This window comes from Mesorhizobium sp. B4-1-3 (genome assembly GCF_006439355.1).
Lineage (GTDB): Bacteria > Pseudomonadota > Alphaproteobacteria > Rhizobiales > Rhizobiaceae > Mesorhizobium.
Genome location: NZ_VFTG01000007.1, coordinates 1 through 57305, shown reverse-complemented (window position 1 = coordinate 57305; position 57305 = coordinate 1). Strand labels below are relative to the sequence as shown.

Below are 57305 nucleotides of genomic sequence, written 5' to 3'. Positions count from 1 at the left end.
CAGCCAGTAGCCGGTTTTGATGAGCAGGATCAGCTTGCGCGAAACGCTCTGCACTGGCTGCTGCGACATAACTTGCTGACCCCTCCGGTCGACGGCTCGTGGCGGGAAAACGCTTGCCCTGAAAGGGTTAACAGCTTGGCAAGGGAGGCTGGCGGCGATCGCGGCGGCGCGGCAAAGCTCACAAAATGGTTATCACGTCCTTTCCCGCACACTGCATTTTGCACGCATCGTCGCTAAGGACCATGACCGGACTTTCGCGACGCCACCGAAGCGGTCGCTTTTGCGATGGATTTTTTGCAGCCATGGCGCGACAGTCCGGCCTCGAACCGAACAGGGCCGGACCATGAGCAAAGCATTCCTTTCCCATATCGACAGCGAGCTCCAGGGCCTGAAATCGGCAGGGTTATACAAATCGGAGCGGATCATTTCCTCCATGCAGTCCGCCGAGATCGAGGTCGCTGGCCAGAAGGTGCTGAATTTCTGCGCCAACAACTATCTCGGCCTTGCCGACAGTCCGGATCTGCGCGGCGCGGCGAAGCGCGCGCTCGACCGCTACGGCTACGGCATGGCCTCGGTGCGCTTCATCTGCGGCACGCAGGAGGAGCACAAGGAACTCGAGGCGACGATCTCCTCCTTCCTCGGCATGGAGGACACCATCCTTTACTCTTCCTGCTTCGACGCCAATGGCGGCCTGTTCGAGACGCTGCTCGGCGAGAAGGACGCAATCATCTCCGACGCGCTGAATCACGCCTCGATCATCGATGGCGTCAGGCTCTCCAAGGCCAGGCGCTTCCGCTACGCCAACAATGACATGACCGATCTCGAAGCCCGCCTGAAGGAGGCGAAGGACTGCCGCTTCCGGCTGATCGCCACCGACGGCGTGTTCTCGATGGACGGCATCATCGCCAATCTGCAAGGCGTGTGCGATCTCGCCGAGAAATACGACGCTATGGTCATGGTCGACGACAGCCATGCGGTCGGCTTCGTCGGCAGGAACGGCCGCGGCTCGGCCGAGCATTGCGGCGTCGAGGGCAGGGTGGACATCATCACCGGCACGCTGGGCAAGGCGCTGGGCGGCGCCTCGGGCGGCTATACGTCGGGCAAGAGCCAGGTGGTCGACTGGCTGCGCCAGCGTTCGCGGCCCTATCTTTTCTCCAACACGCTGATGCCGGCGATCGCTGGTGCGTCGATTAAGGTGTTCGACCTGATCCGCCATGGCGATGCGCTGCGTGAGCGCCTATATGCCAATGCGGACCGGTTCCGCTCCAAGATGCGCAAGCTGGGCTTCACGTTGGCCGGCGCCGATCATCCGATCATTCCGGTGATGCTGGGCGACGCGGCGCTGGCGCAGGAGATGGCGGCGCGCATGCTGAAGCGCGGCATCTACGTCATCGGCTTCTCCTTCCCGGTGGTGCCGAAGGGCCAGGCGCGCATCCGCACGCAGATGTCGGCCGCCCATTCCAGCGCCGACATCGATCGGGCGGTCGAGGCGTTCGGCGAGGTCGGGCGCGAACTCGGTGTAGTGGGGTGAATTTGCAGATGTCTTCGCTCTACGGCGCCGCCCTCTGTCCGGCCGGACGGAGAGGGGCGCGAAGGAACGCAAGCCTCCAAGCCATTGGGAGATCCTGATGTCGAACATGATGAAGGCGCTGGTGAAGGCTAAAGCCGAGCCGGGCATCTGGATGGAAGAGGTGCCGGTGCCGGAGATCGGCCCCAACGACGTGCTGATCAAGGTCAAGAAGACCGCGATCTGCGGCACCGACGTCCACATCTACAATTGGGACCAGTGGGCGCAGAAGACGGTACCGGTGCCGATGGTGACCGGCCACGAATTCGTCGGCACCGTTGCCGATTTCGGTGCGGCGGTCACCGAATACAAGGTCGGCCAGCGCGTCTCGGGCGAGGGCCACATCGTCTGCGGACACTGCCGCAATTGCCGCGCGGGCAGGGGGCATCTGTGCCGCAACACGCTGGGCGTCGGCGTCAACCGTCCCGGCGCCTTCGGCGAGTACATGGCGATCCCGCAGCACAATGTCGTGCCGATACCCGACGACGTGCCGGACGAGATCGCCGCTATCTTCGATCCGCTGGGCAATGCCGTTCACACCGCCTTGTCCTTCGATCTGGTCGGCGAGGATGTGCTGGTCACCGGCGCCGGACCGATCGGCATCATGGGCGCGCTGGTGGCGCAATGCGTCGGCGCGCGCAAGGTCGTCATCACCGACATCAATCCGGTCCGCCTCGATCTGGCGCGAAAACTCGGCGTCCAGCACGTTGTCGACGCCTCGAAGGAAAAGCTGCGCGACGTCATGCCGTCGATCGGCATGAGCGAAGGCTTCGACGTCGGCCTGGAGATGTCGGGCGCCGCCCCCGCCTTTCGCGACATGATCGACACCATGAACAATGGCGGCAAGATCGCCATCCTCGGCATCGCGCCCACCGGCTTCGAGATCGACTGGAACAAGGTCATCTTCAAGATGCTGCATCTCAAAGGCATCTACGGCCGCGAGATGTTCGAGACTTGGTACAAGATGATCGCCCTCGTGCAGGGGCCGCTGGACGTATCGGGGCTGATCACGCATCGGATCGGCATCGACGATTTTCAGGCTGGATTCGACGCGATGCGGAGTGGGAGTTCTGGGAAGGTTGTGATGGATTGGTGAGAGCCTCTGGAGAGATGTCGAGTTCCTTCGCCCCCTCTCCCCTCAAGAGGGGGAGATGTCCGGCAGGACAGAGGGGGGCGCTGTCCCGGCAGCCTTCATCTACTTTCTCGCCAAAGCCTCTTCCAGCGCCGCCACCCCGCTGACAATCGCCGCCCGCTCCTGCTCGCTCAGCTTCCCCAGCAGCTCCCTTTCAAACGCCTTCGCCAGCGGCACCATTTCGCGATAGGCGGATAAACCCGTCTTGGTCAGGGCGAGGTGTTCGACGCGGCGATCATTCTCATCTTGCGTCCGCGTCAACCACCTACGCCGTTCCAACTCCGCCACCGCCCGCGATACCTTGGTCTTGTGCATGGCCGATTGCTCGCCGAGCTCCGTGGCCGTCATCGTGCCATACTGGCCGAGGCCTGAGAGCGTGCGCCATTCCGGCCGCGTCAGACCGTGGCGCTCCCTGTAGATGCGCGAGAACTCGCGGCTGACAGTGTCCGCCAACCGGTAGAGCCGGTAAGGCAGGAAGCTTTCCAGCTCGAGGATATCCGGTTCCATGAAGCGCTCCTGGGATGCAGCGCGGCCGTTGATAGTTACATTTTCGATGGTTACAAATGAAACCAGTTTGGTCAACATCGTCGGCAGGCCGCGCCTCCGGGCGCTTGCAAGCCGGGATCAGGGAGGATCGGATGGCCTTTTCCTACATGCCGGGCTTCGGCAATGATTTCGAGACCGAGACGCTGCCCGGATCGCTGCCGCAGGGCCGGAACTCGCCGCAGCGGCCGGCCTATGGTCTCTATGCCGAGCAACTGTCCGGCTCGCCCTTCACCGCGCCGCGCGGCACCAACGAGCGCTCCTGGCTCTACCGCATCCGCCCGAGCGTCAAGCACACCGGCCGCTTCAAGGGCGCGAGCTACCCTTTGTGGAAGACCGGCCCCAACATCGGCGACCATGAGTTGGCGCTCGGCCAATATAGATGGAACCCGACGCCGATGCCTTCCGAGCCGACCGACTTCATTTCCGGCATGCGCACCTTCACCACGGCCGGCGATGCGGTCGGCCAGTCCGGCATGGCCGCGCATGTCTATGTCGCCAATCGCTCGATGGTAGACGACCATTTCTTCAATGCCGATGGCGAGTTGCTGGTCGTGCCGCAGGTCGGCGCGCTGCGTTTCGTCACCGAGATGGGTGTCATCGAGCTTCGGCCTGGCGAGATCGCGGTTCTGCCACGCGGCCTCGTCTTCAAGGTCGAGCTCGCCGACAAGGAAGCGCGCGGCTATGTCTGCGAGAACTATGGCGCCAAGTTCACCATGCCCGATCGAGGACCGATCGGCGCCAACTGCCTGGCCAATCCACGCGACTTCAAGACGCCCTGCGCCTGGTTCGAGGAAAAGGAGACGCCATGCCGCCTGACCGTCAAATGGTGCGGCACCTTCCATGTCACCGAGCTCGGCCATTCGCCGCTCGACGTCGTCGCGTGGCACGGCAACTACGCGCCCTACAAATATGATCTGGCGACGTTTTCCCCCGTCGGCGCCATCCTGTTCGACCACCCCGACCCATCGATCTTCACCGTGCTGACGGCGCCGAGCGGCGAGGAGGGCACGGCCAATGTCGACTTCGTCATCTTCCCGCCGCGCTGGCTGGTGGCGGAAAATACGTTCAGGCCGCCCTGGTACCACCGCAACATCATGAGCGAGTTCATGGGCCTGATCCACGGCCAGTACGACGCCAAGGAAGAAGGCTTTGTCCCCGGCGGCATCAGCCTGCACAACCAGATGCTGGCGCATGGGCCGGACGCGTCGGGCTTTGAGAAAGCCACCCGCGCGGAGCTGAAGCCGGTGAAGCTCGACCACACCATGGCTTTCATGTTCGAGACGCGCTTTCCGCAGATGCTGACGCGCTACGCCGCCGAGCTCGGCAGCTTGCAGGAGAACTATATCGACTGTTGGGCCGATCTGAAGAAGCGGTTTAACGGCACGCCGGAAGGTGATTGGTCTTGAGTGCCGAAAACGTGGATCGGCTCGTCCTGCTCGGCTCCAAGGGCGGCCCGGCAGTCCGGCCGGGCGGACCTTGGCCGAGTTCGTCGCTGCTCGCAATCGGCGGGCGCACCATCGTTGTTGATTGCGGGCTGGGCGTCACGCGCGGCATGGTCGATGCCGGCATAAGCCTGAAGGCGCTCGACCGGATCTTCGTCACGCACCTTCATTCGGACCACGTTCTGGAACTCGGGCCGCTGATCCACACCGCCTGGACCGCTGGTCTGGCGGCGCCGGTAACCGTTTACGGCCCACCTGGCACCGGCCATTACTGGCAACGCTTCTGCCAGGCGATGGAGTTCGACATCGAGATCCGCATCGTCGACGAGGGCAGGCCGGACATCCGCGACCTCGTCTCGGTCGAGGAGTTCGGTGAAGGGCTGGTCCTGGAGGACGGCGGCCTGACGGTGACGACGTTGCGTGTCGATCATCCGCCGGTCACCGACTGTTTTGCGCTGCGTTTCGAGCAGGGCGGCAAGAGCGTGGTGTTTTCCGCCGACACCGCCTTGTTTCCGCCGCTGGCTGAGTTTGCGCGCAGCGCCAACATCCTCGTCCACGAAGCCATGCTCGCGGATGGCGTGGAAAGGCTGGTCGCCAGGACCGGCAACGGCGCGCGGCTGCGCGAACATCTCTTGGCCAGCCACAGTTTTGCCGACGAAGCAGGCCGCATCGCCAGCAATGCCGGGGTGAAGCGGCTTGTCCTCAACCATCTCATTCCAGCCGACGATCCGGTGATCGGCGAAGCCGACTGGATCGACGCCGTCAGGAAAACTTGGGCCGGCGACTTGACGATTGCCCGCGACGGCCTTGTTGTACCGCTAAGCGGCGAACACGCCGCGTCAGGAGAGGAAACCGCATGAAGCTTGCCACACTGAAGAACGGGACGCGCGACGGGAAGCTGGTCGTGGTCTCGCGCGATCTGACGCGGTCCACCGACGCCTCCTTCCTTGTGCCGACGCTGCAGGCCGCGCTGGACGACTGGCGCCGCATTGCCCCGCATCTCGCGACGTTGGCGGAATCGCTTGAGACCAACGCGGTACCGTCGGAGCGCTTCCATGAACACAATGCCCATTCGCCGCTGCCGCGCGCCTATCAATGGGCGGACGGCTCTGCCTATGTGAACCATGTCGAGCTGGTGCGCAAAGCGCGCGGCGCCGAGATGCCGGCGAGCTTCTGGACCGACCCGCTGATCTACCAGGGCGGCTCGGACTCCTTCATTGCGCCGCGCGACCCGATCCGCATGGCGGACGAGGCCTTCGGCATCGATATGGAGGCGGAAGTTGCCGTCATTGTCGACGATATGCCGATGGGCGCTGGGCTGGACGCGGCGAGGGAGGCGATCCGCCTTGTCATGCTGGTCAACGATGTCACGTTGCGCGCCATCACCGGGCCGGAACTGGCCAAAGGCTTCGGCTTCTTCCAGTCGAAACCGTCTTCGGCTTTCTCACCGGTAGCGGTCACGCCCGACGAACTTGGCGAGGCCTGGGACGGCGGCAAGGTCAACCTCGCGCTGCTCGTCGACCTCAACGGCAAGCCCTTTGGCCGCGCCAATGCCGGCGTTGATATGACCTTCGATTTCCCGGCGCTGATCGTGCATGCCGCGAAGACACGGCCACTTGCCGCCGGCACCATCATCGGCTCGGGCACCGTTTCCAACAAGCTCGACGGTGGGCCGGGCAAACCGGTCTCGGCGGGCGGCGCCGGCTATTCCTGCATCGCCGAGCTGCGCATGATCGAGACCATAGAGTCCGGCGAACCGAAGACGCCTTTCCTGCGTTTCGGCGACACGGTGCGCATCGAGATGAAAGACAGAACCGGCCGTTCGATCTTCGGCGCCATCGAACAGAAGGTCGAGAAATACCAGGGGTGAGGGGGAGAACCCGACGGTGACCCTGCTCGATCACCTGCGCCGCATGGCCCGCAATAATCTCTGGTCGAACGACCGGCTCTACCGTGCCGTGCTCGCGCTCCAGCCGGGCGAGTTCGAGGCCGGGCGCGTCAGCTTCTTCCCGTCGATCAGGGAGACGCTCAACCACATTCTGGCGGTCGACCTTCTCTATCTCGATTTCCTGACCGAGGGTGGTCTTGGCGCTTCGGCCTATGACGACTTCATACCGTTCGACGATGCGGCAAGCCTGGCGGCGGCACAGGCCGATTTCGACCGCAGGCTGATTGCTTTCTGCGATGGCCTCTCCGAAGCCGATCTCGACCGCCGCGTCATTACCGACCGGCGCCAGGACGGCATGATTCCCGAAAGGATCGGCGACATTCTCGCCCATGTCTTCCTGCACGACATCCACCATCGCGGCCAGGTGCATGCGATGCTCTCCGGCACATCCGTTCCGCCGCCACAGCTGGATGAGTTTTTGCTGGATTACGACGTCAAGCTGAGGAAGGACGAGGTCGAGCGGCTTGGGCTGGAATGATCAAGCCAGCGCGACATCATAGGCCGAAAAATGCCGATCCGCAGTGAGCAGGGTCAGGCCTTCGAGTTGAGCCTGTGCGATCAGCAGACGGTCAAAGGGATCGCGGTGATGGAGCGGCAGCTGTTCAAGCCTCGCCGCATGCAGTTCGTTCACGCCTAGAATTGGAATTCCGTTCGATCGCAGGATGTCGATGATATTGGCGGTGAGCGTGATCTTGCCGAGCGACTTCTTGATGGCGATCTCGGCCACCGAGATGGCGCTGACGATCACGTCCTTGCCGGCCAGAAAAATGTCACGGTGGTGGTCCGACAGACGTGAATCCGCGTTGAGCACCCAAAGCAGAATGTGAGTGTCGACCAGATATCTTGGGCTCATTTAATATACTCGTCCCATTCGGGACCGAGTTCATCAAAATCGTCCGCTATCCAGATTTGGCCTTTCAGCGCCCCAAACAGGCTTTTGCTCCCGCCAGCCCGAACGGGAGCGCTCAAGGTCGCAACAACCTCTCCATGCTTTGTCAGATTTATCTTTTCGCCGGCCTGGGCACGTTTCACCAGTTCGGAAAGCTGTGCCTTGGCTTTTGCCATCGGAATGTTCATGGGCGACCTCTTATGACCAGAATTTAGGTCATAAGAGGTCGAGCCGCAAGCAGGTCTAAGCCGCCTTGCCGTCCAGCTTGATCACGCCGCGCTTGATCTGGTCCTGCTCGATCGACTCGAACAGCGCGCGGAAATTGCCCTCGCCAAAACCTTCGTCGCCCTTGCGCTGGATGAATTCGAAGAAGATCGGGCCGATCACTGTCTTGGAGAATATCTGCAGCAGTATTTTGGTCATGCCGCCATCGACCACGCCTTCGCCGTCGATCAGGATGCCGTGCTTCTTCATGCGCTCGATCGGCTCGTCATGACCGTGCACGCGCTCATGCGACATCTCGTAATAGGTGTCGGGCGGGCCGGGCATGAACTTCAACCCGTTGGCGGCAAGCTTGTCGGTCGCCTCGTAGATCGCGTCGGTGCCGACCGCGATATGCTGGATGCCCTCGCCATTGTACTTCTTCAGATATTCGGCGATCTGGCTGGTCTCGTCCTTGGATTCGTTGAGCGGAATGCGGATCTTGCCGCAGGGCGAGGTGATGGCGCGGCTGACAAGACCGGTGATCTTGCCGTCGATATCGAAGAAATGGATCTGCTTGAAGCCGAACAGGTCGCGATAGAAATCCCACCATTTGTCCATGTGGCCGCGATAGACATTGTGGGTGAGGTGGTCGAGGAAGTAGAAGCCGACGCCTTCGGGGTTGGGGTCTCGCTCGCCCAGCCACTCGCACTCGGCGTCATAGGCCGAACCCTTCTCGCCATAGGCCTCGATGAAATAGATTAGCGAGCCGCCGATGCCGACGATCGCCGGCACGTCGAGCGCCTTGTCGGTGCCCTCGTAGGGTGTGGCACCCTTTGAGACGGCATGGTCGAAGGCATGCTTGGCATCGACCACGCGCCACGCCATCGAAGCGGCGCAGGGGCCGTGCTTCTCGACGAACTTCATCGCATGCGAGCCGGGCTCGGCATTGACGACATAGTTGATGTCGCCCTGACGCCAGACGGTGATGTCCTTGCTGCGGTGCTTCGCCACCGCGACGTAGCCCATGCGGGTGAAGAGTTCGGCGAGCTTGGCGGGCTCCGGATGCGCGAATTCGACGAACTCGAAGCCGTCGGTGCCGGCCGGGTTTTGCTTGTTGATTTTCGCGGGTGGGGCGTCGTGCGGGAAGGGGCCCATGGCAATTCCTCCGAAAGCTGTGCGGCCGGGCTTGGCCATCTTCTATCATCATAGCGCGGAGCAGTCGCACGGTGCTTGCATTCAACCGCTTGAAATGGTCAGGATGTGCGCAAATTGTGTATAGATGGAGGAATATTCATGGATAACGCGCGTCCTGATCAATTTGACCGCAAAATAATGGCGCTTCTGCAAGAGGATGCGCGCTTCACCAACAACGATCTTTCGGAGCGTGTGAACCTGTCGCCCTCGCAGTGCTCGCGCCGCCGCCAGCGGTTGGAAGAGGACGGCTATATCAGAGGTTATTGCGCCGTGCTCGACCGCGATCGCCTGGGCTTTTCGCTGGTCAACGTCATCTCGGTGACCCTGGCCACCCACAACCGCGACAATGCCCGCCGCTTCGGCGAGCTGGTGGCCCGGTTGCCCGAGGTGCAGGAGGCGCATGCGCTGACCGGCGAGATGGACTATATCCTGAAGGTGGTGACGCCCGACCTGAAGTCACTGTCGGAGTTCGTCAACGGCGTTTTGCTGCCGCACGAATCCGTGCAGCATGTGAAGACCGCGATCGTACTGGAGACGCTCAAGGAAACCGGCGCGCTGCCGATTTAAAGTGTGCCGATATCCAGGTGAGGCCGGCCTGCAAATGGCGGCTTCCTGCGCTTACGGTGCTCCTCAACCCCGCTGCTGCTGGATCAGCCCATAAAGGTTGGTGCAGCGCGCGCCGGAGCGGCAGTAGGCGAACACCGGGCCTTCGAGCTCGTCGAGCGCGGCAGCCTGGTCCTCGACATTGTCCATGGTGATCTGGCCGCTGATCACCGGAATGTAGCGGAAGGCAAGCCCGGCCGCCTCGGCCGCGGCCTGGACGCTCCCGGCCGAAGGCTGGCCCGGCTGCTCGTCGTCCGGCCGGTTGCAGATCACGCTTTTGAAGCCGGCTTCCTTGATGGCGGCGATATCCTCGGGCTGGATTTGGCCGGAGACCGAATAGTCGTCGCTGATCTGGCGGTATTCCATGGTGTCGTCCTCGCGATCTCTTTGGCGGCAGTCTTGCCACTCCAGGAGAGGGGCGGCAATCCGCGTCGAAGGAATTCCCTGCCAAATAGCGACGACCGATCGAAAAATCCAACCGGGCCGGTGTCGGCCCTGTTGGATGCCGCGTCGCTCAGCTTCCCAGGATCGCGCCTTTGATCTGCGTGATGTTGTTGTGCATCATGTCGATATAGGTCGAGGCCGGGCCGTCCGATCCCGACAGCGCGTCTGAATAGAGCGTGCCGCCGACCTTGATGCCGGTCTCGCCGGCGATCTGCTCGATCAGTCTCGGGTTGGTGATGTTCTCGATGAAGATCGCGGCCGCCTTGTCCTGCTCGACCTGCTCCACGAGCTTGGCGACGTCCGCGGCGGACGGCTCGGAATCGGTCGAGATGCCTTGCGGCGCGAGGAAGGTCAGCCCGTATTCATGCTCGAAATAGCCGAAGGCGTCATGCGAGGTGATGACGACGCGCTTGGCTTCCGGGATCGACTGGATTGCCGCCTTCACTTCGCCTTCCAGCGCATCGAGCTTGGTGGTGTAGGCGGCGGCATTGGCCTTGTAGCTGTCGCAGCCTTCGCTGTCGGCCGCGCAGAACGCCTCGGCGATGTTCTTGACATAGATCTTGGCGTTGGCGATCGACTGGAAGGCATGCGGATCGGTGACGGTCTTGCCGCCACCGGTGCCGGCGCCTTGGGCGGCATCCGCATCGGCGAATTCCGGCTTGAAGTCGATCGGGATGACCCCCTTTGTCAGCGTCACGATTGCGGCCTTGGTGGCGCTGGCATCGACCAGGCGCTGCAGGAAGCCTTCGAAATGCAGCCCGTTGACCAGCACGACGTCTGCCTTGGCCATCGCCACCGCATCGGCCGGACTCGGCTCATAGACGTGCGCGTCGCCATCCGGCCCCACGATGGTGGTGATGTTGACCCGGTCGCCGCCGACATTTTTCGCGAAGTCGGCAATCACAGTGAAACTCGCCACGACCTTGAGCGGCGCCGCGAAGGCTGACGAGGTTGCGAAGGCGCTTAATGTTATAACGCTCAATGCCAGGGCGGCTCGGAAGGATTTCAGCATTGGCAACGTCTCCTTTTAAGGGTGGGAATGAGGGTTAGGCGGTGCGGTGCCGATGATGCACGATGCGTGCGCGCAGGACACCGCGCGTGCCGAACAGGATCGAGCAGAAATAGACGACGCCGGACGAAAGGATGATCGCCGGGCCGGAGGGTAGCGACGCATGGTAGGATAGAAGCAGTCCGGCAATGCAGGAGGCAAAGCCGATCAGCACGGCGAGCACGCACATCGGTTCGACGCGCACCGTCCAGAAGCGGGCGGCGGCGGCGGGCAGCATCATCAGCCCGACCGAGAGCAGCGTCCCCAGCGCCTGGAAACCGCCGACCAGGTTAAGCACGACAAGGCCCAAGAAGATGAAATGCACCGGGCTGCCCATGCGGCTTACCGAGCGCAGGAACAGCGGGTCGAGGCATTCGGCGACCAGCGCGCGCCAGAAGATGGCGAGGCAGGCGAGCGTCACCGCCACGATGCCGCCGATCAGGATCAGCGCCTCGTTGTCGAGCGCCAGCACCGTGCCGAACAGCACATGCATGAGATCGACGCTGGAGCCGCGGATCGACACCATCAGCACGCCGACCGCGAGCGAAATCAGATAGAAGGCCGCCATAGAGGCATCCTCGCGCTGGATGGTGAAGCGAGAGACGGCGCCAGCGCCGAGCGCGACGATAATGCCGGCGATCAGCCCGCCGACGGTCATCGGCAGGATCTCGAGCCCGTAGAGCAGGAAGCCGGCGGCAGCACCCGGCAGGATCGCATGCGCCATCGCGTCGCCCGACAGGCTCATGCGCCTGAGCATCAGGAAGACGCCGACCGGGCAGGCGCCGAGCGACAGCATCAGCGAGCCGAACAGCGCCCGCTGCATGAAGGCGAAATCGGCAAAGGGCGCGATGAGCAGGCCGTAGAGGAAATCCATCACGCCGCCCTCGGTCCGGAGCCATGCTGGTGGTCATGCGCATGATCATGATGGTCCTGCCCATGGTCATGGGCATGATCATGCCCGCTCGGCTCGCACCATGGCGCGTTCTCTTCCCAAGCCTCGTGGAAGCGCCTCGCCTTGAGCAGGTTTTCCGGCCGCAGCGCTTCCTTCGTGTCGCCCCAGGCCACCGGCTGGCGGGCAAGCAGCAGCGTTTCCGGGAAATTCTGCCGCACCAGATCGAGGTCGTGAATCACGACCATGATCGTGCGCTCCTCGCCATGCCAGCGCTTTATCAACTGAATGAGGTCGCCGACGGTCTTGGCATCGACCGCGTTGAACGGCTCGTCGAGCAGAATGAGGTCGGCATCCTGCAACAGCACGCGGGCAAACAGCGTGCGCTGCAATTGGCCGCCCGACAGCGTGTCGATCGGGCGCTTCTCGAAGCCGCCGAGCCCGACCGCCATCAGCGCCTTGCTGACTGACTCGCGATCTTCTTTCGTATAGCGGCCAAGCATGCCGCGCTTCGGCCACAGGCCGAGCGATACCAGATCGACGACGCGCGCCGGAAACGAGCGGTCGAGTTCCGACTGCTGCGGCAAATAGGCGGTGCGGACGCCCGGCATGCGGACCACGGCGCCTTCCATCGGCTTCAGCACGCCGACAATGCCCTTCATCAGCGTCGATTTGCCCGAACCATTGGCGCCGACCACCGCGGTCAGCGAGCCTTTGCGGACGATGCCGTTGAGGTGGTGGATCGCCGGATGGCTGCCATAGCCGAGCGTCAGGTCGCGGAAGGTCAGGCAGGCATTGGTCATCAGACGTCGGTCCGCGAATTCGAGTATGCCGTCGATATGTGATGTTATTACATTAGTCAACACGACGATCCGGCGGAATTGTGCCAGGCACGGTCAACTCGCCGTGTAGACGGAAGGGCAGGGACAAGACAATTGGCTCAATTGGTTTCGTGCCCGCCGGCCTTGCTCCGCGCCGGCCCGGACTCTAAAGAGCAGCGACTCCCACAACGAAGGAACCTCGCAATGAGCATTCGTCGCATCGATGTCGGCCCGCGCATGAGCCAGATCGTGATCCACGGCAACACCGTCTATCTGGCCGGCCAGGTCGGCGAGCCCGGCGGCAACGTCGCTTCGCAGACCCGCGACATCCTCAAGACCATCGACGAATTGCTGGCCAAGGCCGGCACCGACAAGACCAAGATCGTCCAGGCGATCATCTGGCTGGCCGACATGAGCACTTTCGCCGAGATGAACTCGGAATGGGACAAGTGGGTGCCGCAGGGCCACACCCCGGCGCGCGCCACCGGCGAAGCCAAGCTCGCCGGCCCGGAATATCTGGTCGAGATCATCGTGACGGCGGCGCTGTAAGGCGCCGGCGTTACCCCTGCGAAGGCGTGAATCGCGCCACCAGCGTGTGGCTCTCCGCCGGGTAGATGAACCGCACATGCGTCACCGGGTGCTCGGCGCTCCACGTGCGGCGCTCGACCACCAGGCAGGGCGCGCTCGCGTCGATGTCGAGCGCGTCGGCGGTGTTCTCGTCGGCGGCCATGGCGCGGATGCGGTGCTCGGCCTCGCTCCATGGCACACGGCCGATCAGCCAGGGGCCGGGCGCGATCTCGAGGAACTCTTCCTCGCCGGCCTCGGCCACGGCTGAAAGATTGATCAGCCGCTGCTCAAGCGCGAACGGCCGTTCGCCGGCAAAATGCAGGCCTTCCAGCGCAAGCACCGGCCCTGGCGTGGCAAGCCCGAGCAGCGCGCGGTCCTCCGCGCTGCTGCGCCGCTTGAGGCGCCCCAGCCGCTCATAACGATAGGGCAGGCCCAGCGCCTCGACCTCGATCCTGATGTCGTGCAGCTCCAGCACCGCCGCCTGCGACTGCGGCTGGCGCACGAAACTGCCGGAGCGGCGGCGGCGCTCGATGAGTCCGGCCTTGGCCAATTGCGACAGCGCCTTGTTCACCGTCATGCGCGAGCAATTATACTGAGTCGTCAGCTCGTGCTCGAAGGGAATGCGATGCCCGGGCGCCCAGGCGCCCGACAGGATCTTCTCGCGGATGTCGGACAGGATGCGCTGATGCAGCGAGACGTTCTCGCCGCCCTCGACATCGTCTGTCTCGACCAAGCTCATCGGACGGTCCTGTTCAGCCTTGCGACAGCGCGGTCATGACTTTGCGGAACCGCGCGGCGATGGCATCGCGCTTCGCATGCCTGCCGCCGCTGACCTGCTTCTTGCCATGCACCCAGACGCAATCGACCTTGCTGCCATTGGCAAAAATCCAGGCGTCGAGGATCGCATCGCCTGTCTTGCCGGAGAGCGATGGATGATTTTGGTCGAGCGAGACGAGATCGGCAGGGGAGCCGGCGGCAATTTGCGCCGGACCGGCGCCGAGCGCCTGGCTGCCGCCGTCGAGCGAAGCATCGAACAGGGCACGCCCCGTCGATCCGCCGGCGCGGGCCAGCACATTGCGGGCGCGGTGAGCGAGACGCTGCGAATATTCGAGCTGCCTCAGCTCGTCCGGCAGGCCGATCAGCACATTGGAATCGGAGCCGACGCCGAAGCGCCCGCCATGTTCGATGAAGAGCGGCGCCGCGAAAGTGCCGTCGCCGAGATTGGCTTCGGTGATCGGGCAAAGCCCGGCGATGGCGCCAGTCCGGGCCATCGCGATCGTTTCCGTCTCTGTCATATGCGTGGCGTGGATCAGGCACCAGCGATTGTCCACCTTGGCGTTGGCGAGCAGGAATTCGACCGGACGCTTGCCCGACCAGGAAACGCAGTCCTCGACTTCTTTAATCTGTTCGGCGACATGGATATGGATCGGCCCGTTCGGCGTCATGGCCGCGACGGCCTTGAGCTCGTCCGGCGTTGCGGCGCGCAGGCTGTGCGGCGCGACGCCGACGACGGCCTGCTCCAATGAGCGAACACCCTCGCGGGCCTTCTCAAGCAGACGTCCGAAACGTTCGACATCATTGACGAATCGCCGCTGGCCTTCGTTGGGAGCGGCGCCGCCGAAGGCCGAATGGGCATAGAAGACAGGCAGCAGCGTCAGCCCGATGCCGGTGCCGGCGGCTGCCGCAGTGATCCGCTCGGCCATCTCGGCGATATTGGCGTAAGGCTTTCCGTCGCGATCATGATGAAGGTAATGGAATTCGCCCACCCGCGAGAAGCCGGCCTCCAGCATTTCGACATAGAGCTGCTCCGCCACCGCCTCGACCTGGTCCGGCGTCATCGACAGCGCGAAGCGGTACATCACCTCGCGCCAGCTCCAGAAACTGTCGGCCGAAGGGCCGCGCAATTCGGCCAAACCCGCCATGCCGCGCTGGAAGGCATGGCTGTGCAGGTTGGGCATGCCCGGCAGGACGATGGCATGCCGCTCGTCGCCGGCCTGCGCCGAAGCGCCGACCTCGACTGAGGAGATGCGGCCATCCTTAAAAGCGATCCTGACATTGTCCTGCCAACCGCCGGGCAGCAGCGCCTGTTCCGCAAAGATCGCCGTCACGTCCATCTCCGAATCTGAATGCCCAGGGCACATTATCACTTGCGTCGCGTTTCAATATGTATATACATAATCGGTATCCAAGCAAACGGAAAAGATGATGGGTGGAGCAAACGGGAAGAGCGGCCATCGGGTCTGGCGCAATGCGCGCCTGGCGACCATGGCTGACGGGGCGGTCGGTCTCGGCATCGTCGAAAAAGGCGCGGTCGCCGCGCGTGACGGGCTGATCGTTTATGCCGGCCCCGAGGCCGAGATACCGGCCGCGGCCGGGCAGGGCGCCGAGACCGTCGATTGCGTTGGACGCTGGATCACGCCCGGCCTGATCGATTGCCACACGCACCTTGTCTATGCGGGAAACCGCGCCAACGAATTCGAAATGCGTCTGGCCGGCGCCACCTATGAAGAAGTGGCCCGCGCCGGCGGCGGCATTGTCTCCTCGGTCAAGTCGCTGCGCGCAGCGAGCGAGGATGAACTGGTCGCTGAGACGCTGCCGCGTCTCGACGCGTTGCTCGCCGAAGGCGTCACCACCGTCGAGGTCAAATCCGGCTATGGACTCGACGCCGACAACGAGAAGAAATCGCTGCGCGCCGCCCGCCGCCTGGCCGACGAGCGCCCCGTCACGGTCCGCACGACCTGTCTTGCCGCGCATGCGCTGCCGCCGGAAGCCAACGGCGATAAGGATGCGTTCATCGATCTCATCGCCGAGACCATCCTGCCGCAGGTCGCCGCCGAAAAGCTCGCCGACGCCGTCGATGGTTTTTGCGAAGGCATAGCCTTCTCGTCCGAACAGATGGCGCGCGTCTTCGACAAGGCCAAGGCGCTCGGCCTGCCGGTGAAACTCCACGCCGACCAGCTTTCCAACCTGCATGGCGCGGCGCTTGCGGCTCGCTATGGCGCGCTGTCGGCCGACCATCTCGAATACACCGATGAGGAGGGCGCCGCCGCGATGGCGAAGGCCGGCACCGTGGCGACCATCCTGCCCGGCGCCTACTACTTCATCCGCGAGACGAAAAAACCGCCGGTCGACCTTTTTCGCCGCCACGGCGTCAAGATGGCTGTCGCTACCGACAGCAATCCCGGCACCTCGCCGCTCACCTCGCTCCTGCTTACCATGAATATGGCCGCGACGCTGTTCGGCATGACCGTCGACGAATGCCTCGCCGGCGTCACCCGCGAGGCCGCGCGCGCGTTGGGCTTGCTGGAACAGACCGGCACGTTGGAAGCCGGCAAATCGGCCGATCTCGCCATCTGGGACATCGAGCGCCCGGCCGAACTCGTCTACCGCATGGGCTTCAATCCGCTCCATGCCCGTATCTGGAGAGGACAATGACCGAACTTATCCTGACGCCCGGCAACGCGACGCTTGCCGACTGGCGGTCCATCTATCGTGGCGCCGTGCCGACGCTCGATGAGGCCTGCCGGCCGAAGATCCGGGACAGCGCCGAGGCGGTGGCCCGCATCCTCGCCAAGGGCGAGCCGGTCTATGGCATCAACACCGGCTTCGGCAAGCTCGCCAGCGTCCGCATTCCGGCCGACGATCTCGAAACGCTGCAGCGCAATATCGTGCTGTCGCATGCCGCGGGCGTCGGCGAGCCGATGCCGGTCGCCGTGGTGCGGCTGATGATGGCGCTCAAGCTTGCCAGCCTTGCCCAGGGCGCCTCCGGCGTGCGCGCCGAGACCATCGACCTGCTTCAAGGGATGCTCGCCAACGACGTCATTCCGGTCGTGCCCGCGCAGGGCTCGGTCGGCGCTTCCGGCGACCTCGCGCCGCTCTCGCACATGACCGCCGTCATGATCGGCGTCGGCGAATGCTTTACCCCGCATGGGCGCTTTCCGGCCAAGGTTGCCTTCGTCTCGCATGGGCTGGAGCCGGTGACGCTCGGTGCCAAGGAGGGGCTGGCGCTGCTCAACGGCACGCAGTTTTCGACCGCTTTCGCGCTCGCTGGCCTGTTCGAGGCCGAGACGCTCTACCAGTCTGCGCTGGTCGCCGGCGCGCTCTCGACGGATGCGGCAAAGGGCTCCGACGCTCCCTTCGACCCGCGCATCCATCTGTTGAGGAAACACCGTGGTCAGATCGAGACGGCCGATGCGCTGCGCAATCTCATGGCGGGCAGCGCCATTCGCGAATCGCACCGCGTCGGCGACGAGCGCGTGCAGGACCCGTATTGCCTGCGCTGCCAGCCGCAGGTGATGGGTGCCGCGCTCGACGTGCTGCGTAAGGCCGCCGACACGCTTGAGACCGAAGCCAATGGCGTCACCGACAATCCGCTGATCTTCGCCGAGGACGACACCGCGCTTTCCGGCGGCAATTTCCACGCCGAGCCGGTCGCCTTCGCCGCCGACATGATCGCGCTCGCCGTCTGCGAGATCGGCTCGCTGTCGGAGCGTCGCATCGCCATGCTGGTCGACCCGGCGCTCTCCGGCATGCCGGCCTTCCTGACGCCGAAGCCCGGCCTTAACTCCGGCTTCATGATCCCGCAGGTGACCGCGGCTGCGCTTGTCTCCGAAAACAAGCAGAAGGCCTATCCGGCGAGCGTCGATTCCATTCCGACCTCGGCCAACCAGGAAGACCACGTCTCGATGGCCGCCCACGGCGCGCGCAGGCTGCTCGGCATGGTCGAGAATGCGACCGCCGTGATCGGCATTGAGTTGCTAGCGGCCGCGCAAGGTTGCGACTTCCACGCGCCGCTCGCGTCGAGCGAAGCGCTGGAAGCGGTGCGCAAGCTGGTCCGGGCCGAGGTCCCGCATCTCGACAATGACCGCCATTTCCACCCCGACATGGAAAAGGCGATCGCCATGGTGCGCAGCGGCGCCGCGGTGAAGGCGGCGGGTGCTGTCAAGCTGCCGGGGATTGCGTCGTGAGAGCGCTCTCCCGGATAGATCGCGTTCCTTCGCGCCCCCCTCTGGCCTGCCGGCCATCTCCCCCTCTAGGGTGGAGATCAGCAGCGTCTTCGGCGCCGCTCTTCCTTCAACGCAGGCGATTGGCGAAGACCGGCGCGACAGCCAATCTCCCCCTAAGAGGGGGAGATGCCCGGCAGGGCAGAGGGGGGCGCCGTAGAACTCCAGCTTGCGGAGGTATCTTATGACCTCGCCCAATTGGCTCACGGTTACGCGCGGCACGGCCCCGCTCCTGGTCTCGATCCCACACACCGGCATCGACCTCGCCGGCCTCGATTCCCGCCTGGTCTCGACTTGGCTGGGGCGCCGTGACTGCGACTGGTGGATCGACAAGCTCTATGATTTCGCCACCGACCTCGGCGCGACCGTCGTCCACACCGGCATCTCGCGCACCGTTATCGACGTCAATCGCGATCCATCGGGCGTTTCGCTCTATCCCGGCCAGGCGACGACAACCCTTTGCCCGACGGACACGTTTGACGGCGACCCGCTCTACCGCATGGGCGAGGAGCCGACGCCGGCTGAGATCGACCAGCGCCGCGAAACCTATTTCGTTCCCTACCACGCCGCCCTGCAGGCCGAGATCGACCGGCTGCGCAGCATGCATGACAAGATCGTGCTCTACGACTGCCATTCGATCCGTTCGGTGCTGCCGCGCCTGTTCGAAGGCACGCTGCCGGTCTTCAACCTTGGCACCAACGACGGCAAGAGCACGGATCCCTTGCTGCAGGAGAAAGTGGCCGCCATCCTGGCCACGACCGGCGAAACCTGGGTGGTCAACGGCCGGTTCAAGGGCGGCTGGATCACCAGAAGCTTCGGCCAGCCTCAAAACGGCGTCCACGCGCTACAGATGGAGCTCTCCAACCGCGGCTACATGCGCGAGCCGGCAGGGAAGGGCTCGCCGGAAAATTGGCCGGTGCCTTACGATGCCACCTATGCCGCGCCGATCCGCGCCACGCTGAAAACGATCCTCGAAACCGCCATTGACTGGGCCGGGCGCTAAAGCGCCGCCTTACTCGAAAGGGACAATGATGACTGATCCTCGTCACAACATACGTGAAGTGCGCGCCCCGCGCGGCGACAAGCTCAACGCCCGCTACTGGACGACGGAAGCGCCGCTGCGCATGCTGATGAACAATCTCGACCCGGAGGTTGCCGAGAACCCGAACGAGCTCGTCGTCTATGGCGGCATCGGCAGGGCGGCGCGCACCTGGAACGATTTCGACCGGATCGTCGCTTCGCTGAAGACGCTGGGCGAGGACGAGACGCTGCTGGTGCAGTCGGGCAAGCCGGTCGGCGTCTTCAAGACACATTCCAACGCGCCGCGCGTGCTCATTGCCAACTCCAACATCGTGCCGCACTGGGCAACCTGGGAGAAGTTCAACGAGCTCGATAGGAAGGGCCTGATGATGTACGGCCAAATGACTGCCGGCTCCTGGATCTATATCGGCACGCAGGGCATCGTTCAGGGCACCTACGAAACCTTCGTCGAGGCCGGCCGCCAGCACTATAATGGCGACCTCAAGGGCAAGTGGATCCTGACCGGCGGCCTCGGCGGCATGGGTGGCGCTCAGCCGCTGGCCGCGGTCATGGCCGGCGCTTCCTGCCTTGCCATCGAGTGCAATCCGGACTCGATCGATTTCCGCCTGCGCACCCGCTATCTCGACGAGAAGGCCGAGACGCTCGACGAGGCGATGGAAATGATCGAGCGCTGGACCAAGGCCGGCGAGGCGAAGTCGGTCGGCCTGCTCGGCAACGCCGCCGAGATCGTGCCCGAGATGTTCACGCGCGGCATCCGCCCCGACATCCTCACCGACCAGACCTCGGCCCATGACCCGATCAACGGCTATCTGCCGAAGGGCTGGACGATGGCCGAGTGGCGCGAAAAGCGCGTCAGCGACCCTAAGGCCGTCGAGAAGGCCGCCCGCGCGTCGATGCGCGAGCATGTCGAGGCCATGGTGGCGTTCTGGAACGCCGGCGTGCCGACGCTCGATTACGGCAACAACATCCGCCAGGTCGCCAAGGACGAAGGTTTTGAGAATGCCTTCGCTTTCCCGGGCTTCGTGCCGGCCTATATCCGGCCGCTGTTCTGCCGCGGCATCGGTCCGTTCCGCTGGGCCGCGCTTTCGGGCGATCCGGAAGACATCTACAAGACCGACGCCAAGGTGCGCGAGCTGACCCCCGGCAACACGCATCTGCACAATTGGTTGGACATGGCGCGCAAGCGCATCTCCTTTCAAGGGTTGCCGGCGCGCATCTGCTGGGTCGGTCTCGGCGACCGCCATCGCCTCGGCCTCGCCTTCAACGAGATGGTGGCCAGGGGCGAGCTCAAGGCGCCGGTCGTCATCGGCCGCGACCACCTCGATTCCGGCTCGGTCGCCTCGCCGAACCGCGAGACCGAGGCGATGAAGGACGGCTCCGACGCCATTTCCGACTGGCCGTTGCTCAACGCTCTGCTCAACACCGCCTCCGGCGCCACCTGGGTGTCGCTGCACCACGGCGGCGGCGTCGGCATGGGCTTCTCGCAGCATGCCGGCATGGTGATCGTCGCGGATGGTACGCCGGAGGCGGCCAAGCGTCTGGAGCGCGTTTTGTGGAACGACCCGGCGACCGGCGTCATGCGGCATGCCGATGCCGGCTACGACATAGCCATTGAGTGCGCCAAGGAACACCAGCTCAATCTGCCTGGCATTCTGGGCTGAGCATGATGCCGAAAAGTGTGAAGCGGTTTTCGGACAACATCATGCTCCTCACCAAAAAGACAGAGCCGGATGGTTTCAGGTCGAATCGACTTGAAATCGTCCGGGTCTGAGCCGATGCGCATCCTTCGTGCTGCCGGTTACCGCGTCATGCCGTGGAAGAATGGCGGCGGCACGACTACCGAAATCGCCATCTCTCCCGACGGCGCCGGGCTCGATGACTTCGACTGGCGCGTCTCGATGGCTCGCGTCGAAACCAGCGGGCCATTCTCGAGCTTCGCCGGCATCGACCGAACATTGTCGGTGCTGGAAGGTGAGGGGATTGTCCTAGACATCGCTGGCCGGCCGCCCGAACCCCTTACTGCTGACTCGGCGCCGCTCGCCTTTCCGGGCGACGTGCCGACCGGTGCGGCGCTGATCGGCGGTCCGATCACTGATCTCAACGTGATGACCCGCCGTGGCCGCATGGCCCATGAGGTCGAACGCCGGCCTTTTTCCGGCGAGAGTCGCATCGCGCCGCGCGCCGACACCACGCTCGTTCTTGCCGTCGGCACCGGCGCCACGCTCCTCACGGACGACCGGTCGAGCCTCGGACCGCTCGATACGCTGATCCTCGACCGCGGCAGCGCGGAATTGCGGCTTCAGCCCAAAGGGGAGGGCCTGCTTTTCGTGATCGGGCTCCACCGCTTCGCCGCCAACCATTAACGGCTGTTGCCAAACATGATCGCGGCTCAGGCGAATTATCATTCGGCCCCTTGCATGTATCACGAAAAAGCCTGAATCCTTGCCCTGATCCAAACAGGGGCGGAGAGCGAGGGGCGTTCGCCCACAAGCTGTCGAAAGGGCACGCCCCTGTCGTGGTGCGCAAAACAAACTTTCGGCCGATCAGTCATGCAACCAATTGCAATTGAACCGGTTTTAGGCGCATTGCCGTGGCGGTGACGCCGCATTGCGCCCCGCTTACGGAATTTTCGATGAACATTCAGACCAATCCCAACAAGATCGAACAGACGAGCGCCGGCTTCCCGGCGGTGACGGAAGCGCCGATACGCTCCAATTTCCTGCCAGAGGACCGGCTGCGCGCCTTGGGCGTTGCGCTCGCCAAGGGCGAGGTCAAGGAATTGTTCGGCCTCGCCCCGTTCGAGTTCCAGGGCCGCATCCGCGATAGCGCCAAGAAGATTCTCGAAGTTTACCGCTCGACCAATGCCGCCCAGGCCAAGGGCGAGACCATCACGCCCGCCGCGCAATGGCTGCTCGACAACAATTACCTGGTCGAGGAGACCATCTTCCAGGTCAAGCGCGACCTGCCGCGCCGCTTCTACCGGCAGCTGCCGACGCTCACACTCGGCGACGGCACCGTGCTGCCGCGCGCCTTCGTCGTGGCCTGGAGCTATGTCGAGCATTCCGACAGCTCCGTCTCGGCCACCATGTTCAAGGCGATCGTCGAGGGCTTCCAGTCAGTCGAGCCGATGAAGATCGGCGAGCTCTGGGCGCTGCCGTCGCTGCTGCGCTTCGTGCTGATCGAGAATCTGCGCCGCATCGCCGTGCGCGTCGAGCGCACCAGGCAGATGCGCCATGTCGCCAACGAGGTCGCCGACCGGGTTCTCGCGACGGACGACAATGCCGACCGCACCAGGATCCTGTCGAACTACAGCGCGCATGCGCAGGACACCACTTTCGCCACCCAATTGCTCTACCGCCTGCGCGACGGATCGCAGAACGCCGGCCGCGCGCTGGAATGGCTGGAAGGCGAGCTCGAAAAGACCGGCTCCGATGCCGAGGAGATCATCATCTCCGAGCATCAGACGCTGTCCTCGGGCAACGTCACCACCGGCAACATCATTCGCGGTCTGCGCCTCATCAACGACGTCGACTGGACGGTCTGGTTCGAGGGCGTCAGCCGCATCGACACGCTGCTGCGTGAAAAGACCGATTTCGCCAACCTCGATTTCTTCTCGCGCGACCAGTATCGCACCGCGATCGAGCAGCTGGCGCGCCGCTCGCATCTTTCCGAGTACCGCGTCGCCGAAAAGGCGATCGAGCTTGCCGGCCACACGCCCGGCCTCACCGACGCGTCCGGCGTGCCGGAAACAGCGGACCCCGCCGTGCACACCGATGTCGGCTTTTTCCTGGTCGGCCCGCGCCGGCAGGAGCTGGAACAGGCGATCGGCTACCGGCCGCCTTTCTATGTGACCTTCAAGCGAGGTTTTGCCAGCGCCGGCTGGCTGGGCATCGTCGTGCCGGTCTTTCTGTTGACGGTGCTGCTCTTGGTGCTGTCGGGCAAAGCGCTCGTCAATCTCGGCCTGTCGGTGGAATCGATCACGCTGATGCTGGCGCTGTTCGCCGTGCCCGCCAGCGAGGGCGCGCTAGCCTTCTTCAACACCGTGGTAGCGCTGTTTCTCAAGCCGACCCGGCTTGTCGGCTACGACTACAACAAGCACGGCATACCGGCCGAGTCGCGCACGATGGTCGTGGTTCCGTCACTGATCGGCTCGCGCGACGATGTCGAGGAAAACATCCGCAACATCGAGGTTCATCACCTCGCCAACACGGCCGAGGAAATCCATTTCGCGCTGTTGTCCGACTGGCCGGACTCCAAGACCGAGATCGACGCCGCCGATATCGAAATCCTGCAATATGCCCGCGACGAGATCGCCAGGCTCAATGCGCGCTATCCGTCGGAAGGCTCGCCGCGCTTCTACCTCCTGCACCGACGCCGGCTCTACAATCAGGCGCAGGGCTGCTGGATGGGCTGGGAGCGCAAGCGCGGCAAGCTGCATGAGCTGAACCTTCTTTTGCGCGGCGACAGTGACACCACCTTCCTGCCGCTCGACGTGCCGCTGCCGGAAAAGGTCGTCTATGTAATGACGCTCGACGCCGACACGCGCACCACGCGCGACGCGGTTTCGAGCCTGGTCGGCAAGCTCGCCCATCCGCTCAACCGCCCGCATTTCGATCCGGTGAAGCGTGTCGTCACGGCCGGCTACACCATCCTGCAGCCGCGCATCACCGCTTCGCTCACCAGCGGCGACGACGCCTCCTTCTTCCAGCGCGTCTTCTCGGCCAATCGCGGCCTCGACCCCTATGTGTTCGCCGTTTCCGACGTTTACCAGGACGTCTTCGGCGACGGGTCCTTCACCGGCAAGGGCCTCTACCATGTCGACGCCTTCGAGGCGGCGCTGAAGAACCGCATCGACGAAAACACCATCCTCAGCCACGACCTGCTCGAAGGCGCGCTCGCGCGCGCCGCGTTAGTCACCGATGTCGAGCTGGTCGAGGACTATCCGACCCGCTACTCGGTCGACGCCTCGCGCCACCATCGCTGGGCCCGCGGCGACTGGCAGCTGCTCGGCTATATCTTCGACCCGCGCTCCGGTGTGCCTGCGCTGTCGCGCTGGAAGATGGTCGACAATCTGCGCCGCTCGGTCACCCCGATCTTCTGGGTCATGGCCTGCGTCGCCGGCTGGACGCTGCTGCCTTTTACCCAGGCGGCGCAGTGGCAGGCGCTTCTGATCCTCAGCCTGTTCATGGCGCCGACCTTCGACATCGTGAACGGCATCCTGCCCAAGAGCGGCGACCAGACGCCGCGCGGCCATTTCTCGGCGCTGGCTCGCGACACCGTCTTCGGCACCGCCCTTGTGGCGCTGAAAGTGCTTCTGATGGCGCATCTCGCCTGGATGATGGGCGACGCCATCATCCGCACCATCTACCGGCTCTTCGTCAGCCGGCAAAATCTGCTGGAATGGCGCACCGCTTCGCAGGCGGCCAAGGGCGGGAACGATCTCGGCGCCTATTACGGCATGATGTATGGCGCGGTGATCGTCGGCGTCGTCGGCCTGGCGATTCCGGTGCTGGCCGATTCCACCGGCGCCTTCGTCGCCTTCTTCTTCGCCATCTTCTGGATCGCTTCGCCCGCCGTCGCCTGCTGGATCAGCCGCTCGGCCGAGACCGAGGACAGGCTGCGCATCTCGACCGCCGACGTCCACGCGTTGCGCACTTACGCGCGCCGCACCTGGCATTATTTCGAGACCTTCGTCACGCCAGAGCAGCATCATCTGCCGCCGGACAATTTCCAGGAGAGCCCGGCGCCGGTGGTGGCGCCGCGCACCTCGCCGACCAATATCGGGGTCTATCTCTTGTCGGTCGTGTCGGCGCGCGATTTCGGTTGGATCAGCCTTTCGGATGCCATCACCCGTATCGACGCCACGATGACGACGATCGAGAACATGCCGCGCGAACGCGGCCACCTCTATAACTGGTACGACACGACGACGCTGAAGCCGCTCTATCCGCTCTACATCTCCGCGGTCGACAGCGGCAATCTCGCCGGACATCTGGTCGCGGTGGCCGCCTCCTGCGCCGAATGGGCCGAAGCGCCGTCCGTGCACCTGCAGGGTGATTTCGAAGGCATACTCGACACCGTCGCCATCCTCGACGAAAGCCTGGACGAGTTGCCGGACGATCGTCGGCAGCTGCGGCCGCTGCGCCAGCGCCTGGCCGACCGTCTCGACGGCATGCGCCGCGCGGTCGCGACCATCAAGGCGCAGCCCGAAATGGCGTCGATCCGCACCATCAACCTTGCCGTGCTCGCCGGCGAGATCCGCAAGCTCGCCACCGCCATCCATACCGAGGCGGGCTCGCCGAAGAGCGATGTCATCGCCGACTGGGCGGCGAGGCTCGAGGCGACCTGCGAGGCGCACGTGCACGATTCGCACAATGACGAGAGCGCCGTCGCCGCATTGCGCGCCAAGCTGCTCGCGCTGCGCGAGCGCTGCCGCCGCTTTGCCTTCGAGATGGATTTCTCCTTCTTGATGCGGCAGGAGCGCAAGCTGCTGTCGATCGGCTATCGCGTCGAGGACCGCCAGCTCGACGAAGCCTGCTATGACCTGCTCGCCTCCGAGGCGCGGCTCACCAGCCTGTTCGCCATCGCCAAGGGCGACCTGCCGACCGAGCACTGGTTCCGTCTGGGACGGCCGATCGTCGAGATCGGCTTCCAGGGCGCGCTGATGTCGTGGTCGGGCTCGATGTTCGAGTATCTGATGCCGCCGCTGGTCATGAAGGAGCCGCAGGGCTCGATCCTCAACCAGACCAGCAAGCTCATCATCAAGCGCCAGATCCAGTATGCGCGTTCCAAGAACGTTCCCTGGGGCATTTCGGAATCGGCCTATAATGCCCGCGACCGCGAGCTCACCTACCAGTACACCAATTTCGGAGTGCCCGGCCTCGGCCTGAAGCGCGGCCTCGGCCAGAACACTGTTATCGCGCCTTACGCCACGATCCTGGCAGCGCAGTTCTATCCGCGCGAGGCGGTGCAGAACCTGAAGCGCCTGCGCTCTATCGGCGCGCTTGGCCGTCACGGCTTCCACGATGCGGTCGACTTCACGCCGCAGCGCGTTCCGGAGGGCACGGACCACGCCGTGGTGCTGAACTACATGGCGCACCATTCCGGCATGTCGATCGCCGCTGTCGCCGACGCCATTTTCGAGGGCCGGCTGCGCGAGCGTTTCCACAGCGACCCGGTGATCGAGTCGGCCGAGCTTCTGTTGCAGGAGAAGGCGCCGCGCGATATTCCGACCGCGACCGTCAGGACGGAAGCGGACGAGCGATCCAAGGACGAGACCGAGGCCGAGAGCCCGGACAGCCGCGTCATCCTCGATCCGATCAAGGCGTTGCGGGCGACCAACGTCATGTCCAACGGCCGCTATTCGGTCATGGTCACCGCGACCGGCTCCGGCTACAGCCGCTTCGGCGAGCTTGCCGTCACTCGCTGGCAGCCGGATCCGAGCGAGGACCGCCTCGGCTCCTACATCTTCCTGCGCGACACCGCTACCGGCGACTGGTGGTCGGCCACGGCGGAACCGAAGCGCGCCGAGGGCGAACGCGTCCAGACGCTGTTCGGCGACGACAAGGCGAGCTTCACCAAGTCCGTCGGCTCGCTGCGTTCGGAGGTCGAATGCATCGTCATTTCCGAGGGTAACGGCGAAGGCCGTCGCATCACGCTCTATAATGACGGCCCGACCGACCGGCATATCGAGGTGACGTCCTTCGCCGAGCTGGTGCTCGGCAACGAGGCCTCGGACAATGCGCATCCGGCCTTCTCCAAGATGTTCGTCGAGACCGAGATCGCGCCGACCAACGGCGCGATCTTCGCCACGCGGCGCAAGCGCGACAAGAACGACCCCGACCTCACCATGGTGCATTTCGTCACCGATCCGTCGGGCCCGTCGCGCGATGCCGAGGCCGAGACCGACCGGCGCGCTTTCATCGGCCGTGGCCGCACCATCGCCGATGCCGTCGCCTTCGACCCCGGCGTCAGGCTTTCCGGCAGTCAAGGCTTCACGCTCGACCCGGTGGCGGCGCTGCGCCGCCAGGTCCGCGTGCCGGCAAACAAGAAGATCTCGCTGACCTTCTGGACCGCCGTCGGCGCTAATCGATCAGAGCTCGACGAGGCGATCGCCCGTCTCGACCACCAGGAGAGCTTCGCCCGCCAGGCCATGCTTGCCTGGACGCGCAGCCAGGTGCAGACACGTCATCTGGGTCTCAGTCTCACCGACGCCGCCAATGTGCAGAAGCTGGCGCGCTACCTCATCTATCCCGATCCGTTCCTGCGCCTGCCGGCCGAATCCATCGCGTCTGGCCTCGGCCGCCAGTCGAGCCTGTGGCCGACCAGCATCTCCGGGGATTTCCCGATCTTCCTCGTGCGCATCGCCGACGTCGCCGATCTCGAGATCGTCGCTCAGGCGCTGCGGTTCCAGGAATACATGCGGGCGCGGGGCATGATGATCGACTTCGTCGTCGTCAACGAGCAGGCCTCGTCCTATGTGCAGGACCTGCAGCGCGCCGTGGAGACACTGTGCGAGAACAGCCGCCTGCGCGGCCGCGAGCTCGGGCCTCGCCAGCACATCTTCGCGGTGCGCCGCGACCTGATGGATGAGCCGACCTACAAGACCTTGCTGTCGGTCGCGCGCGTCGTCCTGCATACCCGCAACGGCACGATCTTCGACCAGCTCGAACGCGCGGAGACCGCGGCCCTCCAGGCGCGCGATGCCTTGCTGCAGGCGGAGGGCGGTTCGCCGCGCGAACCTGCTCCGCCGCTGCCCTTGCCGGTACCTGCAAGCCAAGGTGGAGGCGATATCGCCGCCGATGGCAGCGGTCTCAGCCTGTGGAACGGCTTTGGCGGCTTCGACGGCGATGGTCGCCATTATGTGACGCGGTTGACCGGACGGCGCGTGACGCCGCAGCCTTGGATCAACGTCATCTCGAATGCTTCCTTCGGCTTCCACGTTTCGGCCGAAGGCGCCGGTTTCACCTGGAGCCGCAACAGCCGCGACTACCAGCTGACGCCATGGTCGAACGATCCGGTGTCGAACCGGCCGGGCGAAGGCTTCTATATCTATGACCAGCTGAGCGGTAAGGCGTTCTCGCCGACGGCGGCAGTGGTGCGCGATCCGTCGATGACCTACGAGACCTGGCACGGGCAGGGGTTCTCCACCTTCCGCTCGAAGCGCGGGCCGCTGTCGATGGACCTGACTCAGGTGGTCGATCCGACCGATCCGGTGAAGATCACGCGGTTGCGCATCCAGAACGCCGGCCCGGCGCCGGCACGCCTGCGCATTTACGCCTATGCCGAGTGGGTGCTGGGCGGCCATCGCTCGCGCACCGCGGCGACTATCGTGCCCTCCCGTGACGCGGCGACCGGCGCCATGCTGGCGCAAAACCCCTACGGGCTCGACTTCGGCGAGCGTGTCGCCTTCATGGCGGCAAGTCATCCGGTCCATTCGGTGACCGCCGACCGCTCCGAATTCATCGGCAGGCACGGCACGACCGAATATCCGCAGGCCGTGCTCGGCGGGCTTGCGCTTTCCGGCCGCATCGAGGCGGGCGACGATCCTTGCGCGGTTGTCGCCAGCGACATCGACATTCCTGCCGGCGGCGACATCACGCTGCTCTGGCTGCTTGGCGACGCGGCAACGCCCGCCGAGGCAAGCGCGCTGGTGCAGTCCCATCGCGGCAAGGATTTCGACCAGCGCCTGGCCGATAACGAAAAGACCTGGCGCGGTTTCCTCGACACCATCCAGGTCGAGACGCCGGACGAGGCGATGAACGCCATGGTCAACCACTGGCTGCCTTACCAGAGCCTGGCCTGCCGCATCCGCGCGCGCTCGGCCTTCTACCAGGCGAGCGGCGCCTTCGGCTTTCGCGACCAGTTGCAGGACACGCTCGCCCTTCTGGCGCATGACCCGAAGCTGGCGCGCGACCAGATCCTCAATGCCGCGCGCCGGCAGTTCCCGGAAGGCGACGTGCAGCACTGGTGGCTGCCGCGCACCGATGCCGGTGTGCGCACCATGATCTCGGACGACGTCGTCTGGCTGGCGCATGCGACGGCCCGCTACATCGAGGTGACGGGCGATGCCGGCATCCTCAAGGAGCAATTGCCCTTCATCGAGGGGCAGGAGCTCGGCGAAGGCGAGCATGACGCCTTCTTCACGCCGGAGATCACCAAGAACACCGCGCCGCTCTATGACCATTGCGCGCGGGCGCTCGATCTCGCGATCAAGCGCAGCAGCCCCGCCGGCCTGCCGCTCATCCTTGGCGGCGACTGGAACGACGGCATGAACCGCGTCGGCGAGGGCGGCAAGGGTGAGAGCGTGTGGCTGGGCTGGTTCCTCCTGAAGACGCTCACCGACTTCGCGCCTGTCGCCAAGGGGCAGGGCGACACCAAGCGGGCGCAGGCCTGGGCGAAGCACGCGGACGCGCTGAAGCGTGCCCTGGAAAGCACCGCTTGGGACGGCCAGTGGTACCGGCGAGGCAGCTTCGACGACGGCACGCCGCTCGGCTCGCACAATTCGGACGAGTGCAAGATCGACTCGATCGCCCAGTCCTGGAGCGTGTTGTCGGGCGAGGGCGATCCGGCGCGCTCGACCACGGCCATGGAACAGGCGACCAATATGCTGGTCGATGACGAGCTCAAGATCGTCAAGCTGTTCACGCCGCCCTTCTCCAAGAGCGAGAAGGATCCCGGCTACATCAAGAGCTATCCGCCGGGCGTGCGCGAGAATGGCGGCCAGTATACCCATGCCGCCACCTGGTTCGTGATCGCGCTGGCCGAGATGGGCCGCACCGATGAGGCCTATCGCTGCTTCTCGATGCTGAATCCGGTCAACCACGCCTCGGACGAAGCGGGGGCCGAGCACTACCGCGTCGAGCCCTATGTGGTGGCCGCCGACATCTATGCCGGCGAAGGCAAGGGCGGCCGCGGCGGCTGGACCTGGTACACGGGATCGGCCGGCTGGCTCTACCGGGCCGCGGTGGAAGGCATCCTCGGCATCGAGCGGCGCGGCAAGGAGATCACGTTTAGGCCGAAGCTGCCCAGGCACTGGGACGGCTACGCCGCGACGCTCAAGATGTTCGACGGCGAGATCAAGGTTCGCGTCATCCGCGACAAAAAGACCAAGTCGATCTCGCTAGAAGTCGATGGTTCAAAGAAAAAATCGGCCTCTTTCGAGCCGACAGCCGGCGGCAAGACGGAAGTCGTCGTCAGGATACCCGCGTAAAATCAAAGGTTTGGTCTGTCGGCCGCGCATCATTCGAGGTGCGTGGCCGACCGCCGTTTTTTACTTGGCGCGGCTCTTGCGCCTCATCGCGCGCCTTCCTTTAGAGCAGGCTAAGCAAGCAGCTTATGATTAAAAATGTGGCAGCGGGGACCAAGTGCCATTATTTTGCCGCAAGGCTGACATTTCACCTTTTATCTCAAACCGTTAGGTGATCACGTCAGATTTCGTACCGTCGTTATCTTTTGTTCGCTAAATGGGAACGGAAGGGATAGACGACGCATTGTTTCGCGACACGTTAACCGATACGTGTCAGAAAATGGTGCGGTGCACAATTCGGGCATTGAGCACGGACAAGAGTTTGGCGGAGTAGCTGAAGTGTCACTTCTGCAGATCTACTTTAGAGCGCTGGGTTATCTGGCGGCCGACAAGAAGCGCGTCGCGCTGATTTGCGGCGCCAACGTCGCGCTCGCAGCGATCGCGATCCTCGAGCCGATCCTGCTGGGCAGGGTGATCGGTGCCATCTCCGAAAAAGGCGCGGTGTTTTCGACCCTCGCCGTCTGGGCAGCCATCGGTGTCTTCAATGTCATAGCCTTCGTGCTGGTGGCGCGCGGCGCCGACCGCTTCGCCCATGCCCGCCGCTCGGAAGTTCTGTGCCAATCCTTCGAGCGCGTCATCACCATGCCGCTCGCCTGGCACCACCAGCGCGGCACGTCCAATTCGCTGCACACGTTGCTGCGCGCCGTCGAAACGCTGTTCAGCCTGTGGCTCGAATTCATGCGCGTGCACCTCTCGACGGCCATCGCGCTGGTGCTGCTGGTTCCGACCGCGCTGTCCATGGACATCCGCATGTCCGTGGTGCTGCTTGGCCTGGGCGTGCTTTACGTCGGCATCGGCCGCATCGTCATGCACCGCACCAAGGCGGGGCAGACCGCCGTCGAGCGCCACTACCACACCGTGTTCGCCCACGTGACCGACAGCGTCAGCAACGTTGCCGTGCTGCAGAGCTACAATCGCATCGCCCACGAGACCGCGACGCTGAAGCGCTACGTAAAGGATCTGCTCGACGCCCAGAACCCGGTGCTCGACTGGTGGGCGATCGCCAACGCGCTGAACCGTCTGTCGTCGACCATCTCGATGATGATCGTGCTGTCGATCGGCGCCTATCTCGTCACCCGTGGCCAGCTTCGCGTCGGCGATGTCGTCGCCTTCACGGGCTTTGCCGGAATGCTGATCGCCCGTCTCGACCAGATGTCGGCCTTCACCACCCAGATCTCCGAGGCCCGCGCCAAGCTCGAGGACTTCTATCGCCTCGAGGACTCGGCTGCCGAGACCGCCGAGCCGGACGGACTGCGCGAGTTGACCAACGTCACCGGCCATGTCCGCTTCGAGAACGTCAGCTTCGAGTTTGCCAATTCGGGCCATGGCATCGAGGATGTCTCCTTCGAGGTCCAGGCAGGCCAGACGGTCGCTATCGTCGGTCCGACAGGCGCCGGCAAGACGACGCTCATCAACTTGCTGCAGCGCGTCTTCACGCCGGCCAGCGGCCGTATCCTCATAGACGGCATCGACACCCGCACGGTGACCCGCAAGTCGCTGCGCCACTCGATCGCCACCGTCTTCCAGGACGCCGGCCTGCTTAACCGCTCGATCGAAGACAACATCCGTGTCGGCCGCGCCGATGCGAGCAACGACGAGGTGCACGCCGCCGCCAATGCCGCCGCCGCGCAGGACTTCATCCTGTCGAAGAGCAGCGGCTACGACACCGTCGTCGGCGAGCGTGGCGGTCAGCTCTCGGGCGGCGAGCGCCAGCGTATCGCCATCGCCCGCGCCGTGCTCAAGGATGCCCCGATCCTGGTGCTCGACGAGGCGACCAGCGCGCTCGACGTCGAAACCGAGGACCGCGTCAAGGACGCGATCGACGAGCTGCGCCGCAACCGCACGACCTTCATCATCGCCCATCGCCTGACCACGGTCCGCGACGCCGATCTCGTCGTCTTCATGGACAAGGGCAGGGTGGTCGAGATGGGCGGCTTCACCGAGCTGTCGTTGCGCAACGGCCGCTTCGCCGCCCTGCTGCGCGCCGGCGGCCTGCTCAACGACGAGGAAGTCCGCCGCCTCAGCCGTCCGGTGACGGAAGCGGCGTAAGCTCTCCCCTTCTTCCACCGGGAGAAGGGGAATTGCTCCCAAGACACTGCCGGTCTATTTAGGTCGGCATGAGCGACACCACCTCACGCTTGGGCTCCTGGGCCGATCTCGCCAATCCGACGCGCTTCGTCGGGTTGGCGGACAAGGTCATTCCGTGGCTGGCGGCTGTCGCGGCGGTCCTGCTCGCTGTCGGCCTCTATATGAGCTTCACCGCGCCGGAGGATTTCCAGCAGGGTATCACGGTGCGCATCATGTATATCCACGTGCCTTTCGCCTGGCTCGCCATGATGTGTTACACGATCATGGCGATCTCGGCGCTGGGCACGCTGGTCTGGCGTCATCCGCTGGCCGATGTCGCGCTGAAAGCGGCGGCCCCGATCGGCGCCACCTTCACGGCGCTGGCGCTGATCACCGGCTCCATATGGGGCAAGCCGATGTGGGGCACCTGGTGGGTGTGGGATGCGCGGCTGACCTCGGTCTTCGTGCTTTTCCTGATGTATCTCGGCATCATTGCGCTGACGCGGGCGCTGGATGACGCCAGCCGCGCCGCCTGGGCCGCCGCCATCATCACGCTGGTCGGCTTCATCAACATCCCGATCATCAAATTCTCGGTCGACTGGTGGAACACGCTGCACCAGCCGGCATCCGTCTTCCGCCTCGGCGGCCCGACCATCGATCCCTCGATGCTGTGGCCGCTGGCCGTCATGGCGCTGGGTTTCACGGTGCTGTTCTTCGCGCTGCACCTGATGGCGATGCGCACGGAGATTTCCAGGCGGCGCGTGACCGCGATGCGGAGAGTTGCTGCGCGCCAGGCGGAGCGGGCTTAACCTTCTCTCTTGTGGGAGAGGAAAGCTTGTGGGAGAGGAAAGGCGCTGCTCATCCCATCCGTCCTCGGGCCGCGACCGGCAGCGTTTCCAGCACCGTGTCGCCATCGATCAGATGCACCTGGTCGAAAAGGTTCGTCACCACGCAGCAATGGTCGGGCACGACGCGCACGCGCTCGCCGATGCGCAACGTGGCGCCGTCCGCCAGCGTGATGGTGCCGTGCTCTTCGCTCAATCCGGTGACACGGGCGCCGGGCATGCCGAGCAGCTCGCCGAACTCCGGCAACCCCAGCGTATCGGAAGACAGCGCCTTGCTGCCGCTGTCGAGAATGGCGCGACTCGCGGTCGGATGGCTGACGACCATGGCGAGCACGGTCAGCGCGCAATCGTCCAGCGTGCCGACGCCTTTGGCGACCTGGTAGCGGTCGAGATAGATGTAGGTACCGGGCCGGTATTCGGTGACGACACTGTCCTCGCCGGAGCGCCACATGTCCGGCGTGCCGCCGCTGGAGATGCGTTCGCATTCGAGCCCCGCCGCCGCAAGCGCGTCGCGCGCGGCCTTCAGCCAGGCGTCCGCCTCGGCGGCGCGCCCCGCCGCCGGATAGGTCATCAGCCCGCCGAAGGAGAGCCCCTTGGCCTTGTCGATCACCTTCGCCAGCGCCAGGGCTTCGTCGGCGCGCTGCACGCCGCAGCGACCCATGCCGGTGTCGCACTCGACCAGCACCGAAAGCGGATGACCGGCATCGGTGAAGGTCGCGGCAAGGCCCTCCAGCGTCTCGTGGCTATCCGCCGTCACCGAGAGCGTGACGCGGCCATGCAGCGCCTTCAGCCGTTCCAGCTTGGCCCGGCCAAGAATGTTGTAGGGGAGAAAGATGTCATCGAGTCCGGCATCGGCCATCACCTCGGCCTCGCCGATCTTCTGGCAGGTGATGCCGACGGCGCCCGCCGCCACCTGCTTCTTCGCCCAGTAAGGCAGCTTGTGCGTCTTGATATGCGGCCTGAGCTTCAACCCGTGGCGGTCGGCATGCGCCTGCGCCTTGTTGATGTTGGCTTCGGCGCGAGCCGCATCGATCAGGATCGCCGGCGTGTCGAGGTCGTCTATGCGTGGCATGGGATCACCGTCCAAAGCATGTCTGCCGATTTCGGCACAAGGACATGTGCTTCAAAAAACTGAATGGGTTTATGGCCCCGATCCTGCCCGATGTCACGGTCCAGAACTGCCAGTTTGCGTCGACAGCGGACCGGCATTGAGCTATTCGGAGGAGTAGATTTCAGCAGGCAGCGGCCGGAGGAAGGACCCATGAAGCGCTCCAAGATCAACGACATCATCCGCGAAGCCGACGCCTTCATCCGCTCCTTCGGCTACATCATGCCGCCCTTCGCCTATTGGTCGCCTGAAGAAATGAAGGCGCACAAGGCCGACTCCTCGGCCATCTTCACCTCGCGCCTCGGCTGGGACATCACCGATTACGGCCAGGAGAAGTTCGACGAACTCGGCCTGTTTCTGTTCACCGTCCGCAACGGCCGCTACGAGGACATGAAGCTCGGCATGGGCATGCTCTATGCCGAAAAGATCATGATCTCGCGCAAGGATCAGCTCTCGCCTATGCACCGCCACAACATCAAAGCCGAGGACATCATCAACCGTGGCGGCGGCAAGCTGGTGCTGGAACTCTTCATGCACGACCGCGACGGCGGCATCGACCCGAAGGCCGAGGTCTCGGTGCCGGTCGACGGCACCATCACCAGATTGCCGGCGGGCGGACTGCTGAAGCTCGATCCCGGTCAGAGCGTGACGCTTCTGCCCGGCGTCTGGCACGCCTTCTGGGCCGAGGGCAAGGACGTGCTGATCGGCGAGGTCTCGACAGTCAATGACGACCTCACCGACAACGTCTTCCGCGACCCGATCGGCCGCTTCTCCAACATCGACGAAGACGTCGCGCCCCTGCACCTCTTGGTGTCGGATTATGAGAAGTGGGTGGGATAGGGCGCCGAGGCTTCTATTTGGTCTGGTTGAGAAGTGCGCGCAGAATGCGCACTTCCGCGATCAGGCGAGGGACGTCTTGCCGAGCAGCGGCGATGAAATCCTGATCCGCAATTGTGGCACCGGACAATTCAATGTCCTCGCCGCTCTCACCGGTCAGGATGATATTTGAGCCGCTTAGGAAGTCTCGGCCCTCGACCAAAGATTTCCACGGCCCAGGTTGGGCAGCTGCCGCTCGAGCTTCCATTTCCTGAAGTTCTAGCTCGGATATCGTTGTCGTCATCGCGCGTATTTATCCGCCTTCCTATTTCCAAGCAGCAGCTTGCGTTCCAGATGCGCGCGAAGCGCGCCGTAATAGGCGGTGAGAAAGGCCTTTGAATCGATCGGCTCGACCCTGGAGCCGATCTTGCGGCCGATTGTCTCCGCCACCGCCTTCAACGCCGAATAGTCGTCGCGGCGCAGCACTTCCTCCAGTTTCTGCAGCTCGGCGATGCCATAGGCGTCGAGCTGGACGGCGCTGAACTGGAAGCGCGCCGCGACCGGATCCTTGCGCAGCGACAGATCCTCGACCAGCGCCACTTTCGGCGCCTCGACCACCCAGGTGCCGGCGAGCAGGTCGCCGATCCGCAGCCGGTCGCGGTTGAACAGCGGAAACAGCGAGAACAGCAGCGCCCAGACCAGGCCGAAGATGGTCGTCAGCGTGTCGGCGACATCGGCGCTGGCGCGCGCGGCGAGGATCGACAGCGGCAGAAACACTTCGATCTCGCGCATCAGATTGCGCGCGATGACCTGGTCCAGCATGAGGCCCGCGCCGCTGCGCGACGCGACTCTCACGCCAACCATGCGCTTGCCCGGTGTGGCTGCCCGCCGTCCCGCCTCGAAGGCGATGAAATAGACGTTGCGCAGGAAGAAGACGAAGATGATCCAGACGATGAACAGCGGTTCGGCATCCTGTATGCCAAGCCCGCCAAGGCCGAACAGCGCGACGAGGCTTACCACGACCGCCGCTACGATGATGATCACCACGTCGAGCAGGAAGCCCGAAGCGCGGGTGCCGGCGTCGGCCAGCTTGACCCGGAGGTCGACTCCTTCCGGCGTCACCAGCGGGCGTATCAGCACTGCTGGGTTTTTGACCTTCGCCGTCCTAGCGGTCGCCATGCCGCACCATCCGGAACAGGTAGAAATAACAGAGCCATAAAGCCAGCATGGCGCCGCCGATCGAATAGCGGGCGAGGTCGCTGGTGATCGTCTGCCGGCCGATGCCTTCGAGCAGTCCGGCGAAAAGCAGCATCACCGTGACTCCGATCATGGCGGTCGCCGCGACGCGACCGGCCCGGGCGGCAGCCGCCATGCGGGTCAACTCGCCAGGAAAGGCGATGCTGGTGCCGATGCGCATGCCGGCGGCACCCGCAATCGCAATGGCGAACAGCTCCGTCGTGCCGTGGATCGAAAGCCAACCGCCGAGCTCGAAGCCCAGGCCCTTGGCGGCATAGATCTGGAAAATGGCGCCGAGCATGCAGCCATTCATCAGGATGATCAGCACGCTCGGCACGGCGAAGGCGAAACCCAGCGCGAAGGCCAGGATCGAGACCTGCGTATTGTGCGTGAACAGATACGCGGCGAACCCCGACAGAAAATGGTCGCCGCCGCCGTAAAGCACGCTGCGCAGCGCCTCGGCCGACGAATCCGGATTGCGCCCGCCTGCGAGGCTCGGCACGATGATGGCGTCGTAGCAGCGCTTGTCGGAGGCGACCAGCCAATAGCCGGCGATCGCGCCGATCGCCGTCAAACCGACGGACGTCCACACCTCGCGCCACAGATCGCGGATCGCGGCCGGCCAGTCGTGCAGAAAGAAGTCGCCGATGCGCGTCCTCAAGGATCGTCGCGCGCCGTAGAGATAGAAATAGCCGCGCAGGCACAACGCCTCGAGATAGGCGATCAGCGCGCTGTCGAGCGAGGTCGCGCGCGCCACCGAAAGCGAGGACAGCGCCGAGCGGTAGAGCAGCGGCAGCGACAGCAACTCGTCTTCCGACAGCGCACGCGGCGCGCGCTTCTCGACGCGCGCCAGCAGCGCCTCGAAGGCTTTCCAGTCGGCCTCGCGCTCCTGGCGGAAGCTTGCCAGCGACTGGCGAACCGCGTCGGTGCCGGCGGACAGCGTCATAGAAGGTTCTCCTCCTTGAGCTGAATGTAGCGCTCGACCAGTGCCGGGCCGAGCCGCTGGTGGTCGGCCTCGATGACATGCGCGCCGAGCAGCCTGAGCCTGCCGATCACCACCTGCCGCTGCCGCAAGAGGTCGCCGGCGATGACGGAGCGGGCGACATCCTCGGGCGCAGCCGGCGCCATGTCGGCCAGCGTTTCAAGCTCGACATCCTTCATCAGCATGAACAGCACCAGATGCCGCTCGGTCAGCCGGCCTACGGTGCGCAACATCAGCTCTGCGCTGATCGGATCCACGAAATCGGTGAAGACGATGACCAGCGAGCGCCGGTCGAGCCTGGCCGAAAGCGTGGTCAGCGCGAGAGTAAAATTGGTCTCCTCTGTCGAATAGTCGATCTCGGCGGCGCGCTTCTGGATCATGGTGAAGCTCGACGAGCCGCGCACCGCGCCGCTGGAGACGCGCGGCCTGGCATCGAAGGAGAACAGGCTGACGAGATCGCCGCCCTTGAGCGCGATGAAGGCCGACAGAAGCGCCGCCGTCACCGCGCGGTCGACCTTCGGCACACCGTCGACGGGCTCGCACATCAGGCGGCCGCTGTCGATGGCCAGGACGATGTTGTTGTTCTCCTCGATGCGGAATTCGCGCGCGAGCAACTTGCCGTGGCGGGCGCTGCGCTTCCAGTCGATCATGGGCCGGCCCATGCCGGGCTGGTAATCCTTCAGCGCCTCGAACTCGCGGCCCTGGCCGGCGCGCTTCTGCGCATGGCCGTCGGCAAGCGCGGAGCGCTGCAGAAGCGTGATCGCCTCGTCGCGCGCGCTGTTGACATTGGGCAGCACCGCGACCTTGCGGTCGACCGGCAGCACGATCCGGTTCCACACCAGGCCGAACGGGCCCTGCCAGCGCAGCCAGAGCCGGTCGAAGCTGGCGATGCCGCGCCGGATGGCCTCGAATTCGAGGTCGAGCGTGCCGCCATTGGCCGGCAGCGCGCCGCCGGTGCCCGCGACCGGTTGCAAACGCTGGTCATGCCCGACACGCGCCTGCAGGCGCCGCAGCCTTGCCCCGACACCGGCGGCGATGTGCAGTGTGAAGCGTCCGCCGATGCCCACCTGCGGCGGCGCCGTCAGCGTGGCGTCGAGCGAGGCGCGGCCTCTGCCCGCGGCCGCATCCACCGCCAGGAAGGCCAGCAGCACGCAGATCCACAACAGGCCGAGATACCAGACATGCGGCAGCGCGAGGGCAATCAGGAAGGCGGGGATCGCCCCCGCCGCCGCTGCCCAGACCGCTCGTCCGCTCGGATAGATCAACGCGGCGCTTCCGTATGATCGACGAGGTCGGACACGATCTGCTCGACCAGCCGCCCGTCGATCTGGGCGGCCGGCGAGAGAACCACACGATGGCGCAGTGCCGGCACGGCCAGCGCCTTGACGTCGTCGGGGATGACATAGTTGCGGCCGTCGAGCGCCGCCCTGGCGCGCGCGGCCCGCGCCAGCATGGCGCCCGCGCGTGGACTCGCTCCCACTTCCAGGTCGGGGCTTTCGCGCGTGCCGCGCACGAGGGCCGCGATATAGCCGACGACATCGTCGACCAACGTGACGCCGCCGACCGTGGCAAGCGCGGCTTCCAGAGTCTTGCGGTCGGTCCGCGCCTTGATGCCGTATTGCTCGATATCGTGCGACGCCGAGCCGCCGTGATGGACGATGATGGCGCGCTCTTCCTTGAGATCCGGATAGCTTACCCGATGCTTGAACAGGAAGCGGTCGAGCTGCGCTTCGGGCAGGGGATAGACGCCTTGGTGCTCGATCGGATTCTGCGTCGCCATCACCATGAAATTCCGGCCGAGCGAGTGCGTGGTGCCGTCGAAGGTGACGGCGTGTTCCTGCATGGCCTCGAGCAGGGCGGCTTGCGTCTTCGGCGGCGTGCGGTTGATTTCGTCGGCGAGCAGCAGGTCGCAGAAGATCGGGCCGCGCGTCAGCGTGAACTGCCCGGTCTGGAAATTATAGATGTTGGAGCCGACGATGTCGCCGGGCATCAGATCGGGCGTGAACTGGATGCGGCCATAGGCGACGCCCAGCGCCTGCGCGAAGCAGCGCGCCGTCATGGTCTTGGCGGTGCCCGGCGGGCCTTCGAGCAGGATGTGCCCGCCGGCAAACAAAGCCGTCAGCATCAGGTCGACGGTATCGCGCTGTCCGGTGATCGCTTTCGCCACCTCTTCCCTGATCGCGTTCGCCAGGACCTTCACTTCATCGACGTTCACCGAGCCTCCTTGCCGTCCAGTCATGCAGCTTTTCCGCTGCTTCATGCATTCCGGCCAAACTGTTGGAATCGTTCACTGCCTTGAACCGGGTGGTGAAGCCATGCGCTTCACTCTTGTCGCGGGAATCGAGCCAGCGGTCGAGCGCCTCGCCCTGCAGCCCGTGCGGCGCGCCAAGCAGGGCAGCGGCGCGCTGGCGCATCAGCGCCGCGTATCGGTCGCCGAGCCCTTGCAGCCGCCCGGCGCGCTTCAACAGCATCGCCGTGGTGTCGACCAGCGCCCGCTTGCCGAAGGCGATGGCGCGCACTTCCGTGCGCGGCGGACCGAAGCGGCCGAGCCCGTGCAGGAAGGCGAGCGCGGCCGCCACCAGCACCGAGAACGTCAAAGCCAGGAAGGGCGGTTCGATCAGCAGCTTGGCGAGATCGTAGTTGCCGCCGATGCCGTGAAGCGTCAGGTCGAACATGACGGCGCCCTTGGCGGGTTCGATCATGGCGATCATGTCGAGCGCGGCGGCCGCCGTCTGCTCGTCCTTCAGTCCGGCATTGTTGATGAAATCGGGATCGGTGAGGATGTAGAAGGGTTCGTTGTCGAGCTCGGTCAGGATCGCCCTGCCGTCGTCCGCCGCGATCAGCGGATGGTCGTCCGCCACCCATTGCAACTCGTCCGGCGCGGGCACCATGCGGCCGGCGATATTGATCCGCGGGAGCGTGTTCTTCGCCTCGCCGAGCTTTGCCTTGGCCATGCGGCCGAGCCAATCGTTGACGATGCTGTTGGGCAGCCTCTCGACCTTGGTCTCCCAGCCATCATGCCCCAGCAGGGGAAACGTCTGCCATTTCGGCAGGACGAACAGCGTGTCCTTGCCCGATCGCGCCTTGATGAGCCGATCGAGCGCGGCCGGGTCGCTGCCCGGCGCGATGGTAACGATGAGCAGGAAGGTCGAAGCCAGCGGGGACTCCAGGTCCTTCTCGCCGCGTTCCATCGGCGGCGCCTGTCCATTGGCCAGCTTCAGCCATTCAACAAGCCCGGCATAGCCGGTGCCGCCCTTCGAAAGCGGCGTGGCGCCGCCCGCGGGCTCGCGGAAATCGGGCGCATAGGTGGAGAGCAGGAAGAAGCCGGCGGCCGCCAGCAGGCTGGCGAAAATGCCCCAGAACAGGGTTTTGCGGCTGAACGGTTCTTGCGCTGCGCCTGTCATCTGCGCGGTCATGCCCAGGCGTCCCGGAAGGCGAAACGCTCATAGGCGTCCCGCGCCTGCCGCCAGCCCTCGGCGCCGACCGGACGCCGGGCAAACAAGGCCGCCTCGACGATGCGCGCGATCTCTCTGAAGGCGGCGCGGGGCCGGGTGGGGATCGACCCCGCCGCCGCGATGTCGCGTGCGGTCAGCGACGGGCGAAGGAAATCGGGCAATCGCGTGGCGATGTCGGCGACGCTGCGGCGCAACAGAAGATGCACCGCCTCGTCATATTCCCCGCGTGCGGCAAGCGCATCGGCCTCGGAGAGCAGGATCTGGGCAGCTTCCGCGTCAGGGCGCCATTCCTCCTTCGCTTCGGTCTCTTCGCGTTTGCGCCGCCAGGGCAGGCGCCAGGCAATGCCTTTGGCCTCGAGGAGAAGCAGGAAAGCGATGATCGCGACGCCGGTGATCACCGCGCCCCAGAACAGGTAGATCATATACGGACCGAGCTTCGCCAGGCCGTCCAGAAACGGCTTCAGCCATTCGGGAGGCTCGGACCGCACATAGGCCGGCAGCCCGAACTGGATCGAATCGTCGGCCAGCAGTTGCTTGTGCAACTGCGCCAGCCGTCCGGCGTCTTCCGTCCCTGCGGCCGTCACCCGCTCGTTCCCCTGCAACCTGCGGTTCGGGGCCGACACTGGCAATACGCCATGACAATTGCAAGCGGGCCCAGCCGCAAGTATCAATGTTGGTGGTTTATACTTTCCAATTTTTCGATTTAAAGTAGCGGGGGATACAAAAATGGCTTCCATAGCGAGCGGCCGCTCGGAGACATTCAGCATCGGCCGGGCTTTTAGCAATACTTTTTCGGTTATCGGTCGCAGCTTCGCTACGTTAACGGCTATCGTCGGCCTTTTTTCGATGCTGCCTGCGCTGTTATACAATATCTGGAACTTCACGCAGGTTGCCAGGATGACAGGCAGCGGCGATATCGCCACCTTCGAAAGGTCGACCATAGGGACTTACGGTGTTGTTTCGCTAGTCGCTGGTCTGGTCCTTCTGGCCCTGGCTTTTCTCGCGCAAGCTGCGCTGGTGCGAGCCACAATCGAGGATCTGAACGGCAAGCGCCCGGCAATTGGCGACTGCATACAGATCGCGCTGCGCAGTTTCTTTCCCACGCTTGGAACTGGCCTCGTAATCATTCTTGCATTGGTTTTGGCGGTATTAGTGCTCGGTGTCGTCGCAATGATCATACCGATCGTTGGCGGGGTTATCGCGCTTCTGGGCATGGTTCCCATAGCTATGTGGTTGATCAGCATATCGGTCGCTGTGCCCGTCGTGGTGCAGGAAAGACCCGGTGTCTTCGCCGCGATTTCACGAAGCAGAACTCTGACGAAGGGAAGCCGCTGGCGGATATTCTTCCTGTTTCTGGTCATCGGCATAGCGGCAATGGCGCTTCAGGTAATTTTCACCTTGCTGTTCCAAGCTGCCGTGCTGAGCGGCGGAGTTACCACCAGGGGGATCATCGTTGGCGCGGTCGGCAGCAGTCTGCTGTCGACCATCTTCTCCGCGGTGATCTCGGTGGCTATCGCGGTCACCTATGTCGAGCTGCGTCGGGTCAAGGAAGGCACCAGTGTCGACGAGCTGGCGGAGATCTTCTCGTAGACCGCAAGGATCGGCTTCAAGGCATGGGCAATCCTGCGCGGCCGGAGATTCCGGCCGGGCCTTCGTAGGGAACGTCGCAGCGCGCCCGCCTCTCCGCCGAGCGCATGCCGAGTTCGGGCTGCGTCGACATTTCGAGCAGGTGAATATGCAAATGCAGGGCGGCCGGGTGGGACGCGGTACCTGCCTCGTCCGACAGCCGGATCGGACGTTCGCACATCTCCAGCGCCTCGATTACATCGGAATTCCGCGCCGGCGCGCCGGTCTTGAGATTCCGCGCCGGCGGGGAGGGCCCGCGCAATCTGAGCTGAAAGGCAATCGCTTGGCAATGGCAAGCGGCCGACGCGACTGGAAGGTCGCGCCGGCCGCTCAGTCCTGGGAGGATCAGGACTCCAGCCAGACTTTCTCGAAATGCTGCTCGAGGGCCTGATGCTGTTCGCAGCCCTGCACGCCCTTGCGATAGGTGCGGTAGACCGAGCGCCAGTAGGGCTGGATGATGATGCCGCTATCGCGCAAATTGGTCTCGATCTTGGCCATGATCTCCTTGCGCTGGGCCGCGTCCGGTGTCGCCAGCGCCTTGTCGAGCAGCTCGTCGAACTCCTTGTTCGCATAGGCGCTTTCGTTCCAGGCCGCGCCCGATTTATAGGCCAAAGCCAGCACCTGGACGCCGAGCGGGCGGCCGAGCCATTCGGTGCAGGAATAAGGGAACTTGGCCCAATCGTTCCAGAAGGTGGCGGCCGGCAGCACGGTCCGCTTGATCTTGAAGCCTGCCTCGCGGATCTGCGCCGCGATCGCGTCGGCGGTGCTCTTTTGCCATTCGATGTCGACCGAGATCAGCTCATATTCGTGGTCGGCTTTGCCGGATTCCGACATCAGCTTCTTGGCCTGTTCGACATCGGGTTTAGCCGGGCCGATATCGGCGAATTCCGGATGCATGGGGCCGACATGGTGGTTGTCGGCGGGTTTTCCGCGCCCGTCGATGCCGAGCTTCAGCACCGCCGCATTGTCGACGGCCAGCTGGGCTGCGCGGCGCACCTTGATGTCGTCATAAGGCGCGTTGGAGACATTGAAGCGCGCCACGATGGTGGAGCCGGTGGCGATCTCGGAATTCTGCAGGCCCATCTTTTCGGTCTGCGATACGGCATCCGACGCGGTTTCGTGGTCGGTGTCGATCTCGCCGGATTCGAAGGCCGACAGCGTGGCGTTGGGGTCGGAGCCGTAGTCGACCCATTTGATGCCGTCGAGGTAGAATTCGCCCTTCCACCAGGGCTTGTCCTTGCGCTTCACCTCCGCGCCGGTCTCGGCGTCCCAACTCACCAGGTCGCACGGACCGGTCGTGATGGCCAAAGCCGTCTTCGGGTCGGCATCGCCCTCATAGGAGCGGTGCATGATCAGCGCCGGATAGTCGGCCATGCCGGCGATCAGCGAGATGTCGGGCTTGGGCAGGTTGAGCTTGACGGTGTAGTCGTCGACCTTCTGAATGCCGCCGTCGACCGGCTTCTTGGTGTCGGCGTTGACCAGCGCGCCCATGCGGGCGGCGACCGAATTGCCGGCGACCGAGGCATCGCACCAGCGGTTGAGGTTGTGGATCACGTCGTCGGCGTTGAAAGTGTCACCGTTCGACCAGGTGATGCCCTTGCGCACGTGAAGTGTGATCGTCTTGGCGTCATCGCTGGTCTCCCAACTTTCCAACAGCCAGGGCTCGAAAGAAAAGTCTGTGTTCCAGCGCACCAGATATTCGTTGCACTGGCGCGCGACATTCGACATCTCGACGCCGTCGAAGGTGCGTGGATCCTTGAAGCCTTTGACGTTCATCGCCACACGCAGCATGCCGCCCTTTTTCGGCTCGGCGGCGCGGGCAGGCGAGGGAGCGATTCCGCCCAGCGCCATCGCGCCGGCGGCGCTGACGCCGAAGCCGGCCATCAGCGCCAGGTATTCGCGCCGGCTGATCGCGCCCTTCTTGAAATCGTCGGCGATCGGCCTAGCGCGCGGGTGCAATTTTCTGTCGGTCAGCATGAATTTCATCGTCGTTCCCTCTGTGTTGGCGCACGTTGCCCGCGCGGCGGTCTGTTGGGGCGAGCACTTGCACGAAGCCAACGGTCGCCCCGGGATCGCCAGGCGCGGGGACGGATGCGACCGCCAGGGCGCCGTTGCCTGCCAGCGGATGATAGGTCCGCTTTCGGCGAGGAAATGTTTGGTTTTCCGCAGTTCTTGTGCGCTGTTCCGCAGGTAACCAAGCTTAGGTTCCTCACCCCCGCCGAAGGCGGGGGAGAGGTGGCCGCGAAGCGGACGGAGAGGGGGCCTTCGTAGGGCGCTCTCCTCTCCGTCTCGGCTTCGCCGAGCCACCTCTCCCCACTTCTTGCGGCGAGGAACCTTGATCTTCCGGGGCCGCGATCCTTCACCGGCTCTCTGCCCTGCAGGATCTCTCTCTCAAGACTCCAGGGGAAAGATCAGCGCTCCGTCGCTGCGCCGAGCGCGTGAACATCAGCAACAATCCTCGCGAACGCCTCCGCCGCGCGCGGAACGGTCGGCCTTGCCCGCAGAAAACTGTGTACCAGCCTCGGCTCCTCGCGCCACCACGCTTGCCCGCCGGCGGCGAGGATGCGGTCGCGGTAGACTTCGCCGTCGGAGGACAGCGGATCGCATTCGGCGGTGACGATGATCGTCGGCGGCAGGCCGGAGAAATCGCGGTCCCTGAGCGGCGAGAACGTTGGATCGTCCTGTGATTGCCCGGGCGCGGAGCGGATACGCCGGTAGAACTCGATGTCGCTGACGCTGAGCAGCGGCGCCTCTGCATGCTCGACATAGGAGCGCCAGGTTTCGTCGCCGCCCAGACCGGGATAAATCAGCACCTGGCCAACGGCGTCCCGTTCCTGCCGGCGCGTCGCTTGCGCCACTGCCGCGGCCAGGTTACCGCCGGCGCTTTCGCCGCAAAGCACGATCGGCAGCGCGCTGGTCGAGGCGGCCCATTTGAACGCCGCAAAAGCATCGTCGAAGGAGGCGGGATGAAGATGCTCCGGCGCCAGGCGGTAGTCGACGGAGACCACCTCGAACCCGGTGCCGGCGCAGATCTCGGCGCAGATGTCGTCATGGCTGTCGAGATTGCCGAGCACGAAGCCGCCGCCGTGATAATAGACGACGATCGCCGCTGCAGCGTTGCCCACCATGCGATAGCGCCGCACCGGGATAGTATGCGCCGCCGTGGCGACAAGACCGTCGCTGGTCGTCACGCCTTCGGGATGTCCTTGGTGAAAGGCCACGCACATCCGGTCGTAGACCATGCGCTGCTCGACAATGGGCGCGGCGACGATCTCGGGCGGGTACCAGCTGTTGACCCGGTCGATATAGTCCCAGAGTTCCGGATCCAGCCGGTCGGCATATTTGCCGCGGCTCGCCGGATCGGTTGGGTCGCCGGCCACTGCCGTCATAGCTCGGCGTAAAGCCGCGCCGCGTTGTCGAAGGTGAAGCGCAGCGGCACCGAGCCCTCGACCTGCCAGACGTTCACAGTGTCGCCGGCCATCAGCCGGCAGGCATCGAGCGTGTTGGCGACGGCGCCGCCATAGAGCCGGTTGGCGAGGTTGAGGATGCCGGTCTGATGCATGGCGGCGCTCGCGCTGCCGCAGGCGTCCTTGACCAAAAGCACGCGAAAGCCGCGCGCCACCGCGTCCTTCACCGTGGCGTCGATGCAGGCCTCGGTCCAGACGCCGGCAATCACCAGCCATTCGATGCCGGAGGCCTTGAGCTTGTCGGCGAAATCGTTCCTGCCGAAAGCGCTGGCTTCCTGCTTGACCAGCATCACTTCGCCACCTTGCGGCGCCACTTCGTGGCAGATCGCCGTCAGCGGATCGTCCTTGTCGGAAAAGGCCGACTTGCCGCTTTCGTCGACCGGATGAAATGGCCGCGCCTCGGCGAGGTCGACGATATAGGCCCAGTGATAGAGCGGCACGAAATTCCGCCGCGCCGCCTCTTGCAGGCGCTGCACATTGGCGAGGATATCGCCAAATCCCTCGACCAGATAGCGCTTGTCCTTGCGATGCTCCTCCTGGAGATCGATGAACACCGCGGCCACCGTGCCGCGCCGGATTGAAATGGGCGTTTTCATTGGAATGTGCTGTCGATGTGTGGGCGCTACTTGTCAAGAAATTCGTCTTCATACGGAAAGCGCGAAAGCAGTTCCGTGCCGGTCTCGGTGATCAGGATCTCGTCCTCCAGCTTGACGCCCTCGCGGCCGCCTTTCTCGCCGATATAGCTTTCGACGCTGACCACCATACCCGGCACGATGATGCCGTCTCGGCCATAGGTCTCGTAGTCCATCGAATGGGCGATGAACGGCGTCTCGCCATGCATGCCGACGCCGTGCATAACCGAAGTGTAGCGCTGGTCCACAAAACGGTCGGGGATCTTCCATGCCTTCTCGGCGATCTCGCGGAAGGCCATGCCGGGCTTGACGATCGAGATGTTGTGCTGCACCTGGTCGTGCGCCATGCGATAGAGCGATTTCTGATAGGGCGTCGGCTTGCCCGGGCCGCAGCGGAAAGTGCGCGAGAAGTCGGAATAATATCCGTAGCAGCCGATCGTGTCGGTATCGAGCGCGACCAGCTCGCCCGGCCTGATCTTGCGACCGCTCGCCTCGTTGAACCACGGATTGGTGCGCTGCCCGGATGTGAGCAGGCGGGTCTCGATGAACTCGCCGCCCTGGCGGATCACCTCGTGATACATGATGGCGAAGAGCTCGTTTTCGGAAACGCCTGGCTTGATCGCCTCGCGCACCGCTGCCACCGCGGCCTCGGCGCCGGCCATCGAGGCCAGCAGGCATTTTACCTCTTCGGGCGTCTTGACCGCGCGCACCGCCAGGATCTCGCCCTGGCAGTCCTTGACCTCGCAGCCGCGCTTTTCGAGCGCCAGCGCCTGCAGATGGCTGCAGCGGTCGAGGCCGAGCTTCATCGAGCCGCCGCCATGCTTCTTGAGCAACTCGGTGATCTCGTCGGCGAACGGCCCGGCCGTCTCGTCGTCGCGGCCGGAGACGGAAGACCAGACGAGCTTGGATGGCCGCGCCTCGTCGATCGTGTCGAGCACCATGGAGACGTGGTAGCTCTGCGGATATTCGAACAGCACGATCGGCCCTTCGGTCGGGATGAAGAAGTACCGCGTCGAGTTGCGCAGGAAATAGCCGAACATGTTGCGCGAGCCGGTGGCGTAGCGCTGGTTATAGGGATCGAACAAAACGACGCCGCCATAGCCCGCCTCGCGCATCCAGGCGCGCAGCTTGGCCAACCGCCCCTTGCGCAGCGCATCGGCGTCGATGAAGGACGGCTCGGTGTCGGATAGCCACATGCCTCCGGCCGGATCGGCAGCGGCCGGGTGGCGCATGCGGTCCTTGAAGTCCACATCCTCGGTGCTGTCGGGATCGAATACGACGATGCTCATCAGAAGGTCTCCTGTTGCGGAGACCATAGCCGGGCAGGGTTTTCAGCTTGTGCGGAATTCCGCGATTGTCGTGCCGGATGCCGCACGGCGAACGAGCGGCGCCGTGATCATTCCCGCCTGCGTTTCATCGCGCAGCAGCGCGCGCCACTTAATGCCTCCGCATCGCCTTCGGCGCGTGCCCGTGCTCCTCGCGAAACGCCCTTGCAAAGCTCGACATCGACGCAAACCCGCAGGCCAGAGCCACGTCGCGCACCATCAGCGTCGAATGTGCCAAGAGATCGGCCGCCCGCTTCAGCCGCAGCCTCCGGTAATATCCATTGGGCGAGACATCCAGCTCAGCCCGGAAATTGCGCTCCAGCTTGTCGGGCGACACGCCGAGCCGTTCCGCCAGCTCCGCCATGCCGAGCCGCTCCTCGACCGCGTCCTCCATGATGGCGATTGCTGACAGCACCAGTTCGTTCTGGACGCCGGTGCGCAACCTCAGCGGCATCAGCTTGCGGTCGACGCTGGAGCGCAGCGGCGAATGCACGAACCATTCGGCGACGCCTGCCGCGATTTCGGCGCCGTAGTCGCGCGTGATGATCTCCAGCATCATGTCGAGGCTGCCGACGCCGCCGGCAGACGTAAAACGCTTGCGGTCGATGACGAAGAGGTCGCGCCGAAGCTCGATATCCGGGAAAGCCTCGGTAAAGGCCGCTTGGCTTGTCCAGTGCAAGGTGCAGGCATGGCCGTCGAGCAGGCCGGCGCGGGCGAGGAAGAAGGCGGCGTCCGCGACAGCGCCGATATGCGCGCCGCCACGCAGGCTTTTGCGGATCCAGCTCATCGCCTCATCGGCCACGACATAATCGGCGTCGCCACCGGAGCACACCACGATGCGGTCTACCTTCGGCGCGTCCGCCGCGGAAAAGCCGGGCTGGATCACGACGCCGTTGGAGGCTTCGACCGTGCCGGGATCGGCGCCGACGATCACCCAGCGGTAGCAATCGCGCTTGGCAAGGATATTGACGGCGCGCAGCGGCTCGATGACGGAGGAGAACGCCATCATCGGAAAGCCGGGAAAGACCAGCACCGCGAAGGTGAGGGGCGTTCCGCCCGCCGCCTGTTTTTCCACGTTGCGTGAATTCATGGTTGGCGGCCGTAGCGCGGCAGGACGAAGGTTGCGGTCAGCGGCGCGAGTTCGATGCCGGCCGCCGCCTCCGGGTTAAGCCAGATCATCTCTTCGATCTCGGCCGCTGGAACCGGCTGGCCGGTGATGGGAAGCTCGAACAACTCGGCCTCGACGCGGGCACCTGGCTCGTTGGCGGCGGGCGCCGAGAAGGAGCCGAGATGGAAGGCCGCGGCCGGATCGACGGCGATGCCCAACTCCTCGCGCAATTCGCGCGCCAGGGCTGCGGCCGGCAATTCACCCGGTTCGATCTTGCCGCCGGCCTGCATGAAGGCGCTCGTGCCGCGCTTGCGCACCAGAAGCAGCCTGCCGCCGTCGTCGCGGATCACGGCGGCGGCGATGCGGAGCGTCCTGGCCGTCACTGTTCTGGAATGGCTGGAAGTCACGATAGGCTGTTTCCCGGCGGCGATTTTGGTGGCACAGAGAGGTGAACTGTAGCCGGCCGCGCGGCCGGCTTGCAACGGAGACCACACGAATGTTCGCGGCAACCGCCATCGACACGAAGAACAAGCCTGCCTTTTACAAGGAGTTGGCCACGCAATTGAAAGCACTGCTGGAAGGCGAGGGCGATTCCGTCGCCAATGCCGCCAACACCGCGGCGCTGATCTACCAGATGGTGCCCGACCTCAACTGGGCGGGCTTCTACTTCCTCGCCTCCGATGACGAGCTGGTGCTCGGCCCCTTCCAGGGCAAGCCGGCCTGCGTGCGCATCGCCGTCGGCAAGGGCGTCTGCGGCAAGGCCATCGAGCTCGACATGTCGATGCTGGTCAAGGACGTCAACGAATTTCCCGGCCACATCGCCTGCGATGCCGATTCGCGCTCCGAGCTGGTCGTGCTGTTGCGCGACGCCGAAGGCGCCTTCGGCGTGCTCGATCTCGACAGTCCGCTGCCCGGCCGCTTCGACAAGGAGGACCAGGCCGGCATCGAAAAGCTCGCCGCGATCTATGTCGCGGCCTGCGAGTTCGAGGATGATGACGAGGGCTGAGAGGTGAGGCTGGTCTCGGCCCGCCTTACGCGATTCTCACCAGCATTAGGCTGAACCCCGCGATGAAGATGAAGGCCGAGAAGGCCAGCATCAGCGGCCGCAGGCCGCGCGAGCGAAGCTCCGAAATGCCGGCCTGCAGACCCATGGCGGCGAGGCCCATGGTCAGCATGATCTGCGCGGCCAAGGCGATCGCCGAATGGATCTGCGCCGGGATCGCGACCAGGCTGTTCAGCGCCACGACGGCCACGAAGGCCGCGATGAACCAGGGCATCGGCGGCTTTGCGCCGGAAGCGTCCGTGTTGCCGCGCCGCGCCATCAGGCCGAGCGCGATGACCATGGGCGCCAGCATGGCGACGCGCGTCAGCTTGGCGATGGTCGCGGTCTCGCCGGCAAGCGTGCCGTTCTGGAAGCCGGCGCCGATCACCTGCGCCACCTCATGGATCGAGGCGCCTGCCCATAGGCCGAAAGCATGCTGGTCGAGCCGAAGCACGGGTGCCAGCAGCGGGAAGCCGAGCATGGCGATGGTGCCGAACAGCGTGATGGCGGCGACGGCATAGGTGACGTCCTCGTCGCGCGCGTCGGTGACGATGTTGGTGGCGACGATCGCCGAGGCGCCGCAGATCGAGGTGCCGGCGGCAATCAGTTGCGCAAGCTTACGGTCGACGCCGATCAGCCGTCCAAGCGTGACGGTGAAGAGGAAGGTGGCGCCGAGCGTGGTCGCGACGATGCCGACACCGCCGAGGCCGATGCCCGCCACCTGGCCGAGCGTGAGCTGGAAGCCGAGCAGCACGATGGCGAAGCGCAACAGGCGCTTTTGCGAAAAGGCGATGCCGGCCTTGGCATGGGCGGGAAGGCCGAGCACGTTGGAATAGATCATGCCGGAGACGACGGCGAGGATCATCGGGCTGAACAAGGTGAGGCCGGAGAAGCCGCGCGCCGAATAGGCAACGCAGGTGATCATCGCCACCAGAACCAGTCCCGGCATAATGCCGGCCGAGATCGCGGTCAGGGCAGGGTGCCTGCGCCCGGCGGCGGCCGAGTTCAGGTGATCTGGAAGATCGTTCGTGGTGGCGGGCAGGAAAGACAATCGAATTCTCCAGACGTGTTCGGCGCCGGAATGCCATTCCGGAACCAATCTTTCCAACGAATTATTCGGGTTATAATGATCGATTTCTACGAACGATTGGCGAGCCGCCAACGGATTGGCCTAATGACCGGCACCGGCCGAGCCTTGACGCTTGCCGGTTCCTCCTCCAGCTTGCCGCGATGGCTACCCTCGCGCCCGCCAATGCCAAGCGACGCCGCCTTCGCCGAGTGCGGAGCGGCAGGCTGATTGCGCGACGATAAAACCTGATACGATAGATCCGGTTCGTTCGTTTCCTGCCCCGCCCGCGATTTCAGCCGGCGGGGTTTTCATATCTGGAGCTTTGCAATGACCATCGATTCTTCCATCCGGTTCCGGCCGGCCGAGGCGGCGGATGCCGCCGCCATCCGCGACATCGTGCGCGAAGCCTATGCCAAATGGGTGCCGGTGATCGGCCGTGAGCCCTTGCCGATGCGCGCCGATTACGACAAGGCGATTCAGGAGCACCAATTCAATCTCGCTATGGAGAACGGCCGCATCGTCGGCCTGATCGAAACCATCGCGCATGACGACCATATGTGGATCGAGAACGTCGCCGTGGCCTCCGAGGCGCAGTGCAGGGGTATCGGGCGCAAGCTGCTTGAAAGCGCCGAGCGCACGGCCGTCGAAGCAGGCTTTCGCGAACTTCGCCTGCTGACCAACGGTGCCTTCGTGACAAAATGTGTTGCTGTACAAAAGGCTCGGCTATGCGATCGATCGTGAGGAGCCCTTCATGAACGGCACGACCGTCTATATGAGCAAGAACCTTCCATGACCGCGTAAACCAGCGACGGAGTCCAACGAAATGGCTGCCCGGATCAGATTGAAGCAACTCCCCGGTCTTTATGCGATTTCAAGGCTTGAGGCTGGAGAGGGCATTCCCGGTTGGGCGGACGGGCCAGGCTTCGTCAGCATCAGCAGGACGGAGGACGAACTGTCGATCGCCTGCTTGCAGGAGCGCGTACCGGCTGCCGTCAGGCAGGATAGCGACTGGGTCGCCTTCAAATTCGAAGGCCCCTTCGCCTTCGGTGAAACCGGCATCGTCCTGTCGGTCGTTCGGCCGCTGTCGGAGAACGGCCTTGGCATTTTCGTGGTGTCCACCTTCGACGGCGACCACCTGCTGGTGAAGGCCTCGGACAGGCCCGCGGCGATACGCTTGCTGCGCGAAGCAGGGCATACGTTACTTTAGCCTCATTCCATCCAGATTGTCGCGGCCGCACAGCTCTGGCGCAACGCCTGACGTTCTGGCTCAATCGCTCAAGCTTGCGTTTGACAGAGTGCATGCCGCATCGTTATTTCTGACGATATACGACGACCACCTCACCGCAATCGAGCAACGCCGGCCCAGGGAGCGAAACCATGTCCCACAATTTGCAGTTCTATATCGATGGCGCCTGGGTCGACCCGGTCGTGTCAAACATGCTCGACGTTATCGACCCCTCGACCGAAGACGCCTTCGCGCAGATTTCGCTGGGTTCCAAGACGGATGTCGACAAAGCGGTGGCCGCCGCCAAGCGCGCCTTCGCGACGTTCGGCTTCACCTCGGTCGAGGAGCGGCTCGATATCCTCAACCGCGTCATCGAGATCTACAAGAAGCGCAGCAAGGACCTCGCGCTCGCCGTGTCCCGCGAGATGGGCGCGCCGCGCCAGATGGCGCTGGACAGCCAGGTAGGCGTCGGTCAGGCGCATCTGGAAAAGATGGCCGAGGTGCTGAAGATCTTCCGGTTCCGCCACGTCAAAGGCTCCTCGCTCATCGTCAAGGAGCCGATCGGCGTCGTCGGCCTGATCACGCCGTGGAACTGGCCGCTCAACCAGATCACCTGCAAGGTCGGCCCCGCACTTGCCGCCGGCTGCACCATGGTGCTCAAGCCTTCCGAGATCGCGCCGCTCGACGCCATCATCTTCGCCGAGATCATCGACGAGGCCGGCGTGCCGAAGGGCGTCTTCAACCTCGTCAACGGCGATGGCCCGACCGTCGGCCAGGCGCTGGCCAGCCATCCCGATGTCGACATGATGTCCTTTACCGGCTCGACCCGGGCCGGTATCCTGGTCGCCAAGGCGGCGGCGGATACGGTCAAGCGCGTGCATCAGGAGCTTGGCGGCAAGTCGGCCAACATCCTGTTCCCGGATGTCGATCTGGAGCGGGCCGTCACCAAGGGCGTCGCCGGCTGCTTCTCCAACAGCGGCCAGTCCTGCAACGCGCCGACCCGCATGTTCGTGCCGCGTGACCGTCACGACGAAGCGGCCGGCTACGCCAAGAAGGCGGCGGAGAAATTCACCGTCGGCCCGGCCGACGCGCCTACCTCGAAGCTCGGTCCGGTAGTCAGCCAGATCCAGTTCGACAAGATCCAGAACCTGATCCAGAGCGGCATCGACGAAGGCGCCACGCTGGTCGCCGGCGGCCTCGGCCGCCCGGTCGAGCTCAATCGCGGCTACTATGTCCGCCCGACCGTCTTTGCCAACGTCACGCACGACATGCGTATCGCCAGGGAGGAGATTTTCGGGCCGGTGCTGTCGATCATGCCTTACGATACGGTCGAGCAGGCGGTCGAGCAGGCCAACGACACCGTCTACGGCCTGGCCTCCTACATCCAGGCCAAGGACATCGAGAAGGCGCGCGAGGTTGCCGCGCGCATGCGCTCCGGCAATGTCTACATCAACTACCCGCCCTGGGACGCAGGCCTGCCCTTCGGCGGCTACAAGCAATCCGGCAACGGGCGCGAATATGCCGAATACGGCCTGGAGGATTTCCTCGAGATCAAGGGCATCGCGGGGTACGAGGCGGCGGAGTAGGGCTCGCGGCCAGAAGAGGCGAATTGCTCTTCCGTGATCCGGCCGACGACATGGTGACGCTGGAACCCTAACCGGCCCGATTCTCGATGCCGACCAGAAGCCCGCCGCTCACCACGGCGGGCTTTATTCGTCTTCAGGCGCTTCGGGCCGGAATTCGAACAGCCTTTCCTCGACAAGGAAGGTTCGCCATTGGTCGGCCGTATCCTGGAACAACTCGACGGCCTTGCATCGCTTCCCGTCTACCCTCGACGTAGGTGAGCAGGCCAATGTCCGTCACCGAGCGCTCGCCGGTTTCCGTCGGTTTCGACCGTCGCAAGATCGCGGTGCTTCCGGTCCGTAGGTCCGGCATTAAGTCGTTGCGAAGCTCGCGATGCTTCACGCTGTTTGCGAGGTATTCCTCGTTGTAGTAGCCTCGTCCATTAAGCCAGAGATTGGCATACCCATTGACCCCTTTGCCGTTGCCTGGCGTTTTAGATGGGTATCTTTCCAACTGTCGGTTTTCGGTAGCCCGCTGGTGTCTTCCGGAGGCAGATGCGACCTAGCCGCTGGGCCATTATCGCTCAGACGACAAGGCCGCCCAAAAGCATTCCTGGACAAATTCCATGTCACCTCTCGGCTATGGCTCTTCTGGCTGGGCTTATCGAAAGCGTTCAAGCTGACCTGTCGCGTGAACTCGCCGGGCCGAGGCAAGACCGGGGTTATAGACGGTTCCGAGCCTCCGATTGATGACAATACCATGGATGATGACCTGCAAGGTTCCGAATATGACCTGCGCCACGCCTAGCCAGATCAGGCTCGGAAACACAATCGCAGCAAGATAAAACGGGTAGGCTATGTAGACGTTAGTTACCAGCACCTGATTGGTGTCGAGCGGATAGCGTTCCGGCACCACCTTCTCCCCGCTCAGCGCGATATTAAAGATCGACGGAAAGCCTCCGGGTGCCGCATATTCCTCATACTGGTGAACCAGTAGGGCCATGAAGCTGTAAATCAAGATGACCTGAATATGGTCGAGACTGTTGGCGGCCAACGCCATGACGAAGGTCAGCGCGACGAACAGCACCCCGAAGTTGAACCAATTCTCGCGGTAGAATTGCATGACTTCTCTCGCATCTAGAGTGAGCAGGTTCACGCCGCAGCGAATAGCTTCTCCATCTTTCAGGGGCTCTAGCGAAGGAATTCCCTGCGCGAGGTGTAGAGTTAGCATGCCAGCCGGAGCACCCCAAGGACGCGTTCGGCTGGTCGCCGATGTAGGCGAAGGGGCGGCAAAAATGCGCCCCCGCGGCGGAAGGTCCGTCGGAGGTGAGGGCGGTGAGAAACGGGGACGTTGTGGTCGAGGCGAGCAGGGGAGAAGGAGCTGGAACATCCCCGCGATAACTTGCGGCGTTGTGGTTTCTGGGTCTTGGGAAAATTGCTGTGTCGCCGCTATCGATCGCCCCCAACAGCATCCTTGATGCAGCGGATTCATCCACTAGTTAATTCCATGGGCACCGTATTCGCGATTTTTTGCCTTGGGGCAGCGGCGGTTTAGACATTCTGACCGCATGCCGCGCAAGCACGGCTGGGCGCATTTTTGGAGACTACCGTGCGTCAATCTCTTGGATTCAGCTTGGCTTGTTTTGCATTCGCTTGTTCGATCGCGGTAGCTTGTGCTGGAACTGCAGCCGCCGGCCCGCACGGCGGAGGGCATGATGGTGGCGGGCATCAGGGTGGTGATGGAGGTCATGGCAGCCATGACAACGGCGGCAAAGGCAAGGGCGAAGGCAAGGGCAAAGGACCTGCCGGCGATCCCGGCGACCCCGTCGGCGACAGCGGCAGTCCGTCGTCGAACGATGACGGGATCAGCACCACTCCAACGGCCTCAATACCGTCAACTCCAGCTGCCATTGTCGACCTGTCCACAGGCGGCGGACATTCGCTCGACCTCCCGCCCGCCCTGCAGCCTCTCGAAGACAACACTGTTCCATCAGCAGTCCACCCGATCGAAGCGCTGCCCGGTGTCCCGGATAAGGTCGTTCGCGCCTGTCAGGTCGCAATCGAGCAGGCCGCCGCCAAATTTGGTGCGGCCAGGGTGCGCGTCAGCAGCGCAGGTTCCATACGTCGGTTGAGCCAACGCAAGATCTCGGCCCCCATTCAGGTCAGCATCGACTATATGCATCAGGGACGGGTGGAGACGCGCCAGGCGCCGGTCGGGTGCGAATTGAACGCGAAAGGCAGCGTGATCGGTCTGACATAGCGCAGAGCGCGGAACTCTTTGCGAATCTATCCCCCTTTTCCGGGCCTCTGTGTTGCGAATGGTGCAGGCCAATGACTGGAGCCTTCACCGTCGCGATCATTTTGAATTCAATCCGACGTCGGGTGCATTGGCCGGAGGGCAAAGGGAAGCGTGAAAGTACGCACGCGGACCACCCGCGAGGAGTTGCGAAGCTTGCTGCGCGTAGTCGTCTTCTGGCTGATAGCCTTCATCTGACCGGTGCCGGCCGATGCGCGGCCAGAGCGAGGCTGCAGCGGCGGCTCAATTTGCGCACTGCGGCGCTCAGTCCTGAGCTTGTCATTGTCCGCGCGTTTGGCAGCCAGCTCGCGGGCCAGAGAAATAGTGGCTTCGCGCTGGTTGTCCAGAGCTTCGTTCAGCCTTGCGACCTCTCCTGAAGGTGCTGGGGACGTGCCGCGCTCCAGGCGGGCTTTATTAAGGTCCTCACGGGTCGATGCTGCGGAAGCGCGTTCCCGCGTCAGAGCCTGCGCGGTCTGGGCTGCGGTCTGCTCGGCACGCTCTCTTGCTGACACAGCCCTGGCCCGTTCCTGTTCAGCCGCGTCGCGCTCGAGGCGGGCTTTATTAAGGTCCTCATGGGTCGATGCTGCGGAAGCGCGTTCTCGTGTCAGAGCCTGCGCCGTCTCGGCTGCGGTCTGCTCCGCACGCTCTTTTGTTTTGACAGCCTTGGCCCGTTCCTGTTCAGCCGCGTCGCGATCGAGGCGGGCTTTATCGAGGTCCTCGCGGGTCGATGCTGCGGAAGCGCGTTCTCGTGTCAGAGCCTGCGCCGTCTCGGCTGCGGTCTGCTCCGCACGCTCTTTT

52 protein-coding genes (1 of these 52 running past the window's edge) are annotated in these 57305 nt (G+C 64.2%); 23 read left to right on the top strand and 29 right to left on the bottom strand.

Translation table 11 applies throughout. From position 1 onward, the window contains the following. Positions 1-69, bottom strand: the beginning of a protein-coding gene (locus FJW06_RS11680; protein ID WP_140751712.1) for an EAL domain-containing protein. Its footprint begins 2001 nt before the window's first position; 69 of the gene's 2070 nt are visible here — the first part of the coding sequence; the start codon lies at positions 67-69; its stop codon lies off the left edge, out of view. Between the two features lie 274 nt (positions 70-343). Here FJW06_RS11680 and FJW06_RS11675 point away from each other — a divergent pair, with 274 nt between their 5' ends. Together FJW06_RS11675 and tdh are read left to right on the top strand one after the other, a co-directional pair. Further along, the gene (locus FJW06_RS11675) at positions 344-1531 is read left to right on the top strand and encodes a glycine C-acetyltransferase (RefSeq protein ID WP_140751710.1); all 1188 of its coding nucleotides are present in this window, start codon (positions 344-346) and stop codon (positions 1529-1531) included. 97 nt (positions 1532-1628) lie between these two features. Then, positions 1629-2663 carry an L-threonine 3-dehydrogenase gene (gene tdh, locus FJW06_RS11670; RefSeq protein ID WP_112129838.1) on the top strand — a complete coding sequence of 345 codons (1035 nt, stop codon included), beginning with the start codon at positions 1629-1631 and terminating at the stop codon, positions 2661-2663. A 99-nt stretch (positions 2664-2762) separates the two neighbouring features. Here tdh and FJW06_RS11665 read toward each other — a convergent pair whose 3' ends face one another. Then, complete coding sequence (locus tag FJW06_RS11665; protein WP_140752076.1) at positions 2763-3206, bottom strand: MarR family transcriptional regulator; 444 nt, start codon at positions 3204-3206, stop codon at positions 2763-2765. Positions 3207-3337: 131 nt separating this feature from the next. On the opposite strand from FJW06_RS11665, the gene hmgA reads away from it, so the two are divergent. From hmgA to FJW06_RS11645, 4 genes are read left to right on the top strand one after another with little or no spacing between them, the layout of a single operon-like run. Next, positions 3338-4651 (top strand): homogentisate 1,2-dioxygenase, encoded by a 1314-nt coding sequence (hmgA, locus tag FJW06_RS11660; RefSeq protein ID WP_140751708.1) that lies wholly within the window; start codon positions 3338-3340, stop codon positions 4649-4651. Further along, positions 4648-5547, top strand: a complete 900-nt coding sequence (locus tag FJW06_RS11655) for an MBL fold metallo-hydrolase (RefSeq protein WP_140751706.1) — start codon at positions 4648-4650, stop codon at positions 5545-5547. The genes hmgA and FJW06_RS11655 overlap by 4 nt, the downstream gene beginning before the upstream one ends. Next, positions 5544-6557, top strand: a complete 1014-nt coding sequence (locus FJW06_RS11650) for a fumarylacetoacetate hydrolase family protein (protein ID WP_140751704.1) — start codon at positions 5544-5546, stop codon at positions 6555-6557. Before FJW06_RS11655 ends, FJW06_RS11650 begins: the two co-directional genes overlap by 4 nt. Before the next feature lie 16 nt (positions 6558-6573). Continuing rightward, positions 6574-7113, top strand: a complete 540-nt coding sequence (locus tag FJW06_RS11645) for a DinB family protein (protein WP_140751702.1) — start codon at positions 6574-6576, stop codon at positions 7111-7113. Here the strand turns inward: FJW06_RS11645 and FJW06_RS11640 are convergent, their stop codons facing one another. From FJW06_RS11640 to hppD, 3 genes are read right to left on the bottom strand one after another with little or no spacing between them, the layout of a single operon-like run. Then, complete coding sequence (locus tag FJW06_RS11640; protein WP_140751700.1) at positions 7114-7488, bottom strand: type II toxin-antitoxin system VapC family toxin; 375 nt, start codon at positions 7486-7488, stop codon at positions 7114-7116. Then, a complete protein-coding gene (locus FJW06_RS11635) occupies positions 7485-7712 on the bottom strand; it encodes a type II toxin-antitoxin system prevent-host-death family antitoxin (protein WP_140751698.1) in 228 nt (75 codons plus the stop codon). Before FJW06_RS11635 ends, FJW06_RS11640 begins: the two co-directional genes overlap by 4 nt. 55 nt (positions 7713-7767) lie before the next feature. Next, entirely contained in the window at positions 7768-8883 is a 1116-nt protein-coding gene (gene hppD, locus FJW06_RS11630) for a 4-hydroxyphenylpyruvate dioxygenase (RefSeq protein WP_140751696.1), read from the bottom strand. Positions 8884-9021: 138 nt separating this feature from the next. Between hppD and FJW06_RS11625 the strand changes: the two genes are divergently transcribed. Then, positions 9022-9489 (top strand): Lrp/AsnC family transcriptional regulator, encoded by a 468-nt coding sequence (locus FJW06_RS11625; protein ID WP_140751695.1) that lies wholly within the window; start codon positions 9022-9024, stop codon positions 9487-9489. A gap of 63 nt (positions 9490-9552) precedes the next feature. Here the strand turns inward: FJW06_RS11625 and FJW06_RS11620 are convergent, their stop codons facing one another. The 4 genes from FJW06_RS11620 to aztA form a co-directional block, all read right to left on the bottom strand. After that, complete coding sequence (locus tag FJW06_RS11620; protein ID WP_140751693.1) at positions 9553-9891, bottom strand: TIGR01244 family sulfur transferase; 339 nt, start codon at positions 9889-9891, stop codon at positions 9553-9555. Between the two features lie 148 nt (positions 9892-10039). Then, entirely contained in the window at positions 10040-10981 is a 942-nt protein-coding gene (gene aztC / locus FJW06_RS11615) for a zinc ABC transporter substrate-binding protein AztC (RefSeq protein WP_140751691.1), read from the bottom strand. 34 nt (positions 10982-11015) lie between these two features. After that, entirely contained in the window at positions 11016-11891 is an 876-nt protein-coding gene (aztB, locus tag FJW06_RS11610; protein WP_140751689.1) for a zinc ABC transporter permease AztB, read from the bottom strand. Further along, a complete protein-coding gene (gene aztA, locus FJW06_RS11605) occupies positions 11891-12709 on the bottom strand; it encodes a zinc ABC transporter ATP-binding protein AztA (protein ID WP_140751687.1) in 819 nt (272 codons plus the stop codon). Before aztA ends, aztB begins: the two co-directional genes overlap by 1 nt. A gap of 222 nt (positions 12710-12931) precedes the next feature. Between aztA and FJW06_RS11600 the strand changes: the two genes are divergently transcribed. Continuing rightward, a complete protein-coding gene (locus FJW06_RS11600) occupies positions 12932-13276 on the top strand; it encodes a RidA family protein (protein ID WP_140751684.1) in 345 nt (114 codons plus the stop codon). 10 nt (positions 13277-13286) lie between these two features. On the opposite strand, the gene hutC is transcribed toward FJW06_RS11600, so the two are convergent. Further along, positions 13287-14033, bottom strand: a complete 747-nt coding sequence (gene hutC, locus FJW06_RS11595) for a histidine utilization repressor (RefSeq protein ID WP_140751682.1) — start codon at positions 14031-14033, stop codon at positions 13287-13289. Positions 14034-14046: 13 nt separating this feature from the next. After that, positions 14047-15402, bottom strand: coding sequence for a formimidoylglutamate deiminase (locus tag FJW06_RS11590; RefSeq protein WP_140751680.1), 1356 nt, complete (start codon positions 15400-15402; stop codon positions 14047-14049). A gap of 97 nt (positions 15403-15499) precedes the next feature. Here FJW06_RS11590 and hutI point away from each other — a divergent pair, with 97 nt between their 5' ends. The 8 genes from hutI to FJW06_RS11545 all read left to right on the top strand — a co-directional run bounded on the left by hutI (position 15500) and on the right by FJW06_RS11545 (position 33522). After that, positions 15500-16729 carry an imidazolonepropionase gene (hutI, locus tag FJW06_RS11585; protein ID WP_181178242.1) on the top strand — a complete coding sequence of 410 codons (1230 nt, stop codon included), beginning with the start codon at positions 15500-15502 and terminating at the stop codon, positions 16727-16729. Beyond that, positions 16726-18261 (top strand): histidine ammonia-lyase, encoded by a 1536-nt coding sequence (hutH, locus tag FJW06_RS11580; RefSeq protein WP_140751676.1) that lies wholly within the window; start codon positions 16726-16728, stop codon positions 18259-18261. The genes hutI and hutH overlap by 4 nt, the downstream gene beginning before the upstream one ends. Positions 18262-18481: 220 nt before the next feature. Beyond that, the gene (gene hutG, locus FJW06_RS11570) at positions 18482-19300 is read left to right on the top strand and encodes an N-formylglutamate deformylase (protein WP_140751674.1); all 819 of its coding nucleotides are present in this window, start codon (positions 18482-18484) and stop codon (positions 19298-19300) included. A gap of 25 nt (positions 19301-19325) precedes the next feature. Then, complete coding sequence (gene hutU / locus FJW06_RS11565; RefSeq protein ID WP_181178240.1) at positions 19326-20999, top strand: urocanate hydratase; 1674 nt, start codon at positions 19326-19328, stop codon at positions 20997-20999. A 114-nt stretch (positions 21000-21113) separates the two neighbouring features. After that, the gene (locus FJW06_RS11560) at positions 21114-21701 is read left to right on the top strand and encodes a HutD family protein (RefSeq protein WP_140751672.1); all 588 of its coding nucleotides are present in this window, start codon (positions 21114-21116) and stop codon (positions 21699-21701) included. Positions 21702-21970: 269 nt separating this feature from the next. Beyond that, a complete protein-coding gene (locus tag FJW06_RS11555; RefSeq protein ID WP_140751670.1) occupies positions 21971-30550 on the top strand; it encodes a glucoamylase family protein in 8580 nt (2859 codons plus the stop codon). 375 nt (positions 30551-30925) lie between these two features. Continuing rightward, positions 30926-32695, top strand: coding sequence for a glucan ABC transporter ATP-binding protein/ permease (locus FJW06_RS11550; protein WP_140751668.1), 1770 nt, complete (start codon positions 30926-30928; stop codon positions 32693-32695). Positions 32696-32763: 68 nt separating this feature from the next. Further along, positions 32764-33522, top strand: coding sequence for a heme ABC transporter permease (locus FJW06_RS11545; RefSeq protein WP_140751666.1), 759 nt, complete (start codon positions 32764-32766; stop codon positions 33520-33522). Positions 33523-33571: 49 nt separating this feature from the next. Here FJW06_RS11545 and FJW06_RS11540 read toward each other — a convergent pair whose 3' ends face one another. After that, positions 33572-34630 (bottom strand): D-TA family PLP-dependent enzyme, encoded by a 1059-nt coding sequence (locus FJW06_RS11540; protein WP_140751664.1) that lies wholly within the window; start codon positions 34628-34630, stop codon positions 33572-33574. Positions 34631-34819: 189 nt separating this feature from the next. On the opposite strand from FJW06_RS11540, the gene FJW06_RS11535 reads away from it, so the two are divergent. Next, positions 34820-35506: a D-lyxose/D-mannose family sugar isomerase gene (locus FJW06_RS11535; protein WP_140751661.1), complete on the top strand. Its 687-nt coding sequence runs from the start codon at positions 34820-34822 to the stop codon at positions 35504-35506. Positions 35507-35519: 13 nt separating this feature from the next. Here FJW06_RS11535 and FJW06_RS11530 read toward each other — a convergent pair whose 3' ends face one another. From FJW06_RS11530 to FJW06_RS11500, 7 genes are read right to left on the bottom strand one after another with little or no spacing between them, the layout of a single operon-like run. Next, on the bottom strand, positions 35520-35786 hold the full coding sequence (locus FJW06_RS11530; RefSeq protein WP_140751657.1) for a hypothetical protein: 267 nt from the start codon (positions 35784-35786) through the stop codon (positions 35520-35522). After that, positions 35783-36661: an RDD family protein gene (locus FJW06_RS11525; protein ID WP_140751655.1), complete on the bottom strand. Its 879-nt coding sequence runs from the start codon at positions 36659-36661 to the stop codon at positions 35783-35785. The genes FJW06_RS11530 and FJW06_RS11525 overlap by 4 nt, the downstream gene beginning before the upstream one ends. Then, positions 36648-37664 (bottom strand): stage II sporulation protein M, encoded by a 1017-nt coding sequence (locus FJW06_RS11520; RefSeq protein WP_140751652.1) that lies wholly within the window; start codon positions 37662-37664, stop codon positions 36648-36650. The genes FJW06_RS11525 and FJW06_RS11520 overlap by 14 nt, the downstream gene beginning before the upstream one ends. Beyond that, a complete protein-coding gene (locus tag FJW06_RS11515) occupies positions 37661-38965 on the bottom strand; it encodes a DUF58 domain-containing protein (protein ID WP_140751650.1) in 1305 nt (434 codons plus the stop codon). Before FJW06_RS11515 ends, FJW06_RS11520 begins: the two co-directional genes overlap by 4 nt. Then, positions 38962-39915, bottom strand: coding sequence for a MoxR family ATPase (locus tag FJW06_RS11510; RefSeq protein WP_140751648.1), 954 nt, complete (start codon positions 39913-39915; stop codon positions 38962-38964). The genes FJW06_RS11515 and FJW06_RS11510 overlap by 4 nt, the downstream gene beginning before the upstream one ends. After that, the gene (locus FJW06_RS11505; protein ID WP_140751646.1) at positions 39902-41116 is read right to left on the bottom strand and encodes a DUF4350 domain-containing protein; all 1215 of its coding nucleotides are present in this window, start codon (positions 41114-41116) and stop codon (positions 39902-39904) included. Before FJW06_RS11505 ends, FJW06_RS11510 begins: the two co-directional genes overlap by 14 nt. Continuing rightward, a complete protein-coding gene (locus FJW06_RS11500) occupies positions 41113-41739 on the bottom strand; it encodes a DUF4129 domain-containing protein (RefSeq protein ID WP_140751644.1) in 627 nt (208 codons plus the stop codon). Before FJW06_RS11500 ends, FJW06_RS11505 begins: the two co-directional genes overlap by 4 nt. Positions 41740-41881: 142 nt before the next feature. Here FJW06_RS11500 and FJW06_RS11495 point away from each other — a divergent pair, with 142 nt between their 5' ends. Then, positions 41882-42745, top strand: a complete 864-nt coding sequence (locus FJW06_RS11495; protein WP_140751642.1) for a hypothetical protein — start codon at positions 41882-41884, stop codon at positions 42743-42745. A gap of 16 nt (positions 42746-42761) precedes the next feature. Here the strand turns inward: FJW06_RS11495 and FJW06_RS30910 are convergent, their stop codons facing one another. The 7 genes from FJW06_RS30910 to FJW06_RS11460 form a co-directional block, all read right to left on the bottom strand. Continuing rightward, on the bottom strand, positions 42762-42962 hold the full coding sequence (locus tag FJW06_RS30910; protein ID WP_348644028.1) for a hypothetical protein: 201 nt from the start codon (positions 42960-42962) through the stop codon (positions 42762-42764). Positions 42963-43126: 164 nt separating this feature from the next. Further along, complete coding sequence (locus FJW06_RS11485; RefSeq protein ID WP_140751640.1) at positions 43127-44767, bottom strand: ABC transporter substrate-binding protein; 1641 nt, start codon at positions 44765-44767, stop codon at positions 43127-43129. 425 nt (positions 44768-45192) lie between these two features. Then, positions 45193-46170 (bottom strand): alpha/beta hydrolase, encoded by a 978-nt coding sequence (locus FJW06_RS11480; RefSeq protein WP_140751638.1) that lies wholly within the window; start codon positions 46168-46170, stop codon positions 45193-45195. Then, entirely contained in the window at positions 46167-46844 is a 678-nt protein-coding gene (locus FJW06_RS11475; RefSeq protein WP_140751636.1) for an isochorismatase family protein, read from the bottom strand. Before FJW06_RS11475 ends, FJW06_RS11480 begins: the two co-directional genes overlap by 4 nt. Positions 46845-46870: 26 nt before the next feature. Continuing rightward, positions 46871-48169 (bottom strand): Xaa-Pro peptidase family protein, encoded by a 1299-nt coding sequence (locus tag FJW06_RS11470; protein WP_140751634.1) that lies wholly within the window; start codon positions 48167-48169, stop codon positions 46871-46873. A 148-nt stretch (positions 48170-48317) separates the two neighbouring features. Continuing rightward, positions 48318-49295: a GlxA family transcriptional regulator gene (locus tag FJW06_RS11465; RefSeq protein ID WP_140751632.1), complete on the bottom strand. Its 978-nt coding sequence runs from the start codon at positions 49293-49295 to the stop codon at positions 48318-48320. Continuing rightward, complete coding sequence (locus tag FJW06_RS11460) at positions 49292-49720, bottom strand: NUDIX domain-containing protein (RefSeq protein ID WP_140751630.1); 429 nt, start codon at positions 49718-49720, stop codon at positions 49292-49294. The genes FJW06_RS11465 and FJW06_RS11460 overlap by 4 nt, the downstream gene beginning before the upstream one ends. 89 nt (positions 49721-49809) lie before the next feature. Between FJW06_RS11460 and FJW06_RS11455 the strand changes: the two genes are divergently transcribed. Further along, positions 49810-50319: a GAF domain-containing protein gene (locus FJW06_RS11455; RefSeq protein WP_140751628.1), complete on the top strand. Its 510-nt coding sequence runs from the start codon at positions 49810-49812 to the stop codon at positions 50317-50319. 25 nt (positions 50320-50344) lie between these two features. On the opposite strand, the gene FJW06_RS11450 is transcribed toward FJW06_RS11455, so the two are convergent. Beyond that, positions 50345-51397: a YeiH family protein gene (locus FJW06_RS11450; RefSeq protein ID WP_246674595.1), complete on the bottom strand. Its 1053-nt coding sequence runs from the start codon at positions 51395-51397 to the stop codon at positions 50345-50347. A gap of 354 nt (positions 51398-51751) precedes the next feature. Here FJW06_RS11450 and FJW06_RS11445 point away from each other — a divergent pair, with 354 nt between their 5' ends. The 3 genes from FJW06_RS11445 (at position 51752) to FJW06_RS11435 (ending at position 54235) form a co-directional block, all read left to right on the top strand. Next, positions 51752-52165: a GNAT family N-acetyltransferase gene (locus FJW06_RS11445; RefSeq protein ID WP_246674580.1), complete on the top strand. Its 414-nt coding sequence runs from the start codon at positions 51752-51754 to the stop codon at positions 52163-52165. An 82-nt stretch (positions 52166-52247) separates the two neighbouring features. Next, positions 52248-52631, top strand: coding sequence for an ACT domain-containing protein (locus tag FJW06_RS11440; RefSeq protein WP_140751626.1), 384 nt, complete (start codon positions 52248-52250; stop codon positions 52629-52631). A gap of 170 nt (positions 52632-52801) precedes the next feature. Next, positions 52802-54235, top strand: coding sequence for an aldehyde dehydrogenase family protein (locus tag FJW06_RS11435; protein WP_140751624.1), 1434 nt, complete (start codon positions 52802-52804; stop codon positions 54233-54235). A 637-nt stretch (positions 54236-54872) separates the two neighbouring features. On the opposite strand, the gene FJW06_RS30080 is transcribed toward FJW06_RS11435, so the two are convergent. Then, positions 54873-55334 carry an HXXEE domain-containing protein gene (locus tag FJW06_RS30080; protein ID WP_181178238.1) on the bottom strand — a complete coding sequence of 154 codons (462 nt, stop codon included), beginning with the start codon at positions 55332-55334 and terminating at the stop codon, positions 54873-54875. Between the two features lie 486 nt (positions 55335-55820). Here FJW06_RS30080 and FJW06_RS11425 point away from each other — a divergent pair, with 486 nt between their 5' ends. Next, entirely contained in the window at positions 55821-56471 is a 651-nt protein-coding gene (locus FJW06_RS11425; RefSeq protein WP_181178236.1) for a hypothetical protein, read from the top strand. A 107-nt stretch (positions 56472-56578) separates the two neighbouring features. Here the strand turns inward: FJW06_RS11425 and FJW06_RS30075 are convergent. Then, a partial coding sequence (locus FJW06_RS30075) for a hypothetical protein (RefSeq protein WP_181178234.1) occupies positions 56579-57305 on the bottom strand: 727 nt, incomplete at its 5' end.

Excerpts from the sequence above, each read along its gene's own strand:
- FJW06_RS11470 (WP_140751634.1), bottom strand. The coding sequence starts at position 48,169 with ATGAGCATCGTCGTATTCGATCCCGACAGCACCGAGGATGTGGACTTC.
- FJW06_RS11650 (WP_140751704.1), top strand. The coding sequence starts at position 5,544 with ATGAAGCTTGCCACACTGAAGAACGGGACGCGCGACGGGAAGCTGGTC.
- FJW06_RS11620 (WP_140751693.1), bottom strand. The coding sequence starts at position 9,891 with ATGGAATACCGCCAGATCAGCGACGACTATTCGGTCTCCGGCCAAATC.
- FJW06_RS11495 (WP_140751642.1), top strand. The coding sequence starts at position 41,882 with ATGGCTTCCATAGCGAGCGGCCGCTCGGAGACATTCAGCATCGGCCGG.
- FJW06_RS11540 (WP_140751664.1), bottom strand. The coding sequence starts at position 34,630 with ATGCCACGCATAGACGACCTCGACACGCCGGCGATCCTGATCGATGCG.
- FJW06_RS11480 (WP_140751638.1), bottom strand. The coding sequence starts at position 46,170 with ATGACGGCAGTGGCCGGCGACCCAACCGATCCGGCGAGCCGCGGCAAA.
- FJW06_RS11435 (WP_140751624.1), top strand. The coding sequence starts at position 52,802 with ATGTCCCACAATTTGCAGTTCTATATCGATGGCGCCTGGGTCGACCCG.
- hutG (WP_140751674.1), top strand. The coding sequence starts at position 18,482 with ATGACCTCGCCCAATTGGCTCACGGTTACGCGCGGCACGGCCCCGCTC.
- FJW06_RS11665 (WP_140752076.1), bottom strand. The coding sequence starts at position 3,206 with ATGGAACCGGATATCCTCGAGCTGGAAAGCTTCCTGCCTTACCGGCTC.
- aztC (WP_140751691.1), bottom strand. The coding sequence starts at position 10,981 with ATGCTGAAATCCTTCCGAGCCGCCCTGGCATTGAGCGTTATAACATTA.
- FJW06_RS11675 (WP_140751710.1), top strand. The coding sequence starts at position 344 with ATGAGCAAAGCATTCCTTTCCCATATCGACAGCGAGCTCCAGGGCCTG.
- aztA (WP_140751687.1), bottom strand. The coding sequence starts at position 12,709 with ATGACCAATGCCTGCCTGACCTTCCGCGACCTGACGCTCGGCTATGGC.
- FJW06_RS11560 (WP_140751672.1), top strand. The coding sequence starts at position 21,114 with ATGCGCATCCTTCGTGCTGCCGGTTACCGCGTCATGCCGTGGAAGAAT.
- FJW06_RS11455 (WP_140751628.1), top strand. The coding sequence starts at position 49,810 with ATGTTCGCGGCAACCGCCATCGACACGAAGAACAAGCCTGCCTTTTAC.
- FJW06_RS30910 (WP_348644028.1), bottom strand. The coding sequence starts at position 42,962 with ATGTGCGAACGTCCGATCCGGCTGTCGGACGAGGCAGGTACCGCGTCC.
- FJW06_RS11520 (WP_140751652.1), bottom strand. The coding sequence starts at position 37,664 with ATGACGCTGTCCGCCGGCACCGACGCGGTTCGCCAGTCGCTGGCAAGC.
- hmgA (WP_140751708.1), top strand. The coding sequence starts at position 3,338 with ATGGCCTTTTCCTACATGCCGGGCTTCGGCAATGATTTCGAGACCGAG.
- tdh (WP_112129838.1), top strand. The coding sequence starts at position 1,629 with ATGTCGAACATGATGAAGGCGCTGGTGAAGGCTAAAGCCGAGCCGGGC.
- FJW06_RS11445 (WP_246674580.1), top strand. The coding sequence starts at position 51,752 with ATGACCATCGATTCTTCCATCCGGTTCCGGCCGGCCGAGGCGGCGGAT.
- FJW06_RS11555 (WP_140751670.1), top strand. The coding sequence starts at position 21,971 with ATGAACATTCAGACCAATCCCAACAAGATCGAACAGACGAGCGCCGGC.
- FJW06_RS11530 (WP_140751657.1), bottom strand. The coding sequence starts at position 35,786 with ATGACGACAACGATATCCGAGCTAGAACTTCAGGAAATGGAAGCTCGA.
- FJW06_RS11525 (WP_140751655.1), bottom strand. The coding sequence starts at position 36,661 with ATGGCGACCGCTAGGACGGCGAAGGTCAAAAACCCAGCAGTGCTGATA.
- aztB (WP_140751689.1), bottom strand. The coding sequence starts at position 11,891 with ATGGATTTCCTCTACGGCCTGCTCATCGCGCCCTTTGCCGATTTCGCC.
- hutH (WP_140751676.1), top strand. The coding sequence starts at position 16,726 with ATGACCGAACTTATCCTGACGCCCGGCAACGCGACGCTTGCCGACTGG.
- FJW06_RS11485 (WP_140751640.1), bottom strand. The coding sequence starts at position 44,767 with ATGAAATTCATGCTGACCGACAGAAAATTGCACCCGCGCGCTAGGCCG.
- hutC (WP_140751682.1), bottom strand. The coding sequence starts at position 14,033 with ATGAGCTTGGTCGAGACAGACGATGTCGAGGGCGGCGAGAACGTCTCG.
- FJW06_RS11600 (WP_140751684.1), top strand. The coding sequence starts at position 12,932 with ATGAGCATTCGTCGCATCGATGTCGGCCCGCGCATGAGCCAGATCGTG.
- FJW06_RS11465 (WP_140751632.1), bottom strand. The coding sequence starts at position 49,295 with ATGAATTCACGCAACGTGGAAAAACAGGCGGCGGGCGGAACGCCCCTC.
- FJW06_RS11625 (WP_140751695.1), top strand. The coding sequence starts at position 9,022 with ATGGATAACGCGCGTCCTGATCAATTTGACCGCAAAATAATGGCGCTT.
- FJW06_RS11505 (WP_140751646.1), bottom strand. The coding sequence starts at position 41,116 with ATGACCGCGCAGATGACAGGCGCAGCGCAAGAACCGTTCAGCCGCAAA.
- FJW06_RS11535 (WP_140751661.1), top strand. The coding sequence starts at position 34,820 with ATGAAGCGCTCCAAGATCAACGACATCATCCGCGAAGCCGACGCCTTC.
- hutU (WP_181178240.1), top strand. The coding sequence starts at position 19,326 with ATGATGACTGATCCTCGTCACAACATACGTGAAGTGCGCGCCCCGCGC.
- FJW06_RS11640 (WP_140751700.1), bottom strand. The coding sequence starts at position 7,488 with ATGAGCCCAAGATATCTGGTCGACACTCACATTCTGCTTTGGGTGCTC.
- hppD (WP_140751696.1), bottom strand. The coding sequence starts at position 8,883 with ATGGGCCCCTTCCCGCACGACGCCCCACCCGCGAAAATCAACAAGCAA.
- FJW06_RS30080 (WP_181178238.1), bottom strand. The coding sequence starts at position 55,334 with ATGCAATTCTACCGCGAGAATTGGTTCAACTTCGGGGTGCTGTTCGTC.
- FJW06_RS11440 (WP_140751626.1), top strand. The coding sequence starts at position 52,248 with ATGGCTGCCCGGATCAGATTGAAGCAACTCCCCGGTCTTTATGCGATT.
- FJW06_RS11475 (WP_140751636.1), bottom strand. The coding sequence starts at position 46,844 with ATGAAAACGCCCATTTCAATCCGGCGCGGCACGGTGGCCGCGGTGTTC.
- FJW06_RS11635 (WP_140751698.1), bottom strand. The coding sequence starts at position 7,712 with ATGAACATTCCGATGGCAAAAGCCAAGGCACAGCTTTCCGAACTGGTG.
- FJW06_RS11545 (WP_140751666.1), top strand. The coding sequence starts at position 32,764 with ATGAGCGACACCACCTCACGCTTGGGCTCCTGGGCCGATCTCGCCAAT.
- hutI (WP_181178242.1), top strand. The coding sequence starts at position 15,500 with ATGGGTGGAGCAAACGGGAAGAGCGGCCATCGGGTCTGGCGCAATGCG.